Source organism: Streptomyces sp. HUAS YS2, assembly GCF_033343995.1.
In the GTDB taxonomy this organism is placed as follows: Bacteria; Actinomycetota; Actinomycetes; order Streptomycetales; family Streptomycetaceae; genus Streptomyces; species Streptomyces solicathayae.
Genome location: NZ_CP137573.1, coordinates 7,295,973 through 7,352,438, shown reverse-complemented (window position 1 = coordinate 7,352,438; position 56,466 = coordinate 7,295,973). Strand labels below are relative to the sequence as shown.

The window sequence follows — 56,466 nt, the reverse complement described above, 5'->3', positions numbered from 1 at the left end:
GCGCTTGGTGAGGGGTCGGTGAAGCGGATCTCGCGGCCGTCCGGGGTGCGGAAGGCGTAGACGTACTCGGTGGCGTACGAGTTGTCCATGCCGGACCGTTCCTGGACCCGGCGCTCCGCGCACCACCCATCCGCCCGAGCCCAGAGGCGTACGAGCCGCAGGACCCGGGTGAAGCGCAGCGCCGACCGCACGGCGAAGAAGCCGGCGAAGAGTCCGAAGAGCAGCAGGAACGTCGGTGTGCCACCCGGCAGGATCTGCATCGTCGTCGCCCCCCAGCCGCTCTGGTACTCGTTTGTGTGTGCTCGGTCCCGCTGCTTGACACGCAGCGCCGTTGTCCCTGGTTCCGTCACGAGAGCGGCCGCGGCACGGGGCCGGGCACAGTACCTGGGGCGAGGTTCAGCCGGACACCCCAACAGAACACTGTCTTTGCGGCTGGTGACAGAGCTGTCGACCGGGAGTCGTTCTCATCACTGTTCGGGCCTGTCGAGGCGTTCCGTGGGACCTGCGAAGGAGAGGAAGAGCGTCCGCGTGGTGAGCAGCCAGGTGTCGTCCACCTTGCGGAACGTGTCTTCGTAGTGCCCCACCTGAACCGGGGGTCGTGGTGGTACGAGTCCCTCGCTGTAGCCGTCGACACGGTATGTGGTGAAGTAGGTGGTGGCGGAGGCGGTTTCCGCAGAGGTCACGGTGACCAGGATGTTGGTGCATATACGGCGTGACAGTCGGTCTGCGGGCCGGTTGCCGAAGTAGATGCGCAGGGCGTCGTGACCCGCGATGCGGCGGTCGCCGGCGGGCCATTCCCAGGTGCCGTCCTGCGTGAAGAGGTCCGCCACCGAGCTAGGGTCCCCGAGGTCGAGCCGGTGGACGAACTCGACGACCAGCCGCTCACAGGCCCGCTCTGCGAGCAGGCGCTCCATGGGGGCAAGAGTTTCAGTATTCATGATCAATCTGTATCAGGTCGCTCCTGGCTGAGTCAGTCACACCCGAGCTGGGCCCCCGGTTCCGGGCTCCGAGCCGCTGCACCAGATGATCGACCTGACAGGTCCAGGTCGGACCCGGTCGGAGGAGCACCCAGGACCGCCACCCCTTGGTTACCGAGTAGTACATGTCACGCCGCGATTCTTCTGCAACTAGTTGCAGAACCACGTCGCGGTCCCTTAGAACTGGGGGGACGATCCCGCGCGAGGAGGCGCCCAGCATGACCGCGACCCCGGCCCAGGCTCCGGCCCAGAGCTCCAACCCGTACCCGCAGCTCCTGAGCCCGCTCGACCTCGGGTTCACGACGCTGCCCAACCGGGTGCTCATGGGCTCCATGCACGTCGGTCTCGAGGAGACCGAGAACGGCTTCGAGCGGATGGCCGCCTTCTACGCGGAGCGGGCCCGCGGCGGCGTCGGCCTCATCGTGACCGGCGGCATCGCCCCCAACGACGCCGGCCGGCCCTGGGACGGCGGCGCCAAGCTCACCACCGACGAGGAGGTGGCCGAGCACCGGCTGATCACCGACGCGGTGCACGCGGAGGGCGGCCGGATCGCGATGCAGATCCTGCACTTCGGCCGGTACGCGTACCACGAGAACCTGGTCGCGCCCAGCGCGCTCAAGGCCCCCATCAGCCCCTTCGTGCCGAACGAGCTCAGCGACGCCGAGGTCGAGCAGACCGTCGAGGACTACGCCCGCTGCGCCGAGCTGGCCAGGGCCGCCGGGTACGACGGCGTCGAGGTGATGGGCTCCGAGGGCTACCTGATCAACGAGTTCATCGCCTCCGCCACCAACCAGCGCACCGACCGCTGGGGCGGCTCGTACGAGAACCGGGTCCGCTTCCCGCTGGAGATCGTCCGCCGGATCCGCGAGCGGGTCGGCGAGGACTTCATCGTCATCTACCGGCTGTCCATGCTGGACCTGGTCCCCGGCGGCTCGACCCTCGACGAGGTCGTCACGCTCGCCAAGGAGATCGAGGCGGCCGGCGCAACGATCATCAACACCGGCATCGGCTGGCACGAGGCCCGCATCCCGACCATCGCGACCTCCGTGCCGCGCGGCGCGTACACCTGGGTCACGAAGAAGCTGATGGGCGCGGTCTCCGTGCCGCTGGTCACCAGCAACCGGATCAACACGCCCGAGGTCGCGGAGCAGATCCTCGCCGAGGGCCGCGCCGACATCGTCTCCATGGCCCGCCCCTTCCTCGCCGACCCCGACTTCGTCGCCAAGGCCGCCGCGGACCGCGCCGACACCATCAACACCTGCATCGGCTGCAACCAGGCCTGCCTGGACCACACCTTCAGCCTCAAGATCACCTCCTGCCTGGTGAACCCGCGCGCCTGCCACGAGACGGAGCTGGTCCTCTCCCCCACCCGGCTGGTCAAGCGGATCGCCGTCGTCGGCGCCGGCCCGGCGGGCCTCGCCTGCGCCGTCTCCGCGGCGGACCGCGGCCACGCGGTCACCCTGTTCGACCGGGGCGGTGAGATCGGCGGCCAGCTGAACGTCGCCAAGCAGGTGCCCGGCAAGGAGGAGTTCAACGAGACGCTGCGCTACTTCCGGGTCCAGTTGGAGGCCAAGGGCGTCGAGGTCCGGCTGAACACCGACGCCACGACCGAGCTCCTCGCCGGCTACGACGAGGTCGTCGTCGCCACCGGCGTCACCCCGCGCACCCCGGAGATCGAGGGCGTCGACCACCCCAGCGTCGTCGGCTACCTGGACGTGCTCCGCGACGGCGCGCACGTCGGCGAGCGGGTCGCCATCCTCGGCGCCGGCGGCATCGGCTTCGACGTGGCCGAGTTCCTGACCGACGGCGGCGAGGGCGCGAGCCAGGACCCGGAGACGTACTTCCGCCAGTGGGGCGTCGACACCTCGTACGAGGAGCGCGGCGGGCTGCGCACCCCCGAGCGGCCGAAGCCGCCGCGCCAGGTGCACCTGCTCCAGCGCAAGACCTCCAAGGTCGGCGCGGGCCTCGGTAAGACCACCGGCTGGATCCACCGCACCGAGCTCAAGCACCGCGGCGTGACGATGGTCGCCGGCGCCACGTACGAGCGGATCGACGACGAGGGCCTGCACGTCACGATCGACGGCACCACGAGCGTGCTGCCCGTCGACACGGTCGTGCTCTGCACCGGCCAGGAGCCGCGCCGCGACCTGTACGAGGAGCTGGTCGCCGCCGGCCGGAAGGCGCACCTCATCGGCGGCGCGGACGTCGCCGCTGAGCTGGACGCGAAGCGGGCCATCGACCAGGGCACCCGCCTGGCGGCGACTCTGTGACCCGTGCCGTGGGCGCACCCGCCGGCCGAACCTAGGATGCGTGCATGTCCCTCCCGCACGCCATCCTCACGGCGCTGCTCGAGAAGCCGTCCTCGGGTCTCGAACTGACGCGCCGCTTCGACAAGTCGATCGGCTACTTCTGGTCGGCCACGCACCAGCAGATCTATCGCGAGCTGGGCCGGCTGGAACAGGCGGGACACATCCGCGCACTGCCGTCCGAGACGCCGACCCGCGGGCAGAAGAAGGAGTACGAGGTTCTGCCCGCGGGTCGCGCGGAGCTGGCGGGGTGGGTGGACCGCACCGAGGACCCGAAGCCGCTGCGCTCCGCACTGCTGCTGCGGTTGCGGGCGGCCGCGGTGGTCGGCGGGGTGGGCCTGCGGGACGAGCTGGAGCGCCATCTCGGTCTGCACCAGGCGCAGTTGGACGAGTACCTGGAGATCGAGCAGCGCGACTTCCCGCCGGAGCGCCGGGACACCGAGCCGGACCGGCTGCGCCACCTGGTGCTGCGCGGCGGGATCGACCTGGAGCGCTTCTGGGTGGAGTGGCTGACGCACGCGCTGAGCGAGCTGGCGGGCTAGCCGGGGAGGGCGGCGGACGGTCAGGTACGCGACCGGAACCTTCGCAGCGCGTAGCCGCCGGCGGCCAGGGCGGAGGCCACGGCGAGGCCGAGTCCTAGGCCGGTTTCGAGGGACGTGGGCTCGTAGGCTCCACCGACGCCGCCCTGGGCTCCACGCGTGGGCATCACCGTGGGGGTGAGCGGTACGGCGGTGGGGGTGACCGGCAAGGGCGCGGGGGTCACGGGGATCGGCGTGGGGGTCACGGGGGCGGCGGTGGGCTCCAGCGGCGCCAGGGTGGCCGTGCTCCTCCGGGGGAGCGACTCGCACGCGACTCCGTCGTCCTGGCCCCGGTCCTCGTCGAGGCGGTCCGGGTCGCCGCGATCACGGTCGAACTGGGCCTGCGCGTCCTCCTGATAGGCGAAGTTGCTGCAGTCGAGGTCCTGCGCCTGGGCGACACCTGCCCCTGGAACGAGGGACGCGCAGGCCAGGAGTATCGCGGCCCCCGCAGTGCGGCGGTTCATCATGCCTCCCGGCACTTGGTACGGCTGTCGCTTCGACGCTACGAGCAGCGCGGGCGCTCGGCACGGAGCGGTAGGCCGAACGGGAACGGCCCGGACGGCGGCCGTGCCACCCAGGCCGACCGTGGATACTGGTCGGTCACAGACCGACCAGGGGAAACCGAGACGAAAGGGCGGGCATGACCGACCAGTTGGGGAACGGACGTCGGACGCGCCATGCGGTGGTGATCGGGGGCAGTCTCGCCGGGCTGCTGGCGGCGCGGGTGCTCGCCGAGCACGCGGAGCGGGTGACGGTGGTCGAGCGGGACCGGTTCCCGGAGGGGCCCGAGGCCCGCCCGGGCGTCCCGCAGGGCAAGCACCTCCATGTCCTGCTGGAGGGCGGGCAGCAGGCGCTCGAGTCGCTGCTGCCGGGCTTCCTCGACGAGTTGACCGAGCTGGGCGCGCCGAAGGTGGGCATGCCACAGGATCTGGTGCAGTGGGCCAATGGCTGCTGGATCAGGCGCACTCCGGCGACGACGCACCTCTTCACCGGCTCGCGTCCACAGCTGGAGTGGCTGGTGCGCCGCCGGGTGCTCGCCGATCCGCGGATCGAGAGCGTCGAGGGCACCGAGGCGGTCGGGCTGGCCGGCGACTCCTCGCGGGTCCGTGGCGTGCTGCTGCGCGAGCGCGGCGCCGGGTCGGACAAGGAGACTCGCACGCTGGAGGCCGACCTGGTCGTGGACGCCTCGGGGCGCGGCTCGAAGGCCCCCGACTGGCTGGCCGGGATCGGTGCGGAGGCCCCGCACGAGGAGATCCTCGACACCGGGCTCGCGTACGCCACGCGGGTCTACCGGTCGGAGGAGGAGCCGGAGCGCACGGATGCGCTCGGGTACTACGTGGTCCCCAACCCCGAGCAGGTGTACGGCGGTGTCGTGCTGCCCATCGGCGAGGGCCGCCACCTGGTGACGCTGTCCGGCCTCCGCGCCGACGCGCCGCCGACCGACGAGGCCGGGTTCGAGGAGTACGCGAAGCGGCTCCCGCACCCGATCGTTTCGGAGTGGCTCGCCCGCGCCGAGCCCGATTCGCCGGTCTTCGGGTTCCGCAAGACCGCCAACGTCCGCCGCCGGTACGACCGTCCTGGCCGCCGCCCCGCCGGTTTCCTCGCCACCGGTGACGCGCTGGCCACCTTCAACCCGATCTACGGACAGGGCATGGCCGTCGCGGCGCTGAGCGCGGTCGCGCTGCGCGATGCGCTCGGCGACCGCAAGCGGACCCCGTCGACCCGCCGGGTGCAGCGCGCCCTGTTCGACGCCTCGAAGTTCGCCTGGGACATCTCCAACGGCGCCGACAAGAAGATGCCGGGCGTCACGGGGAACGTCCTCGGCGACCGGCCGGCGGACAAGCCCGCCTCCTGGTACCTCGGCCGGGTCCAGGAGCGCTACATGGGCGACCCGGTCGTCGGCGGCGCGTTCCGCAAGGTGCTGACCCTGAGCGCGCCGGTCACGGCCCTGTTCGCGCCGGAGGTCTTCCGGGCCGTGCTCGGCCCGGTGCTCCCGGGGCACCGCGAGCCGTCGATGTGGCGCGAGGCCCCGGAGGAGTAACCCCTCCGGGCCGCGCTGTTCACACCCCCGGCGCCGCCGCGATCACGCCCGCCGCGATCGCGGCGGTGAGCGCCGCGTAGTCGTCGGCGTTCTGGGCCGTGTAGCGCATGGCGAACTCGGCGACGGCGCGGTCGAAGACGTCGGACGTGCCCAGGTATCCGGCGATCGCGATGCGGTCGCCGGACCGGGCGTGCGCGCGGGCCAGGGTGCGGCCGCACAGCGCCGCGTAGTCGCGCAGCATGGACGCCGACATGGTCTCGACCTCCGCCGATCCCTTCATGTCGCGCAGCTGCCGCCAGTAGAAGTGCCGTCGCTCTGGTCCGGTCATCCAGCCGAGGAAGATGTCGCCCGCCGCCTGCATGAGGCGTTGCCCGGCGACCACGCGGTGGCCCTGGTGCTGGTACGCGCTCGGCTGGAGGTACTCCTCCAGGACGGACTTTCCGGCCTCCTTGATCTGCAGCATCAGCGGATCGCCGACGTCCCGGCCTTCCAGGAGCAGGACGAAGCAGCGGGTGCCGACGCTGCCGACGCCGACGACCTTGCGGGCGGCGTCCACGTACCGGTAGCGGTCCAGGAGCAGCCGCCGCTCCTCCGCCAGGGAGCTGCGGTAGTCGCTGAAGATCTTGCCGAGCGTCGTCCGGTCGAGTTCGCCGACCCGTACGAGCAGCGGCGGGTCCTCGACGATCCGCCTGCCTCCCTCCGGCGTCTCCTCGGTCAGCTTGCGCAGCGCCTGGAGGCTCGTACGGCGGCGGGCGTGCGCCAGTCCGGCCGCCACCCGGGCGCGCCGGCTGCCGCGGACCGCGTCGATCAGGTCCTGCGCCTCGACCTTCTCGTACCAGACGGCGAGTTCGCCGAGCTCGGCCAGGCTCCGCATCGCCTCGCGGTACGCGGTGGCGGAGACCAGGGCCGCGCGGTGGGCCTTGGCCTTGGTGCCGCCGTTCTGCAGCGCGGCGACGGCGACGCTCGCGGCGAGCCGCTTGACGTCCCATTCGAAGGGGCCGGGCAGCGTCTCGTCGAAGTCGTTGACGTCGAAGAGGAGCGCCCGTTCGGGTGACGCGAAGACGCCGAAGTTCAGCAGGTGGGCATCGCCGCAGAGCTGGACAGTGAGTCCCGTGTGGCGCTGGGCCGAGAGGTCGGCGGCCATGACCGAGGCCGCGCCGCGCAGGAAGGCGAACGGCGAGACGGCCATCCGGCCGTAGCGGAGCGGCAGGAGGTCGGGCAGTCGGTCCACGGCCTCCCGCTCCAGGACCGACAGGGGGTCCGGGCGGAGGGAAGCGGGTATCCATCGGCCGTGCGCGGCACGGGGGACCCTCTTGCGGACCGCCTTGCCCCGCGCGGCCCGCTCGGACGGAGTCGTCATCCGGCCTCACCCGCCTCTCGCGCCGTGCCCGGCGCCACCGTCCTGCCGGCATGCGCTGCCGACAGGTACTGCCGAGCCGTCTCACACAGTTAAGAGCCGGGGGCGCGGGCCCGCATCCCGAGGGGACGGGTCGCAGCGGGCTGCCCCTTTCGGCCAAGCTCCCGGGATCGACTTCCCTATTGGTTTAGACCAATGATAGAACGTGATCACCCATACGGTCTGTGCAGTCACGCTGCGCGAAGAGAGAGGCTCGACATGACCGATCCCGCATCCGACGGGTCCGCGGCGACGCCGCTCTACCTCCGGGTCGCCGCCGCTCTGCGGAACGACCTCGCGCTGGGTCGACTCGCGCCCGGTGTCCGGCTGCCGCCGGAGCGCGAACTCGCCCGGCGCCACGGAGTCAACCGCCAGACCGTCCGCAGCGCCCTCCAACTGCTGCGCGAGGAAGGGCGGGTGGCGACCGACCGACGCGGCACCTTCGCCGTGCCCGACGAACTCACCGACCGGCGGCCCGTGTTGCGCGCCTCCCGGCAGGCGTTTCCCGGTGGTGCGGAGACCACCGGGGCGGTCGTACGGGCCGCGCTCTCGTGGGAGCCGCCACCGGCCGCGCTCGCCGCACCGCTCGCGCTCATGCCGGGCGAACCGACCCTCGTCCACCGGCAGGTCGTCCTGACGGCCGACGGCTCGACCGTGCAGCGGGCCGAGTCGCGGTTCTCGCGCCACGCGCTGGTCCGGATCCCGCAGCTCGCCCACTACCGGCGAGTCGCCCGGCACCGGCGGGTCGCGAACGACCGGCAGCAGCCGGACCTGCGGCTGCTCTACCACTGGATGCACCTGGCAGGGCTGCGGGTGACCCACCGCGAGTCCGTCGGCGTCACCCGGCAGAGCCCCCGCGGCGACGGCTCGGCCGCCGGACCGGCCCGGCTGGTCGTCCACCGGGTGGTGAACGACCAGCACGGTCAGCCACTGGAGATCACGGACATCGACTTCCTCGGCCAAGGGACGTCGCTGACCTACGAGTTCGGCAGCTGACAGCACTGCCATGACCCGGGCGGAACGCCGGAGCCGGCCGCCACCGGCACGGCGCGCAGCACAGGATCCGCGCGCCCGCGGGCGGACCGCCGCGATCCACCTAGACGATGCCCTCCGCGATCTCGGCCTCCTCACGGGCGGTCCCGTACGAGGACGGCGTCCCGTACGACCGGCGGGCCACGTACCACCACACGGTGGCCAGGAGCAGGACCACCGCGAGCGCGATGACCGCGTAGTTCATCGAGTCGACCGTCACCGGAGACCGCTGCGGCAGGCAGAACAGCACCGTCACGCAGGCCACCCAAACCACCGCGATCCAGCCGATCGGCCGACTCCACCGGCCCAGGCTCCACGGGCCAGGCACGAACCGCTTGCCCGCCCGCAGCCTCAGGTAGACCGGGATGGCGTACGAGGGCATGATCCCGATGACGCTGACGGCCGCCACCGCGCCGTACGCGGTGGCCGAGTGCAGCGATGGCAGGGCGAGGACGGCGGCCACCACGACGCACAGCCACACCGCCGGGACAGGCGTCTGCGACCGGCTGCTGACCTTCCGCCAGAGCGTCGAACCGGGCAGGGCGTTGTCGCGGCTGAACGCGAACACCATCCGGCTCGCCGCGGCCACCTCCGCGTTGCCGCAGAAGAGCTGGGCCACGATCACGACGAGCAGCAGCACGGCCGCCCCGTCCGCACCCAACGCGTCGAGGAAGATCTGCGCGGGCGGGACACCGGTCGCCGTGCCCGTCGTGCCCGCGTAGTCCTGAATGGCGAAGGTGAGCCCGGCGAGCAGCAGGAACCCGGCGATCCAGGAGGCCCAGACGGCCCGAACGATGCCCTTCGCCGCGCTGACCGAGGCGTTCGACGTCTCCTCGGAGAAGTGGGCGGAGGCGTCGTACCCGGAGAGGGTGTACTGGGCGAGCAGCAGGCCGACGGCGGCGACGTAGAACGGGTTGGCCCAGCCGGTCTCGTCGACGAACTCGGTGAAGACGAAGCCCGGCGACCGGTGACGGTCCGGAACGATCGCCAGCGCTCCGACGACGGCCGCCACTCCGGCCAGGTGCCACCACACGCTGATCGAGTTGAGCACGCCGACGAGGCGGACCCCGAAGAGGTTCAGCAGCGCGTGCAGCAACAGGATGCCCAGGAAGATCAGGAAGGTGGTCACGGGTGTCGGCGTGATGTTCCACTGGAGCTTCAGGAAAGCCCCGGTGAAGAGTGCGGCACCGTAGTCGACGCCGGCGATCGCGCCGAGCAGGCCGAGCAGGTTCAGCCAGCCGGTGTACCAGCCCCAGCGGCGCCCGCCCAGCCGGTCGGCCATGTGGGAGAGCGCGCCGGACGTGGGGTACGCGCTCGTCAGCTCGGCCAGGGCCAGCGCCACGCACAACACGAACACGCCGACGCCTGTCCAGCCCCACATCATCACCGCCGGACCGCCCGAGCCCATGCCGAAGCCGTACAGGGTCATGCAACCGGACAGGACCGAGATGGCGGAGAAGCTGATGGCGAAGTTGCCGAAGCCGCCCATGCGGTGTGCGAGCACCGGCCGGTAGCCGAGTTCCCGCAGCCGTGACTCCTCGTCCTGGGGCGGCTGCTCCGCTTCACGCGGTGAAGCGACGCGGGTGGTGCGGGACATGCCGGTGCCTCCGGGTGGGTGAGCGGGACGGGGAGAGGGCGGGGGAAGGACGGGGACGGGCTGAGGGGCGGGGGCTGATGGACGGGAACGGGCTGAGGGGCGGGCGCTGAAGGAAGGGGGCTGAAGGAAGGGGGCTGAAGGAAGGGGGCTGAAGGAAGGGGATGGACTGATGCGATGTCAGGGGCCGAGGCAGCGGGCGCGGGCGGCGCGGAAGACCTCCTCGGCGAGCGCGGCGTCGCCGGGGTCCTCGGTCCGGTGGGCCCAGGGCAGCGTCGTGCAGTACGGGCCGAGCGCGGTGAACACGCGGGCCGCGTCGTCGAAGCGGATCGCGCCCCACAGGGCGTGCGCCAGGTGGTTGAGATCGAGCAGGGACGCCTCGTCGGTGTCGCAGAACAGGAACCAGGAGTCGAGGGCGCGGCACGCGTCCCGGATCGAGTCCTCGGCCACCCAGTACAGGTCGAGTGCCTGCTCGTGGCCGCGCTCACGCCGGTAGCGCTCCACCCGCGCGTAGAGCGGCAGGGCGTGCAGAGCCGAGCCGACCGGGGCCGCGTCGGCCGCCCAATGGGCGTAGGCGAGCGCCTCGGAGGCCGGTCCCTCGCCGCTGCGCGCGTAGAGGTACTGGAGCATCCGGTGGTGGGCCTCGCGGTTGTGCGGGTCGCGCCGGGCGGCCTCGGCCAGCAGGCCCCAGGGACCGGGCGGGAGCATCGGGGCCGGGGGCTGCTGCCGGTTCTCCCCGTGTCCGTCGCCGTCGAGCGCGGCGAGGGCGAGCAGGCAGATCCAGGGAACGGGGTCGGCAGGGACGGTGGCGGCCGCGGTGAGGCAGCCGGCCCTGGCGTCCTGGCGGAGATCCTCGGCGCGGGGGTGGCCGGAGCGGTGGGCGCGTAATGCCCGCTCCACGGCGACCCGGGTGTGCATGACGAGCGCGGCGACGCTCTCCGGCTCCTCGGACCGCCAGACCCGTACGACGTCCGAACCCGCGGCGACGGCGGCCAGCACCTGGGTGCGCCGCGTCCACGCGCACCAGCCGGACGTGCCGTCGAGTAATCGGGCCATCGACACCCAGCGGCCGGAGCGCAGGTCCTGGACCGCCACGCGCAGGGCGTTGTCGTGGCCCGCCGGGTGGTACACCGGCCGGAAGCCGTGGCCGCGGGTCATACGGCGGGGCGTGGGTGCGGTAACGGGCTCGGGATCATGGTTCCTCGGGACGCGGGAAGGGGACGGTCTCCCCCGGGCCGCCCTGCCGTCGATCGGCGATCACTATAGGCGTCGCTGGAGGATTCGCATCCAGTCGATCCGTGCGCCGCAACTATTCGGCCAGCAACGTTTTTTGACCTGAAGTCAGCAGTGAAAGCGGGGTTTCGTGAACCCTGGGGAACGCTTGACTCCACCCGCCGACTGGTCCAGGCTTCCACCCTGCGATCAAGGATCCGAGGACGGAGCGGCGCGGTGGGCGGAGTGGCGCGATGACCCCTGCGGTGCTCGCCGTCGACCAGGGCACGTCGGGGACGAAGGCCCTCGTGGTCTGCCCGGAGCGGGGCGTCCTCGGCACGGGTTCCGCGGCGGTTCGCCCCCGGTACCTGCCGGGCGGACGGGTCGAGGCCGACCCGCGTGAACTTCACGAGTCCGTCGTCGCGGCGGGACGCGCGGCGCTTGCCGACGCCGGTGCCGCGGCCGGCTCCGTGGCCGCCGTCGGGCTGGCCAACCAGGGCGAGACGGTGCTCGCCTGGGACCCGGCCACCGGCGAGCCGCTGACCGACGCGCTCGTGTGGCAGGACCGCAGGGCCGAGCCGCTGTGCGCCGAACTCGCCGAGTACAGCGAGGAGTTGCTCAAGCTGACCGGGCTGCCGCTCGACCCGTACTTCGCCGCACCGAAGATGGCCTGGATCCGTCGCCACCTGACCCGCGAGGGTGTGGTCACGACCACCGATGCCTGGCTGGTGCACCGGCTCACCGGCGCGTTCGTCACCGATGCCTCGACCGCCGGACGCACCCAACTCCTCGACCTCGACTCGCTCTCGTGGTCCGACGCCGCGCTGGACGTGTTCGGTCTGCTCGGCGAGCGGCTGCCCCTGATCGTCGACGCGGACGCCCCGGTCGGCACGACGACCGCGTTCGGCCCGCCGTTGCCGCTCACCGGGCTGCTCGTCGACCAGCAGGCCGCGCTGCTGGCCCAGCGCGTCACCGAGCCCGGAACCGCGAAGTGCACGTACGGCACGGGGGCGTTCCTGCTCGCGCAGACCGGCCCGCTCCCCCGCCGCAGCACCTCCGGGCTGGTCAGCTGTGTCGCCTGGCGGCTCGGTGGGCGGACCAGCTACTGCCTGGACGGCCAGGTGTACACGGCGGCGTCCGCGGTGCGCTGGCTGACCGACCTGGGTGTGCTGCCGGGCGGCGCCGCGGACCTGGACGTCGTGGGCGAATCGGTGCCGGACTCCGGGGGCGTCACCTTCGTTCCGGCGCTGGCCGGACTCGCCGCGCCGTGGTGGCGCGGCGATCTGCGCGGCTCGCTCACCGGTCTCGGCCTGGACACCGGACCGGGACATCTGGTCCGGGCCCTGTGCGAGGGACTCGCCGCCCAGGTCGCCGAACTGGCCGACGCGGCGGCCGGGGACCTCGGCCGACCGCTGGAGGTGCTCCGGGCCGACGGCGGTCTGACCCGTTCGGCGTTGCTGATGCAGACCCAGGCCGATCTCCTCCAACTCCCCGTCGAAGTCTCGGCGTTGCCCGACGTGACGGCGCTCGGCGTGGCAGCGGCTGCCCAGATGGGGCTCGACCCCGGGCTCAGGACGGCCGACGCCGTCCCGCGGATCGGCCCTTCGGCGGTGTACGAGCCGCGCATCACGGCCGCGGAGGCGGCGGAGCGCCGCGGCCGGTTCCGCACGGCGGTGGAGAAGCTGCTGGACAGGGCGCCGGTGGCTGGGGCGCCGGTCGGCGGGGCGCCCGTGGCTGGGGCGCCCGTGGCTGGGGCGTCGCTGGATGGGGCGCCGCCCGACGGGGCTCGGCCCGACCGGGCTCGACTCGACGGGGCGGGCGCTGCGGGATGACGGTGACGCGATCCGGGCCGTTGCCGGGCGCGGGGGACGACTCGGCGCCAGCGGTGTACGACGTGGCGGTCGTCGGCGCCGGGGTGGTCGGCTGCGCGATCGCGCGCGAGCTTGCCCGCCACCGCCTGCGCGTCGCGATCGTCGAGGCGTCCGGCGATGTCGGCGACGGCACCTCGAAGGCCAACACCGCGATCCTGCACACCGGTTTCGACGCGGTGCCCGGTTCGCTGGAGTCCCGGCTCGTACGGGACGGACAGGCCCGGCTGCTCGCGTACGCGGCCGAGACGGGCATTCCCGTCGAGCCGGTCGGCGCGCTCCTGATCGCATGGGACGAGGAGCAGCTCGCCGCGCTGCCCCGGCTCGCCGAGAAGGCCGCACGCAACGGCTGTCACGACACCCGGCCGGTCGGCCCCACCGAGCTGCGCAGGCTCGAACCCCGCCTCGGCGCCGGCGCCCTGGGGGCGCTCTCCGTGCCGGGCGAGGCGATCGTCTGTCCGTGGACGACGACGCTCGCGTACGCCACCCAGGCCGTGCTCTCCGGCGTGGACCTGCACCTCGACTGCCGGGTGGAGAAGGTCCGCCAGGGCGACCCGCACCGCCTGGTGACCCCGCGCGGAGTGCTGCGCGCCCGGCACCTCGTGAACGCGGCCGGGCTGCACGCGGACACGTTCGACGCGCTGCTCGGTCACCACGACTTCACGGTGACCCCGCGGCGCGGCCAGCTGATCGTGTACGACAAGTTCGCGCGCGGCCTGGTCCGGCACATCCTGCTCCCGGTGCCCGGCCGGCTCGGCAAGGGTGTGCTGGTGTCCCCGACGGTGTACGGCAACGTCCTCCTCGGCCCGACCGCCGAGGACCTGGACGACCGGACCGCCACCGGATCGACCGCGGAGGGGCTCGCCGCACTGCGCGCGCAGGGCCGGCGGATCCTCCCGGCTCTGGTCGAGGAGGAGGTCACGGCCGTCTACGCGGGCCTGCGGGCGGCCACGGAGCACGACGACTACCGGATCACCGCGCACCCCCGGCAGCGGTACGTGACGGTGGGCGGGATCCGCTCCACCGGCCTGACCGCGTCGATGGCGATCGCCGCCCACGTGGTCGGCCTGCTGGCCGACGGCGGCCTGGAGCTGGGACCTGAACGCCCCCTCGCCCCGGTGCGCATGCCGAACCTCGGCGAGGCGTTCACCCGCCCGTACGAGGACGCCGCGCTGATCGCCCGGGACCCGGAGTACGGGCGGCTGGTCTGCCACTGCGAGCGCGTCTCGCGCGGCGAGATCAGGGACGCGCTGGACTCCGTCGTCCCGCCCGCCACGCTCGACGGCCTGCGGCGGCGCACCCGCGCCCGGGGCGGCCGCTGCCAGGGCGTCGCCTGCGGGGCGGCGGTGCGGGCGCAGTTCGAGGAGGCACGGCGGTGAACGCAGTGGACGCGAGCGGCGCGCGGGAGGCAGGGGACGCGGGGGCGGGGGACGCGGGGGCGGGTGGTAGCCGGCGCCGCCGTACGGTCGAGGTCCTGATCGTCGGCGCCGGTCCGGCCGGCCTGACCGCCGCGGCCACGCTCGCGGCGGCGGGCGCCGGCCGCGTCGAGGTCCTGGAACGTGACCCGGCGCCGGGCGGGGTGCCTCGCCACTGCGCCCACGGCGGATTCGGGGCCGCGCTGCTCCCGTGGCGCCCGCTCGACGGCCCGGAGTACGCCCGCAACCTGGCGGACGCGGCGGTACGCGCGGGCGCGTCGATCCGGACGGGGGTGACGGCCACGGGCTGGCCGGCCGAGGGACCCGGACCGGCTGCGTGGGAGCCGGGGCGACCCGAGGAGCGGGTCGCCTCCCCAGCCGAGTCCCTCACGCTCGACGTCACAGGGCCCGGCGGCCTTGAGAGGATCACCGCCCGCGCCGTGCTGCTGGCCACCGGCGCGCGCGAGCGGCCGCGGAGCGCCCGGCTCGTGCCGGGGGCGCGGGCGGCGGGGGTGCTGACGGCGGGTGAGCTGCAGCAGTCGGTGAACCTGTACAGGATGCGGGGCGACGCGATCGGGCGGCGCGCGGTGGTGGTCGGGGCCGGGCCGGTGGCCCCGCACGCCGCGCGCACGCTGCGGGACGCGGGCCTGGAGGTCGTGGCTCGGGTGACGGAGGGGCAGCCCCCGTCCACGTACCGGCGGGGCCTGACGACCGACCGGGTCCCGGTGCCGCTGCTCGCGTGGACGACCGTGACCGGGCTCGTCGGGCAGGGCCGGATCACGGGGGTGACGGTGCGTCACCGGGGCGGGCGTACGGGCACGCTCGCCTGCGACACGGTGGTCTTCACGGACGACTGGATCCCGCACCACGAGCTGGCCCGGGCCGGCGGGGTGGCGCTCGACCCGGCGACTCGGGGGCCCGTGGCGGACGGTGCCTTCCGCACGTCCGTGCCCGGAGTGTTCGCCGCGGGCAACGTGCTGCGGGGCATCGAGTCCGCGGCGGTGGCGGCCCGCGAGGGCCGGGACGCGGCGTACGCGGTGCTCCGGCATCTGGCCGGCGCGCCCTGGCCGTCCCGCACCGTACCGCTGGTCGTCGAGCCGCCGCTGCTGTGGGTGAGCCCGAACCGGATCGACGCGCCGCTCGCGCGGCGGCCGTTCCTGCTGCGGCCCGCCGAGCCGCTCGGGCTGCCGGTGCTGGTGGCGGTGCAGGACGGGCGGCTGCTCCTGCGCACCCGTCGGCTCACCGCCCTGGACCCTTCGCGCTCGGTCCGCATCGCGCCGCACTGGGCGCACGCGGTGGACCCGGAGGGCGGACCGGTGGTGCTGCGCACCCGCTGAGGCGGCGTCGGACACGGTGCCAGTGGTCCGGTCCTGTGGCACCTCACCGACGCTGTTGACCACCCCTTCATCAACCCACCATGCTCATGACACCCAGCACACCCAGCACGGCGAGTACCTTTCCCACCCCGTCCCCTCTCTCCGCACGGAGGTGTCATGGTCCGGCGTACGGTCAGATTCCTGCTCGGCCTGGTCCTGGTGGTGACCGCGGCCTTCGCGGGCACGGTCGCCACATCCGGTACGGCGCACGCCGACGAGTGCTACACCTGGGGCCGCACCCTGTCCTCGGGCATGTCAGGCTCGGACGTCACCCAGCTGCAGATCCGGGTCGCGGGCTACCCGGGCTACGGAGCGGTCCTCTCGCTCGACGGCGACTACGGCCCCGCCACGAAGGCGGCCGTCACACGCTTCCAGCAGGCGTACGGACTCGCGGCCGACGGCGTCGCCGGCCCGGCGACCTTCGCCAAGCTGTACGCCCTCCAGGACGCGGACTGCACCCCGGTCCACTTCACGTACGCCGAGCTGAACAAGTGCAACGGCGACTGGTCGGGCGGCGCGGTGAGCGCGGCGACGGCCAAGTCGAACGCGCTGCGGGCGATGTGGAAGCTGGAGGCGATGCGGCACGCGCTCGGCGACGTGCCGATCTCGGTGAGCAGCGGCTTCCGCTCGTACGCCTGCAACTCGGCGGTCGGCGGAGCGTCGGACAGTCGGCACCTGTACGGCGACGGCGTCGACCTGACGGGCTCGCCGTCCCTGTGCACACTCGCCAAGCAGGCCCGCAACCACGGCTTCAACGGGATCCTGGGCCCGGGCTATCCGGGACACGGCGACCACGCCCACGTCGACCACCGCGCGAGCCGCTACTGGTCGGCGAGCAGTTGCGGCATCTGAGGTGCGCGGAGGCCCGCGCTCGCCCACACTTGACGGCATGCCGGACAAGCGAAGCGCGGGTCTCCTCCTCTTCCGCACCGCCGCGGGCGGTGGCATCGAGGTACTGATCGGACACATGGGCGGGCCGTTCTGGGCCGGCCGCGAGCAGTCCGCGTGGTCCATCCCGAAGGGCGAGTACGGCCCCGAGGAGACCCCGGAGGCCGCCGCGGCCCGCGAGTTCGAGGAGGAGCTCGGACTGCCCGCCCCGGACGGCGACCGTGTCCCGCTGGGCGAGGCCCGGCAGAGCTCCGGCAAGACCGTGACGATCTGGGCCGTCGAGGCCGACCTCGATCTGGACCGCGTGGTTCCGGGCACCTTCACGATGGAGTGGCCGCGCGGGTCGGGCACGCTGCGGGAGTTCCCGGAGATCGACCGCGTGGGCTGGTTCACCCCGCCGGACGCGCTCCCGCTGCTGGTGACGGGCCAGCGGGTCTTCCTCGAACGTCTGGCCGTGCACCTGGCCGCGCGGGGCGGCAGGGCCTGACTGTCAGACCCGTGCGAGAGGGTGGAGATCTCCGACCCGTCGAGAGGGAGCCCGACATGACCGGCATCACCGCACGCGAACGCGCCGCGGCCCAGGCGTACATCCGACTCCTCGAAACCACCCAGGCCGTCTTCAGCGACCCCGCGCTCACCCCCCTCGCCGGTGTCATCCTCACCCCCTCCATGACCGACGCCGACACGGCCCTCCGCGCCGCCGGCCTCACCGGCAACGAGGCCCGCCTCCTCGACCTGGTCACCTCCCTCCGCAGCACACCGGTGGCGCGCACGCCTTAGGGGCGGGTACCGACCGGAGGGGCCCGGAACCGGGCCGCGCGAACCGGAACCCGGGCCGGAAGCGACCGGCCGTTCGGCCGGAGGGCGTATGTACCAACCATGCTTCCTGACTTCATACTTGCGGCGTGTCGTTCGTACGGGGGAGGCACCACATGGCGCAGCTGATACGAACCCAGGACGGCCGCGACCTCGCGGTGGAGACCTTCGGAGATCCGCGCGGGCGCCCCGTCTTCCTGCTCCACGGCACCCCGGGGAGCCGGCTCGGCCCGGCCCCCCGCACCGCCGTGCTCTACCGGCTCGGGGTCCGGCTGATCACCTTCGACAGACCCGGCTACGGGGACTCGCACCGGCTGCCGGGCCGCCGGGTCGCGGCCGCCGCGGCCGATGTGGAGGCGGTGGCGGACTCGCTGGGCATCGACGAGTTCGCGGTCGTGGGCCGCTCCGGCGGCGCGCCGCACGCGCTCGCCTGCGCCGCCCTGCTTCCGGACCGGACGGTCCGGACCGCGGCCCTGGTCGGCCTGGCGCCGCGCAACGCCCCGGGTCTCGACTGGTTCGAGGGCATGACGGAGTCCAACGTGCGGGAGTACATCAACGCCGCCGCCGGGCACCGTCAGCTGACGGCCGCCCTGGAGTACCGCTCCCTGGCCATCCGCGCGGACCCCGCGGCCTCGGTGGCCGACATGCACCAGGACCTGCCCGCCGCCGACCGGCAGATCGTCGCGGACGCGGGGATCCGGTCCATGCTCGTGCGGAACTTCGCCGAGGGGCTCAGCAGTTCCGCCGACGGCTGGATCGACGACGTGATGGCGTTCAGCAGCGACTGGGAGTTCCGGCCGGAGGACATCGACGGCCCGGTACTGCTCTGGCACGGCGAGAAGGACATCTTCGCGCCCGTGCAGCACACCCGCTGGCTCGCCGAGCGGATCCCGCGCGCCGAGCTCGTCATCGAGCGCGGCGCGGCGCACTTCGGCGCGCTGCGGGTGCTGACGCGGGTCCTCGGCTGGACGATCTGGTGAGGCGGTGGTGGCCGGCCGGACCTCCGGCCGGCCACCACCGCCCCGCTCCGCGCGCCGTCAGACGGGCTGCGGCTCCAGGTCGCGGTTGACCCGCCGCCAGGCCCTGGCCCCCTCGGCGATCGGATGGTCGGCGCCGAACTGCTTCACGGCGGGCTCCAGGGCCTTGGCACGCTGCCGCTGGGCCTCGTCCTCACGGCCGGCCGCACGCAGCGTGATCGCCAGGTTGGAGCGGCAGACCAGCGCGTCCGGGTGGGTCGGCCCGTACCGCTCGACGAGGGCCTCCAGCGTGCTGCGCTCCCACTGTTCGGCCATGTCCGTCCGGCCCAGGTCCCCGTACACGTTGGCCAGGTTGACCGCCGCGCTGAGCGCGTACGGGTGCCGCGGGCCGAGCTTCTCCTCCATCGCGGTCCGCACGGCCTCGCCCTCCTGGAGCGCCTCCTCGGTCGCTCCGACGCCGCGCAGATAGATCACGATGTTGTTCCGGCAGGCCAGGGTGAAGGGGTGCGCGTCTCCCACGGCCTCCCGGTATCCGTCGAGGACCTGCCGGGCGAGTTCGAGGGCCGCGCGCTTCTCCCCCACCGCCGAGAAGTCGGCGGCCAGGTTGAGCCCGCAGGCCAGCGCGTCGGGCACGCGCGTCCCGTACCGCTCCCGGTAGCGGCCGTACGTCAGTTCCGACAGCCGCTTGGCCTCGTGCGGGCTGCCGGCTTTGCGGAGCGAGACGGCGAGGCTCTTGTTGGTCCGCAGCACCTCCGGCACGTCCGCGGTGAGAACCTCCTCGAAGGCCGTGGTCACCTTGCGCAGCAGCGCCACCGAGGCCCCGAAGTCGCCGGTCTCCCGGAGGTCCCTGGCGAGGTGGCCCTGCGTCGTCAGGGTGTACGGGTGGTCGGGTCCGAGCACTTCGGAGCGACGGTCCACGGTGTCCTCGTCCAGCCGCCTTGCCTCCTCGCTGTCGCCGTTGAGGCGCAGGTCGATGGCGAGGTTGTTGGCGGCCTTCAGGGTGCTCGGGTGGTCCGCGCCGAAGATCGCCCGGAATCCCTCGAGGATCTCCCGGTCGAGTTCCAGGGCCTCGGCGAAGCGGCCGAGTCCGCGCAGGTCGGCGGCGAGGCTGCCGGAGGTGGTCAGCGAGTTCGGGTGCCCGGGCGACAGAATGCGCCGCTGGCTGGCCCGGGTGTCCTGGTCCATCTCGTACGCGTCCTGGTACCTGCCCTGCGAGCGCAACGCGTTGGCGAGTTCGAACCGCAGGTTCAGCGTCGTCCGGTCGTCCTCGCCGAGCTTCCTGGTCCAGGTCTCGTTGAGCTGCGTCCCGAGTACCCGGGCGGTCTCCAGCTCGCCGCGCTTGAGCAGATAGCGGACGCGTTCCACGAGCAGCCGGCGGCCGTTCTCCTCGTCGCAGTCGACGATGCCCGAGGGGCCGAGGTGCGGCCAGATCAGTTCGTACCCCGCCCAGTGCTTGGGGTTGCTGATCTTGATGTCGGAGTCGCTGCCCTCGGTGGGGCTGACGTCCGCCAGGATGTTGTGGACCTCGTGCATCGTCCGCTCCTGGTCCGCGGGCGAGAGGCCCGAGCGGACCGCGGCCTGGACGAGCCGGTGCACCTGGATGCTGTTGTCCGCCGGGTCGACCTTGGCAAGGGCGAACCGGTTCAGGGCCTGGATGACCTTCCCGAGCATGTAGCCGTCGCGCAGGTCGGGGTCGTAGGGCAGCAGGTACCCCAGCATCGCGGTGCTGCCGATCAGCTTCATCGAGATGGGCTCCGCCGAGAAGAACGCGCAGAGTTCGAGCAGCCGGACCGCCGCCTTCGACTCGGCGCGCAGCCGGTCGATGGAGATGTTCCAGGTGGCACCGATCCGTTCGGCGTAGTCCTCGGCCCGGCCGAGCGAGAGCACCTTCGTCGTCTGGGCCTTGAGCTGCTCGACGTACGCGTCGACCGGCGTCGCCGTCTCGGCGAGCCAGGCGGCCGCGACCTCCACGGCGAGCGGCAGGTCGCCGACGGCTTCGGCAACCCGGTCGGCGTCCCGGGCGGGCAGCTTGTTGACCCGGCGGCACAGGTGCTCGACGCTCTCGGCGCGGGTGAAGACGTCGACCTCGATGGTCTCGACGCGGCTGGAGACCGGCCTGTTCCGGCAGGTGACGAGGATGTGTCCGTACAGCCCGTCGGCGACCGGCCGGGTCTCGTCGGGCAGCAGGTCCAGGGCCTGGTCGAGGTCCTCGACGTTGTCGAAGATCAGCAGCCAGCGGGTACAGGGCACCCCGCGCCGCAGCGCCTGCAGCGCGGCCGTCGCCGCCTCGGTCACGTTGCCGTCGGCGGCGAGGCCCAGCTCGGCGGCGAGTTCGGCCAGCGAGGAGACGATCCGGTCGGGCTGCTCGGCCTCGACCCACCACACCAGCTCGTAGTCGGCGCGGAAGCGGTGCGCGTACTCGCGGGCCACCTGCGTCTTGCCCACGCCGCCCAGGCCGTACAGCACCTGGGGCAGCCGACGGCCCGCGCGGGTGCCGCGCAGCTGGTCGCGGAGCCGTTCGAGGATCGAGGTGCGGCCGGTGAACCAGGCGTGCCGGGGCCGTACGTTCCAGATCCGGGGGGCGCTGCCGGGGAACCGCGGGCCGCCGGGGGCGACCGGCGTCGTGCCGACCGCCTCCTCCCTGTCCAGGGCGGTCAGCAGGGTCGACGCGGCCTCGTCGGCGTCGAGCCGGACGAGGTCGACGACGCCGCGACTGCTGAGCGGCAGGCCGAGCCGGACGTCTCCGACGCGTACCGGGACGAGCTGCCGGCGGCCGCCCGACGGGTCCTGCCCGATGACCGACTCCCACAGGGCCCGGGCGCGCTGCGAGCTGAGGTAGGCCTGCGACACGACCGAGACGACCCGGTACCCGCCGCTGGCGGCGAAGTCGGCCTCGACGCCGGAGACCTGTGTGGAGCGGGCGTCGAGTGCGGCGACCTGGAACCCGGCCCGGTTGAGCAGCGAGGTGAGCCAGTCCGCCCACATCTGGTCCTCGGCGACGTGGGACAGCACGATGTTCGCGGGCGGCGCGGGCCGCCGGCGGGTGTAGGCGGTGACGTAGGTGAGGCGCTCGGCCTCGTCGATCGGCGGCATGGTGCTGACGGCGCCGCGGGTGAGCACCGACGTCAGGCGCTCGCATGCGGTGAGCAGCGAGCTGGAGACGTTCGGCGCGTCGCCGAAGGTCGCGAGGATCTCCTCGTACGCGTAGAACGGCCGGTACGGGACCTCGACCGTCCCCCAGTACTGGGAGAGCTGGTCGACGCTCATGCCGTTGGGCAGTCCGGCAAAGCTCTTGCGCGCGAGGGCCCGCCCGGCGTCCGCCTTCTCCTTCTCGCCGTCGTCGATCCGCATCGGCACGGGCAGGATCCGGATGTTCCGGTCGCCGTACCGCTCTTCGATGTCGCGCGCGACGGACGAGGCGCCCTCGATGCTCTGGTCGCTGAGGGTGAAGCAGACGACCAGGACCTGCGGCATCTGGACGGTGCAGATGTCGGCGATGTCGCTCAGTCCGGTGCGGCTGTCGATCAGGGTGAAGTCGTAGTGCCGGCGCATGTCGGCGCGCATGGCGTCGAAGAACTGGCCGCCCTTGAACCGCTCGTAGAAGTCGTCCCAGTCCATCTTGCCGACGGTGGCCTGGTAGTCGCGGTTGCGCCGCCCGGCGGACAGGAAGTCGAGACTGCCGCCCTTGGGGAAGGGCCAGTTGAGCGAGGTGGCGTGCGGCCGGACCCGGGCGTAATCGCGGTGCCAGTCGGTCGTGCGGTCGGCCGGCCTGCGGACCTCGGTCTGGTACTCGGTGATGAGGTTGATCAGCCCCGGGGTGGCCTCCAGGGCGGCCAGATCGAGAAAGGGGTGGAAGAACCGGTGCAGGCCCGGAGCCTCCAGGTCCCAGTCGACCGCGAGCACCCGGTACCCGTTCGAGGCGAGGATCCACGCGGTGTTGGCGAGGGCCATGGTCCGGCCGGTCCCGCCCTTGTACGAGTAGAAGGTGACGACGGTTCCTTCACGATTCTCGGTCATACGACGAGCCCTCCCCCTTCTCCGACTTGCTCGGTACCTCGTCCGTGCGCTGATCGGGGAGCTCGGGGACGTCCGCCCCGTAGCCGATGCCCGACGGCAGCACCCGTGGCAGCGGGGTGCTGGGGCCTTCCGGTGGGAAGGTGCGGGCGTGCGCCTTGTAGTGCCGTTCGGCGGCCTTCACCGCGCGCGGCAGTTCCTGGTTGAAGGCCTCCAGGCTGAGCAGTCCGCCGCCGGGCGAACGGTGTCCGGCGGTCTCCACCTCGCGCGGCGCCAGGACCTCGTCGGCGATGTGGCGGAGCGTGTTCTCCCGCGAGGCCGAGTCGGGGTCCGAGCGGTTCCACGGAACCATGACGCTGATCCACGGCCGGTCCTCGGAGGAAAGCCGCTCGACCAGCTCCCGGCCGTGCTCGGTGGCGAGCGCCCAGCGGTCCAGGAGCAGAAGGCCGGGGGCACGGGGCGGTCCGGGGGCGAGCATCCGTCCCGCGTCGGCCTCGAACTCCCCTACGTTCACTCGGTAGTCCAGGTTCCGCACCAGCTCGGCGGCGTGCTCCACGAGGGGGCGGGACGCGTCGGGCTGGTAGGGGTTCCACTCGCGCGGGTGGGTGCCGTAGCAGGCGGATCTGCGGTCCTGTGGAAGGGCGGTGCTGGAGCAGGCGAGTACCGACACGTCCATCTCCCTGGCGGGGCCGGGCGGTCCGAAGGCACTGGGCACGGACAGGTAGTCCCGGTGGGGGTCCCCCTCGGGAAGGCTCGTCTCCTCAGCGACCCGCACGATGCGTTTGGCCAGCAGGTAGACGGCGCGTTCGTACTGTTCGCGCAGGTACTTCAGCTTGATCAATCCGTAGAAGCCCTCGTCCGCGTAGTCGTCGCCGAAACTGGCGTGATTGAACTGCAGGCGCTCGGCCGGCTGGGGCAGTTGTCGCAGCGGCACGGGAACCCAGAGCGCGGGGACGATCTCGCTCACGGAGCTTCCGTTGCCTCCGTTGCCCCGTGACTGGTGATTGACCGCCCGCTGGGAGAACGCGAACCATTCCCGGCCGCACTGTTCGCTGAGGAAATATCGGGGCGAGTAGAGCGGAACGAAGACCCTGCAGTAGGCGAGCGCCTCCGAGAGCCGCTCCTGCCAGCCTTCGCCGGGCTGCATCTGCGTATCCATGAAGCCCGCCGGCACTCCGGCGGGCAGCGAGGTCAACTGCAGTACGTGGTCGCAGAGATCACGGTAGAAGCGATCCACCCAGTGGTTGGGGTCGCGGTCCTTCGGATGGTTCTTCGGGGTGTGCGCATAACTCAGAAAGAAGTACGGCGCCGCGCGATCACGACTGGTGCCTCCCACGTTTCCGGACACGAACGACTCCCCCCGTCCATGCAGATGGATGCTCAGTGTAGGAAGGTCAATTCCCCTACGGAACAGCGTGAGCGGACCCACCCGTGAGGAGGGTCAGGAATGCGCAGCCTTCCCGCGCATTCCGCGTACGAAACGCTCACCGAGGGCGGAGAGGCCCGCGGGGGTGGTGAATCCGGACGGGGCGGAGGGGGCACGATCGGCCATGGGGCCGAAAGCCGCTTCCGCGAGCTGAGCGTAGGCGTCCTCGATCGGACCGAGCAGGTGTACGGCGACGGGTGCGGCAAGGGTGCAGGAATCCTGCAGCGCACGGAACTTGACGCGTTGGAATTCGCTGACGAGCAGCAGCGCGAGTGCTTCGGGGCTCTCGGGCAGGGCGATGCCGACGGCGCCGACGGCGTCCCGGGAGGAGAGGCTCGCGGGGTGCCCGTCGCGCCGTTCGAGCGGCGTAATGCTGCGCAGGCCGGCGGCGAGGGCGGGGGCGAACGCCGGCACGCGGGAGTCGATCACGTCCCAGGCGGCGGCGAGGTCCTCGGCCCAGTCCTTGGCTGCGGACGGGGCGAGGCGGTCGGCGACGGTGGAGCCCCAGGCGGTGCGCAGCGGGTCGGTGTCCTCCAGGGCGACCGTCCAGCCGGGCAGTTCGACGAGCCGCACGGGGTGCCACAGCGGGGAGGGGCTGTCGATCCCTTCGCCCCAGCCGATGCGCAGCTCGCGCCCTCCCGCGCGGACGGTGAACTCCTCGTCGTGCGCGGTCACTTCGGCCGTGCCGGTGGTGCAGGTCAGGTGGACGACGCCGAGGCCGGGCAGCCGGAGCAGCCCGCCCCGGGGCGTGCTCCGCAGCGGCACGGTGACAGGATCCGGACGGCGGGCCAGGAGGGACGCGGCGGCGGCGAGTTCGGCGAGCCCCGCGGTGACGATCGAACCGGCACCGCCGCCGAGCAGCAGGGCGGTGCCCCAGGACCGGGTCCAGGGGTGGGCGAGGACGGTGTCGAGCGCGTCCGGGGCCTCCGTGTCGAGTGCGTCGAGCAGCTCCCAGGCGGCTCGGGCCGGCGGATCTGTCTCCACTCCCAGGTCGGTCCGTTGCCGCAGCGCCGCCAACAGATCGGCCATCGCCAGCTGTTGGGCGTGCGCGAGCTCGTCGAGCGTGTCTGCGCTGCCGTGTCCGGCCGCAAGGTCGTCGAAAGCGGCGAGGTCCTCGGCGGTGGCGGAGGGCCAGGCGTCGTCACGGCGGATGCGTTCGGTCTCGCGGTCCTCCACGGCATGCACGAGGGCCTTGAGGTCGGGGCAGAAGACGGAGGGATTGTCGAAGCCGGTGTCCTCGGGGGTGTCCCCCGTCCGGTAGCGGTGGGCGTACAACCCACCGCCGCAGGAGGTCACCACGGGGCACGCCCGGCAGGCGGCGCTGAGGTCGTCGACGGTCTGCCTGCGGGCCGCCATGCCCGGGTGGTCGAGGACTTCGTCGAGGGTGTGGTGGAAGACGTCCATTCCGGTGACGGGAGCCCCGTCGTAGGCCGTCTTGAGGCTGTCCGCCTGCTCGAAGGTCCCGTCGGTCTCGACGACGACCAGGTCCGCGGGGGTGAGACCGAGGGATTCGATCAGGCTGCTCTCGCCCCGCAGGGTGCGCTGGAGCGACTCGAACATCCGAATGCCGACGGGGCGTCCGGCGGCGTCCCAGCGGGCATAGATCGTGTCGAGCCAATCCGCGTACGGGGTGGGCGAGGCGCCCGGGTGGGGCGGGGGCGCATCCCAAGTGGCGTGCGGGAGAAGGAAGTCGATGCGCGGGGGGTCGAGCGCGACGAGCGCGTCGTACACGGCGACCGGGTCGTTCTCGACGTCGACGGTGCACAGGAGCCCGGCGAACAGGTGCCGGTACCGCGGGCGGTTGAGGAGTTCCACTGCCTTGAGGACCTTGGCGTGGCTCGATCGGCCGTCCGCGTAGCGGCGGTGGCGGTCGTTGGCCTGCTTGTCCCCGTCGAGCGATACGCCCACGGTGATGCCGAGTTCGTCGAAGAGGTCGCAGAAGCGCTCGCTGAGCAGGACGCCATTTGTATGAATCTTGAGATCCAGGACGGTCACACCGTCCAGTGCGCGGTGCAGTTCCTCCGCCGCCGCGCGGATTCCGGCGGGGCCCGCCAGGAGCGGCTCGCCGCCGTGGAGCACGACGTGGACCGTGGAGAGCCCGTGGGTGCGCGCATGTTCGGCGATACGTTGCGCCGTCCGGGCGAGAATGGCCCGGGAAGGGGTTCTGGGACGCCCTCGCCAACTGGTGTCCGCGTGTTCGTACACGTAGCAGTGATCACAGGCCAGGTCACAGCGGCTGTGTACCTTGACCACGAACTGGGTCAGTGTGAGCGAGGGGTGGCCCATCGGTGTGCGATGTCGGCTTTCGGTCGGCTCAGAGAGCCGACTGGAAGGCCGCCTCCACCTGCGATGCGCCCTCGGGCGCATCAGCCGGCAGGATCCGGTCGAGAGAAGCACTGGTATGTCCGCCACTCAGTACAGAAACCCGCTGCTTCAGCGGCGTCCGCTCGAAGCCGTTCCGACGGGAGACGGTCCCGGGCCTGGCGGCCGCGGAGACGAGAGTGGTAGCCATGGATTGCCTCTCCTTGATTGCGCATGAAACACATCCCCCCGTCACAGAATACGGCAAGTCGTGTCATTTCGGACACGACACCATTAGTTCGTGACGCGCGGATAACATCCGCGATCATCGAGAAGTTTTTCCATGCGCCGCTGGTTCACCCGATCGTGTGCGCGCCCAGAGTACCGGGCGTCCCCCCTGCTGTGAGGAGTCTATGGATTCCTTTAGGTCACGAACTGGTCCGTGTTCACAGCCCTGTTGTCAGACGCACGGGGAGGATGCGCACGCTGTTGCCGACGAAGCCTGTGTGGCGGGGGAGTTCGGCGTTCGGGGTGGCCGGGGTCAGGGTGGGGAAACGGGTGAAAAGTGCTTCCAGGGCGAGGGTTGCCTCCATTCGGGCGAGAGGGGCGCCCAGGCAGTAGTGGGGGCCGTGGCCCAGGGAGAGGTGTTTGGTGGGGGTGGGGCGGGTGACGTCGAATTGCGCGGCGTCGGGGCCGTGGGCCGCGGGGTCGCGGCCGGCCGCGGAGTAGCCCGCCAGGACCGGGGTGCCCTTGGGGATGAGGGTGCCGTGGAAGGTCAGGTCGCGGGTGGGGTAGCGGAACGGGAAGTAGCTCACCGGGCTGTCCCAGCGCAGGGTCTCCTCCACGACGTCCGACCAGGTCGCGCGGCCTTCGAGGACGTGGGCGAGCTGGGCCGGGTGGGTGCACAGGGCGCGGACCGCGTTGGTGATGAGGTTCAGGGTGGTCTCGTGGCCGGCGATGATCAGCAGGAGGAGAGTGCCGATCAGCTCCGGTCCGCCGAGCCGGTCGCCGTCCTCCTCGCGGGCCGCGATCAGGGCGCTGGTGAGGTCGTCGCCGGGCGACGCCGCCCGTTCCGCGGCTATGGCGGACAGAAGGGCGATCAGGTCGCGGTTGGCGGCGACGGCCTCCTCCGGGCCGATGTCGGTGGCGACCACCTGGCTGGACAGGCGGTGCAGCCGGTCGTGGTGTTCCGCGTCGACGCCGAGCAGTTCGCAGATCACGCCGAGCGGCAGCGGCAGCGCGTAGTGGCGGCGCAGGTCCACGACGCCGCCGTCGGCCGCCGCCGCCGCGGCCTCGAGGCCGTCGAGGAGGCCGGCGATCACCGCTTCGACGCGGGGGCGCAGGTCCTCCACGCGGCGGGCCGTGAACGCCCGGCTGACCAGGGACCGCAGCCGCCGGTGGTCCGCGTCGTCCGCGGTGGTCATGCCCTGGACGGTGGCGAAGGTGCGCAGCGGCCAGCCCTCGGGTATCCGGCCCTCGGCGAGGGCCGTGAAGTGCCGGGCGCCCTTGGCGACGTCCGGGTGTCCGAGGAACTCGCGCAGCGCGTCGTGCCCGAGCACCGCCATGCCCTCGACCTCGCCGGGCAGGACGACCGGGGCCACCGGGCCGTGCGCGAGCAGGCGGGCGTTGTCGGCGTGCGGGCAGCCGCCCGCCGGGTCCATGCGGTGGGGCGGCTGCGGGGCGGCGGCCGAAGCGTTCAACGGGGCTCTCCTGTCGGGTGGCGGGGCTGACAGCCCCTCTTCCCGTGATCCTAGGGTCCGCCCCGCCGGCAACTCCCGTGCTTCGTCAGAGCAGTTCCGCGAGGCCGCGGCGGGTCGCCGCAACCACCACCCGGTCCCCCGGGCTCAGCACGTAGCCCGGGTGCAGCTGCCACACCAGGTGCGGCTGACTCCGGTCGCCGCCCCGCTCGTCGCCGCCGTTCTGGCGTGCGCCGCGGCCGGCGCGTCCGGGCGGAGCCGTCGTCTCCAGGGCGATGACTCGCCAGGTGCCCGGTACGAACGCCTCCGCGACGGTACGGCCCTCCAGCAACGGGTGGCCCGCCACGTCCAGGGCCGCGAAGAGCAGGACCCTGCGTTCCACCGGTATCGCGCCGAGGATCTGACGGCCCATCATGGCCCCGGCGAAGGCCGGCGCGGCGAGGTGGGAGACGCTGCGGCTGCGCGTCAGCGCCTCGGGGTGGGCGGCGCGGAGGGTGCGGTAGACGGCGGTGGCGAAGTCGTCGTCGTAGAGCCGCAGGGCCACCCGCAGGTCCGGCCTGAGGGCGCGGCCGGCCAGCGCGGCCTCCAGGTTGGTGATGTCCACGCTGGTCAGCGCCAGGAGGGCATGGGCCCGGTGGATCCGGGCGGCTTCCAGGACTCCCTCCTCGGTGACGTCGCCGACCACGGTCGGCACCCGAAGCCGGCGGGCCAGCGCGATGCCACGCGCCTCGGTGTCGGACTCCACGCACACCACCGGGATGTCCAGGGCGCGCAGCCGCGCGAGGACTCGGGTGCCGACCTTGCCGAGGCCGAGCAGGACGACGTGGCCTGACAGGGTGCGCGACGGGCGGCGCAGGGAGGTGGCGGAGCGGAAGGTGCCGAGCGCCTCCAGGAGTCCGGCGACGATGATCGGCAGGACGAGCAGCCCGGTGAACCCGGCAAGGATCTGCAGGACTTGACGGCTCGTCTGTTCCTCGAGGGCGGGGTCGCCGATGGCGAAGATGTCGAGCAGGGTCAGGTACGCGGCGTGCAGCGGATGGTCGCCGGTGGTCAGCCAGGTGGCGACGGCGATCCCGGCGACCGCGGCGACCACCCCGGCGAGCGACCAGCGCAGCCGCCTCGAGAAGAACGAGGCGACCGGCAGGAATCCGGCGCTGCCGGTACGGGCGGCTGCGCCGTTGCCGTTCGGGCCCGCGTGGCTGATCGCCTCCAGCGCGACGGTGCCGCGCCCGGTGGCGGCGGCCACCGCCCGGTCGTCGGGCAGGAGTTGGGGACCCAGGTCGCCGCTGCTGTGCGAACCCTCGATGCCGGCGGGGTCGTTGGTGGTCGCCGAGAGCAGGGCCAGGGTGCACAGGCCGGGGTCGGCGATCTGGCCCCGGCCGGGCGGCGGCCGGTCGACGGCGCGCAGGAGCAGCCCGCCCGCCTGGACGACCTTGCTGGTGCCGGCCACGGCGGTGGCCGCGAGGGCGGGGGCGGCGGTGTCCGCGTCGGACAGCACGGTGGTGGCGGCGTCCAGGACGCTCGGGTCCAGGCCGGGCTCGGCGACCGCCGCGGCCTGGTCCAGCAGGTTCTCCAGATGCTGGCCGAGCTTGCGGTTGTAGAGGCGGATCACCAGGCGCAGCCGGGGGCTCAGCCGGCGCGCGGCGAGGGCGTGGCGGATGTTGGTCTCGTCGTCGTCGTGGACGAGTGCGAGCGCCGCGGCCCGGTCGATGCCCGCGCGGAGCAGCGTGTCCTCGTCGATCGCGACGGCCTCGACGATCCGGATCGGCGTCCGGGCCTCCTCGGCGGCCGCCGGCGCACCGGCCGGAGGAGCGCCCGCGGTCCCCGTGTGCGCGGAGGCGGTGCGGGTCACCGCGGCGGTCACCCGGCCGAAGAGGGCCATCGCGCGGCCGGGCCGCGGCGCGTCGGGCTGCTGCGGGGAGGGCGTCGCGCCGGGGACGACGAGGGTGACCTGCTCCCGGTACACCTCGCTGAGCTCGCTCGCCAGGCGGTGGGCGAGGACGTCGTCGCCGCACACGATCATGTGGCCCGAGATCGCGGCCCCGCCCGGTCTCTCCCGTTCGTCGCGTACGGCCGGCCCGCCGGGAGGCGTTCCCAGGGGTGCGCCGAAGGCCCCGCCGGGTACGTCGTGCTGGTCGGAGGGGTCCCGAGGCGGCGGCGGGCCGGGAGCGGCGGCCGGGCCGGTTCCGCCGGGGGCCGGAGAGGCGCCCACAGCGGTCGACGGACCCTCACTCTGTCGGCTCTGGTACGGAAGTGACGACACGTGGGACAGCATGCCTGGTCGCTCCCCGCGTCGTGCGCGGTACCCCGGTACCGGAGGTGTCCACCCGGATAGGCCGGTCGGCGCACTCCGCCCTGCGGCCTCCCGCACCCCTTCCTACGGTGACTGAATGATCGTCACGTCAGCCGTTCGTCATGCTGCCGCCGGTGCCGCGGCGCTCCTGCTCGCGCTGCCCGCTCCGGCGGCCGTCGCCGCGTCCGTCGCCGAACCCACTCCACCGCCGCGCGCGTTCGTCGACCCCGCGGCGCTGTACCGGACCGGGACGCAGGTCCGGCCGCTGCCCGGCGCGCCAGGCGTGCCGGAGGACGTCTCCGCCCTGGCGTGGCTGGTGGCCGACGCCGGTTCGGGCGAGGTGCTCGCGGCGCACGACGCGCACCGCAAGCTGCCGCCCGCGAGCACGTTGAAGACCCTGTTCGCGCTCACCTCGCTGCCCAGTCTCCCCGCGTGGACGGAGCACAAGGTGACGGAGGAGGAACTGAAGGGGGTGGGCGCGGGCAGCAGCCTGGTCGGCGTCCAGGCGGGGTACACGTACAAGGTCTCCGACCTGTGGAACGGGGTCTTCCTCAGCTCGGGCAACGACGCGGTACGGGTGCTCGCCTCGCTCGACGGCGGCTGGGACTCCATGTCCCGCCGGATGCAGGACAAGGCGACCGCCCTGGGCGCGTGGGACACCCGGGTGGTGTCCCCGGACGGCTACGACGCGCCGGGCCAGGTCTCGTCGGCGTTCGACCTGGCGGTCTTCGGCCGGACCGGTCTGCAGAACCCGGAGTTCGCCAAGTACTGCTCCACGCCGTACACGGACTTCCCCTCCGGCAGCTCGTCGTACGCCATCCGCAACACCAACCGGCTGCTCACCGGGGCGGACGGGGTGGCCCGCTACTCGGGGCTGCTCGGCGTGAAGAACGGCTACACCAGCGGTGCGGGCAACACGCTCATCGCGGCCGCGCAGCGCGGCTCGCGGACGCTGGTCGTCACGGTCATGAACCCGCAGTCGGGCGGCGGGCTCGCCGTGTACGAGGAGGCGCGGCAGCTGCTCGACTGGGGCTTCGAGGCCGCCGGGAAGGTACGGCCGGTCGGCTCGCTGCAGCCCGGGCCGGCCCGCACCGAGCGCGAGAACCCGCAGCAGGCGGCGGGCCCGGGCCCGGTGACCGCGAAAGCGGCGCCCCGGGCCGGGAGCGCGTCCCGCCGTGCTCCCGAGACCGCGGCGAAGCACGAGGACTCGGGGGCGAACCCGGGTCTTCCGCTCGCCCTCGTCTGCTCGGCGCTCGCCGCCGCCGCGGGTGTGTGGCTGTGGCGTCGGCGGGGCACGGCGGGCGGCAGCTGAGCGGCGGCCGACCACCCGCCCCGGGCGGGGCGCGCCTCGCTACCCGTCTGCCTCCCCGTCGTGCGGGCCGACGCCCCCCAGGACCGTGATCTCGAACCAGACCGCCTTGCCCGCGCCACGCGGTACCCACCCCCACGCGTCCGCCAGCCGTTCGAGCAGGTAGAGCCCGTGGCCGGAGGGGCGGCCTGCCTTGTGCGGGCCGTGCGGCCTCGGGCGTACCGGGCTGGTGTCGCTCACCTGGACCCACAGCCGGTCACCGACCCGGTCGAGGAGCAACTCGTACGGTGCGCCGCCGTGCGTGTACGCGTTGGTGACCAGCTCCGAGACGAGCAGCAGGACGTCGTCGACGGCGGCGCGCTCCGTGCCGCCGTCCCGACCGAACCACTCGTGCAGCACCGCGGCCGTCCGGTCGCGGCACTCCCCGACCGTCGGGGCCCCGTCGGTGAGCGGGATGCGCCGGCTCGTCTCCATGAGCCTCTCCTGCCCTGCCGCTCTCATATCGCGACGGGTTCCCCGGAGAAACGCTTCAAACCGTATCGAACGGGCATGTTTCGGTCAGGACCCTCGTACGACGGACCCGGTCGTCGGTGGCACCGGCGGATCGGGCCCTCCCCCACCGTCGGAGGTAACCTCGTGCCCGGCAGACCCCCCCCGCCCTCACCCTTCGACCCCGCGGCAGTACGCCGCGAGGCACTCGGCGGCCTTCCGGAGATCGACCGGCCGACGGACGTCAGCACCCAGGATGCTCAGACCCTCTCCACGGCGCTCTTCGTCCGCATGTCGGAGCTGGAGGAAGGCACGCCGGAGCACGCGTACGTGCGCAACACGCTGGTCGAGCTCAATCTCAGCCTGGTGAAGTTCGCGGCCCGCCGGTTCCGGAACCGGGCCGAGCCGGCCGAGGACATCGTCCAGGTCGGCACGGTCGGCCTGATCAAGGCGATCAACCGGTTCGAGCCGGGCCGCGGGATCGAGTTCTCGGCGTTCGCGCTGCCCACGATCGTCGGCGAGATGAAGCGGTTCTTCCGCGACACCAGCTGGTCCGTGCAGGTTCCGCGGCGGCTCCAGGAACTGCGCATCGACCTCGCGAAGGCCGTGGACGTGCTGGAGCAGCGGCTGGGCCGTCGGCCGACCCGCGCGGAACTGGCCGCACACCTCGGGGTGGACGAGGAGCGGATAGCGGAGGGCGAGCAGGCGGCGAACGGCTACGTGGCCCGCTCCCTGGACACGCCGTACGGGGACGAGGAGGACACCTTCAACGGCCTCTTGCGGCACCTGGGCACGGAGGAACGGTCCTTCGAGCTGATCGACGCGCTGGAGTCGCTGGGGCCGCTGATCGCCCAGCTGGACGAGCGGGACCGGTGCATCCTGTCGCTCCGCTTCGGCCAGGAACTCACGCAGGCGGAGATCGGCGCGCGACTCGGCCTCTCGCAGATGCACATCTCGCGACTGCTCGCCCGGATCCTGCACACCCTGCGCGACGGGCTGCTGGACGACACGCCGCCGACGCACGGTACGGTCCCGCCCTCCCCTGATGCCTGAGCTGGGATACGTAGGCGCCGGGGTGCCTAGGCGCCGGGGATGCGGAGGTCCGACGGGGGCCTGATCGCGCCCGGGCCGGCGATCTCCAGCCAGACCACCTTGCCTCCCCCGGTCTCGCGCGTCCGCGAGCCCCAGCGGCCCGCGAGGCGGTCGAGGACCATGACGCCGTGACCGCCGGGGAGCGAGGAGGGGCGCGGGCCGCCGCGCCGGGGGTGTTCGGGGCTGGGGTCGGCGACCTCCACCCGCAGCACGCCGTCGCGGTGCCGCAGGACGATCTCCTCCGGGCCGCCGGCGTGCAGGCAGGCGTTGGTGACCACCTCGGAGACCAGCAGCAGCACGTCGTCGGCCACCTCCCTCGCCTCCTCGTCCCGCGCCGGGGTCCAACCCCAGTCGGCGAGGGCCGCGGCGGTGAAGTCGCGGCAGCGGCCGACCACGCCCTCGGCCCCGCGGAGCTCCAGTCGGCGGACCTCTTCGGCCCCTGTCTCGCCGCGCACGCCCATCGGCGTCACCCCCGTTCCGGCCGCCGGTCCGCCGAGGCGAGGGCGGCGGCAAGGTCGGCGTGGACCTGGAAGACGGTGTGCGCACCGGTGATCTCGAACATCCGGCTCACCGGCGGACGGAGGTCGGCCAGCTCGACGCGCCCGCCGTTCTCCTGAGCCTGGAGCCGGGCGCGCAGCAGCGCGTTGAGGCCGGTGGAGTCGCAGAAGCGCAGTCGGGCGCAGTCGACGACGATGCGCCGTGCGCCCGCCTCGATCTGCTCGGCGAGCGCCACGCGCAGCGGCTCCGCCGTGTCGTGGTCGAGTTCCCCCGACAGGGCGAGCACCACTGCCCCGTCGCCGGATGTCACCTCGACGCCGAACCGCTGCCCGGAATCCCCGTCCATCCCCTGGCTCGCCTCCTTCGTCAGCGCCGGCGCCCGACCGTCCGTGGTGCGCGCCGTCGCACCCGCCGCTCCTCACCCTCGACTATCGCGCCTATGAGCGGCGCGTGCGACCCACCGGCCGGACCGCTTCCGCCCTACGCCTCCGCGCGCGCCGTCGGGGAGACGGCGCCGCCCCGGGCCACGTACCGCTCGGCCGCCTGTACGGCCTCGCGCGCCGTGCGCTCGCCCATCAGGACGCACAGGGTGTACGCGGTGTCCTCGAAGCGGCGGCGGGTGCCCAGATCGCCGGGGCGCGCCAGCACGATCCGTTCCTGCGCCCGGTAGTGACGCAGGAGTCGGTCGATCGTGTTTCGGTCGGGCAGCAGCATCTCTTGTCCTCCTGGCTGGACCCCCGCTGCGCCAATCTTGGGGTCGTTCCGCCACGCCCGCGAGCCGGACGGCCACGTTCCGTGACCCTTTGGCCCCCGAAGGGTCCCTGACGTGCGCAAACACCACGGAAGGCGGCACGGCGCGAAGATGCGGAGCCCCCGGCGGTGACGGAGAGTGTGGGCCATGGACACGGAAGAAGGCGCGCGTCTGCGCGTGGTCGTCGTCGGCGCCACCGGCAACGTCGGGACGAGTGTGGTCCGGGCCCTGGCGGCGGACCCGCGGATCGGTTCGGTGCTGGGACTCGCCCGGCGCCGGCCGGACCTGGACGTACCGAAGACCTCCTGGGAGAGCGTGGACATCGCGAGCGAGGACGCGACGGACCGGCTGGTACGGCACCTCGCCGGAGCCGACGCGGTCGTCCACCTGGCCTGGCGCTTCCAGCCGACCCATGCCCCGGTGACGACCTGGCGCACCAACGTCCTCGGCACGCTGCGGGTGTTCGACGCGGTCGCGGCGGCGGGGGTGCCGGTCCTGGTGCACGCGTCCTCGGTGGGGGCGTACTCGCCCGGGCCGAAGTCGGGACCGGGCGTGACCGAGTCGTGGCCGACGCACGGCTGGCCGGCGGCGGCGTACTGCCGCGAGAAGGCCTACCTCGAACGGGTCCTGGACGGGTACGAGCGCGACCACCCGGAGATCCGGGTGGTGCGGATGCGGCCGGGCTTCCTGTTCAAGGAGGAGGCGGCGAGCGAGCAGCGCAGGATCTTCGCGGGCCGGTTCTTCCCCGGGCCGCTGCTGCGCCCCGAGCTGGTGCCGGTGGTGCCGGACCTCGAGGGGCTGCGCTTCCAGGTGCTGCACACCGACGACGCGGCGCAGGCCTACCGCCTCGCGGTCCTCGCCGACGTGCGCGGGGCGTTCAACCTCGCGGCCGAACCGGTTCTGGACGCCCGGCAGTTGGCCGGGCTGCTGAACGCCCGGGTGGTACGCGTCCCGGGCGGCGCGGTCCGCGGGGCACTGTCGGCGGCCTGGCGGCTGCGGCTGGCGCCGGCGTCGCCGGACCTGCTCGACGCCGTGCTGCGACTGCCGCTGCTGTCGACGGAGCGGGCCCGCACCGAGCTGGGCTGGCAGCCCACGACGAGTTCGCTGGAGGCCATGGCGGCGTTCCTGCGGGGCGTCCGCACGGGGGCCGGTGACACGACGGCGCCGCTGGCCGGTCACCGTATCGGGTGACCGGCCGGCGGCGGTCCCTCAGCGCTTGACCGTCTCCCTGGTGTCCAGGTCGTCGATGTCCTCGTCGAACTCGTCGACCTTGTCGGGGCAGTACACCTGGAGCACGATCCTCTCCAGCTCGACCGCACGGGTGTCGCCGATCACCGGGCGTTGGCCGGGGCCGGTGGCTCCGTTGGAGAGCTGCTGGACGTTCCAAAGAGCCCGCTTCAAGGTGCTGCCCGGGTCCTCGCAGACCGCGCCGCCGTCCGTTCCGAGCAGCTGCTCGACGACGTCGATGTCGGGCGCCGGGTAGCCCGCCGCCACCAGCTCCTTGCTGAGTTCCTGAGCCTTGGCGTAGGTGTCGTTGTTCTGCTTCACGCTCCTGAACTGGATCAGTCCGATCACGACCATCGCGAGCAGGATGACGATCGCTCCGATGTAGACCCAGCGATGCTCCGAGGCGAAGCGGGTGCGGCTCATGACGGGTCTCCCGTCGACTCGGCGGCGGCCGTCCGCCAGCCGGGCTTGCGGAACTTGAGGAACAGCCAGGGGATGAGCAGACCCAGGACGAACAGGCCGCACGCGATGAAGAGCACGTAGGCGATCACGCTGCCGCCGCCGAACTGCGAGGGCGGCACGAAGCCGATGCCCAGCGCCGCGAGCGAGGCCAGCAGGCCGGTCGTGCACACCAGGCCGAGCATGGGCACCCGGTAGCCGCGCGGGTGGTCGGGCTTGTTCTTCCGCAGCCGCATCGCCGCCACGAACATCAGCAGGTAGACGATGAGGTAGACCTGCGTGGTGATCGTCGAGAAGATCCAGTAGACGCTGGAGACGTTCGGGATCAGCGCGTACATGAGGGCAATGACGGAGGTCACGACGCCCTGCGTGACGAGGATGTTCTGCTGGATGCCGTACTTGTTGAGCTTCTGCAGGAACGGCGGCAGGTAGCCCTCCTGGCGGGAGATCTCCAGGAGGCCCTTGGACGGCCCGGCGAGCCAGGTCAGCATGCCGGCCAGCGAGGCGGAGATCAGCATGACGGCGGCGATCGGCGTCATCCACCCGACGTCGAAGTAGGCGAAGAACGCGTCGAACGCCTGCATGACGCCGGCGGTGAGGCTGAGCTGGTCGGCCGGCACGACCCAGCTGATGGCCAGCGCGGGCAGGATGAAGATCAGCAGCACCAGGCCCATGGCCAGGAACATCGACTTCGGGTACTCCTTCGCCGGGTCCTTCAGCGAGGAGACGTGGACCGCGTTCATCTCCATGCCGGAGTACGACAGGAAGTTGTTGACGATCAGCACGAGGCTGGCGAGCCCGGTCCACTGCGGGAGCAGGTGGTCGGCGTTCATCGGGGCCGCGGACGGGTTGCCCTGGGCGAGGAAGACCATACCGAGGACGACGAGGATCGTGCCGGGCACGAGCGTGCCGATGACGAGGCCCCAGCTCGACAGGCCCGCCAGGGCCTTGGTGCCGCGCGAGGAGACCCAGACGCCGGTCCAGTACAGGACCATGATCACGATGGCGGTGTACACGCCGTTGGAGGCCAGGGACGGGTCGATGACGTACGCGATGGTGCTCGCCACGAAGGCGAGCAGGCTCGGGTAGTAGAAGATCGTCATCGCGAACTGGCACCAGACCGCGAGGAAGCCCAGCGGCTTCGAAAGGCCCTCGCTGACCCAGCGGTACACGCCGCCGGACCAGCCCGAGGCGAGTTCCGCCGAGACCAGCGCGGTCGGCAGCAGGAACACGATCGCGGGGACGAGATACAGGAAGACGCAGGCCAGGCCGTAGACGGCCATCGTCGGGGCGGCGCGCAGACTGGCCACCGAGGCGGTGGTCATCAGCGCGAGCGTCACCCACGTGATGGTGGGGATGCCCGGCCGGTCCACCGCCGTCCGGGTCTCCGACCGTGCGGCCCCCGGCGGCGTCGCATCCGCCGGTACGTCCATCGAACTCATCAGACCTCCCTGCCCGTGAACGGATAGGGCCAGCCTTCGGCGCGGACCAGGGGACGGCACGGCGGACTGCTCCGCACGGGTGACGGCACGGACGCGCCCGAACGTACGGGGTGTCGGCGGCGCTAGGCGGCCCCGCGCCCGGCGGGCCGGGGGCGGGTCACGGCCGTACGGAATAATGCGGGCATGCGCATCTCAGCCAGGGCCGACTACGCGGTGCGTGCCGCACTGCAGCTCGCCGCCGCCCAGGACGAGGGCCCGCTGAAGGCCGAGGCCGTGGCCGATGCGCAGGGCATCTCGCACAAGTTCCTCGAGGGCATCCTCGGCGACATGCGCCGGGGCGGGCTGGTGCAGAGCCAGCGCGGCGGCAACGGCGGGTACTGGCTGGCGCGACCGGCCGCGGAGATCTCGGTCGCCGACGTGATCCGCGTGGTGGACGGGCCGCTGGTGTCGGTGCGCGGGGTGCGTCCGCCGGAGCTCGCGTACACCGGTCCCGCCGAGTCCCTGCTGACGCTGTGGATCGCGGTGCGGGCCAATGTGCGCCAGGTGCTCGAAGGGGTCTCGCTGGCGGACGTGGCGGCGGGGAAGCTGCCGCCCGAGGTGTCGGCACTGGCGGACGCGCCGGAGGCGTGGACGAACCCCTGAGCGACGCCGCCCGCGGCTGCCACCCTTGATACGGGTCTCACCCGGCAGGACGGTCCGGTCCACGATGTGGGCGCCCTCTGGAGTCTGTTCGAACTGCCGTGGCAGTATCCCTACTATTCCAGTGGGGAAACTAGGGAACAGGTGAGGTGACGTGACGAGGCCCAGGAAGTCCGCCAAGCGCTCCGCCGCCGGTCGGCCCGACCGGCCCGTGGAGGACGAGATCTGGCACCGCGTCACCCGGGAGCTCACCGACGACCTCGCCGTCGACGCGCTCGCCCGGGACCGGGCCGGCAAGTCCCCGCTCGACGAGCTCGCCCGCCTCCAGGAGGCGGGGCTGCCCGCGCTGCTCACGCCGCCGAGCCCGGACGGGCGGCGCGGTGCGGACTGGCGGGCGGCCTCCGCGGTGATCCGGGAGATCTCCACGGCCGACAGCTCGATCGGCGAACTCCTCGCCCATCACTACGCGTTGGCGTGGAGTGCGCGCTTCTTCGGCACCGAGGACGGGAAGACCGCGACCGAGCCGGTGGAGACGGTGGCGGAGCGGGAGGGCTGGCTGCTGGCGGGCGGCGTGGAGTCGTCTCGTGCGGAGACGGGGACGGAGACGCCCGACCTCGTCCTCACGCCGGAGAGCACCGACGAACCCGGGAGCCCCGAGGGCGGCGGCTTCGTGCTCGAAGGCCGCCGGTACTTCGCCTCCGGCGTCACGGTCGCGGACCGGCTGGTCGTCGGCGCGCGGTGTACCGGGACCGGCGACTTACTGATCGTCCTCGTGGACCCGGCGCACCCGGCCGTGTTCACCGAGCCCGCCACCGACCGGCTGGGCCAGCGCCTGTCCGGTGCGGGAACCGTGACGTTCGACCGGGCGCCCGTCGCCGCGGAGGCGGTCCTCGGACGGGTGCCGCGCGACGAGCACGACGTCACGCCGTACGCCGCCCTCGCCCCGCTCGCCCTGCGGCTCCTCCTCGTGCAGGTCGGGCTCGGCATCGCCGAGGGCGCACTGGCCGAGGCCCGGGACGTCAGCCGGGCCGGCCACGCCGCGCAGCCGCACAGCGTACGGACCGCCGCCGGGCACGCGGTCACGTACGCGCCGCGCGACGACGACCCGTATCTGCTGCTCGCGTACGGCGAGCTGGCCACCGCCGCGCACGCCGCGGCCTCGGTCGCCGGGCGCGCGACGGACGCCCTGGCCCGGGGCCTCGACGCGGGCGGGAGCCTGGGCGTGGAGGAGCGGGCGGACATCGCCGTCCTCGTCGCCGCGGCGGAGGCGGTCACCGACCGCGCGGCCGTCCATGTCACCACCCGCATCCTGGAGCTCGTGGGCTCCGCCGACCGCCCCGAACCCGCGGGCTCCGGGCCCGGCTTCGACCGCTTCTGGCGCAACGCCCGCGCCCTCACCGCCCGCCACTCCCCCACCCACCGGCTGCGCGACATCGGCGACCACTACCTCAACGGCACCCACGCCCGGCTGACGCTCCCCGTGTGATCCCCCGCTCCCGGGCCCATGCTGGGAGCAGGAGCGACAAGGGACGTACGTGGAGGGAAGTCGGATGGGTCTCGAGATCATCGCCGGAGTGGACGGTTCCGCGGAGAGTCTCGCCGCGGCCGACTGGGCCGCCCGCGAGGCGGGACGGCGCGGGCTGCCGCTGCGTCTCGTGCACGCCTGGCTCTGGCAGCCGCTGGACCTGCCGCTCGTACAGGAGGAGGGCGACCAGCAGCGGCTCGCCGAGCACGTCGCCGAGGAGGCCGCGACCGCCGTGGCCGCGGCGCACCCGGACGTCGCGCTCAGCGCCGAGGTGGTCCCCGACACGCCTGTCCCCGGGCTCCTCGGCCTGCAGGAGCGGGCGGCGATGGTCGTCATCGGCTCGCGCGGGCACGGCCCGGTCGCCGGCTTCCTGCTCGGCTCGTACGGACAGCAGATCATCGCCGGCGCGGAGCGCCCGGTCGTCGCGGTGCGACCGGGGCGCGGCGGGGAAGGGGCGGGCGACGACGACTCGGGCGAGGTCGTCGTCGGGCAGCTGGGCGGCGCGGACGACAGCGCCTCGGCGCTGCGCTTCGCGTTCGAGACCGCCGCGGCGCGCGGGGCCGTCCTGCGGGCCGTTCGCGCGTGGAGCCTACCGCCGCTGTACGCGTACAGCCCCGGCTCGATGCGGCTGGCGGACGAGGCGGGTGGCCTGGTGCCGTTCGAGGAGAAGGCGCTGCACGAGGTACTGGCCCCGTGGCGCGAGCGGTACCCGGACGTCCGGGTGGCCGAGCACGTGGAGATCGGCAGCGCGGGCGAGGTCCTCCTGTCGGCCTCCGCCTCCGCCTCTCTCCTGGTCGTCGGCCGCCGCGCCAAGCGGGGCGCGGTGGGCCCCCGCATCGGCTCGGTCGCCCACGCCGCGCTGCATCACGCGAACTGCCCGGTGGCGGTCGTCCCGCACGACTGACCGACGCCCTCCCGGCGCCGTCCCCCGAAACGTCGCTCCGGATGCCGGGGCGGCGGCGCGCGCCGAGACTGGCCGCATGCGACCGCACCGCGATCACGACGACACCCGCCTGCCCTCCGCCGACCTCCCCAGGTCGGTCACCGGCCCCGGGCGCCGCGGGAGGCGCGGGCCGCTGCGGACGACGGCGGTGGTGCTGGCGGGCGCGAGCGGCGCCGCGGCCGTCCTGGCGCTGACCTCCGGGGCGTCCCCCGTCTCCACCGCCGGCCCGCCCGGGACCGCCGCCGCCCCTCTGAGCACGGCCGAGACGTACGCGGAGCAGGTCGTCGAACTCGCCAACGCCGAACGCGAGCGGGCGGGTTGCGGTGCGCTGCGGACCACGGCCCGGCTGACGGCCGCCGCGCAGGCGCACGCCGACGACATGGCCGCGCGCGGCTACTACGAGCATGAGAGCCCGGACGGCCGGGACGGCGGCGACCGTCTCACGGCGGCGGGGTACGACTGGCGGGCCTGGGGCGAGAACATCCACCGGGGCCCGAAGAGCCCGGCGCGGGTGATGCGGGACTGGATGGGCAGCCCGATCCACCGCCGCAACGTCCTCAACTGCACCTACAAACATGTGGGCGTCGGCGTCAACCTCCGTGCGAGCGGCCCCTGGTGGGTCCAGGACTTCGGCGCGCCGCAGAGCTAGGACCCGACACCTCAGGACGGCTTCGCCAGCGTCTGCACCCACACCGTGCCGTCGGGCCCGGGTACGGCGGCGACGCCGGTGTCACGGAAGCGGCAGTCCAGCATGTTGCGGCGGTGGCCGTCGCTGTCCATCCAGTCGCCGACGACCGCGCCGGGGTCCCGGCGGCCCGCGGCCAGGTTCTCGCCGACCAGGCTCCACCGGTAGCCGGCGGCGCCGACCCTGGCGTCGACGTTCCGGCCGTCGGGGCTCGCGTGGTCGAAGTAGCCCTGCGCCACCATGTCCCGGGCGTGCGCGCGGGCCGCCTCGACGAGCCGCGGGTCGGTGCGCAGCGGCCCGCAACCGGCCTCGGCCCGGCGCTGGTTGACGATCCGGGTCAGCCGTTCCACAGCCGAGAGCCGCGGCGCGGTACGGGAGGCCTTCGGCGTGGCGGTGACGCTGGGCCGCGGCGGGGCGGACGGGGACGGGGGCGGCTCCGTGGTCGCGGCGGGCGTGACGGGCGGGGCGGCAGCGGGCCGTACGGGACCGGGCGGAGCATCCCGCTCCGGCCACAGTGCGACGAGCAGTGCCGCGGCGACGACGGCCGCGCCCCCGGCGAGCGCGACCCGCCGCCCGCCCGAACCACCCGCCCGGGGCCCCGGAACACCGCCGGGCCCGGGCGCGGGAACGCCGCCGTGCCCGTCCCTGGGCGCGGGAACACCACCGGGCCCGGAGACGGAAACCTCCCCGAACCCCGCCGCGACCGTCTCGTACGAGCCCGCCCCCGGCAGCCCCGCCCCCGCCCCGAGCAGCGGCGTGATCAGCGCGAGGCCCGCCAGGAGGCCCTCGGCCGGGGCCAGGCCCGACCATGCGCCGGAGCAGCTCCGGCACTCGCGCAGGTGCCGGGCTATGCGTTTGCGCCAGAGCGGCGAGGGCCGGCCGTCCCAGGTCGCGATCGTGTCGGCGAGTGCCGGGCAGCGTGGCTCGGCCGCCAGGGCCCGGACGATCCCGCGGCCGGTCTCCAGCTGTTCCTTCATGCGCCGCACCCGGACGGCCGCGTGCCCCGGGTCGACGGCCAGCGCCTCGGCGAGTTCGGCGCGGTCGAGTTCGCCGGCGGCCTCCAGCCACCACAGGGCGAGCAGCTCGCGGTCGTCGGCGTCGAGCCAGCGGGTCGCCCGGGCCACCTCGCGTCGCTGCCCGGACAGGCCGAGGCGCAGGATGGTGAGGTCGACGAAGTCGCCGGCCGGGTCGGGGGTCTCGGCCACGGTGTCGAGGCCGGTGAGCGGCTGCTGCTGCCGGGTGCGCCACCTGCGGCGTATCTGGTTCATCGCGATGGCGATCAGCCAGGAGCGGAACCGTGCGGGGTCGCGCAGCGCGTCCAGGCCGTCGAGGGCGCGGACCATGGTCTCCTGCACGACGTCGTCGACGTCCGCGTGCCCGTCGAGGGCGCGGCCGACGATGTTGTAGACGAGCGGGAGGTACGCCGCGGCCAGCGCCTCCCGGGCCCGCGGGTCGCCCGTCCGCGCGGCGTTCACCAGCTCCTGGGCGCGACGCTCGTCGCTGTGCATGTCCGTGCTCCCTCGTCCCTGATCCGTGTCCCGTCGTTCGGGAGATCCGCGGAGGACCGTGGGATGACGGTTATGCGCGCGCCGCGACCGGAATTCTTCGTTCAGACGCTACGACGTGGGGACTGTGGGGTGTCGGGCGGGTGCGGCAGATACGGGACGGTGGCACCGCCGCCGGCCCGGACGGCCGCGACGACCGCGTCGTGCAGCTCCCGGCTCTCCTGCTCCGAGGTGCACGGGACGGGGCTGCCCGCCATCGTGAACCAGTCGGAGGCGCCCGTGTACTGCACGGCGACCCGTGCCTCGTCGTCGACGTAGGTGGTGTGCACGGTCAGATCGCCCGTGACCACACCGCCCTCCTCGGTGAGAACCCCGCCGCGTCCGGTGTAGACCCCGGCCGTCGTCCATGATGCCCAGCTCATTCCCCCAGGTTCACACCGTGGTTCGGGATCCGCCACCGGCGGGACGAGGTCGTTCCGGATCGGCGCCGGTGCGGGGCGTACGGGACCGCCCCGGCAGGACGGGACGCCTGCCGGGGCGGTACGCGCGGTGCGGGCGGCTGTCGCCGCCGCGGATCAGCCGAGGCTCGCGACGGCCTCGTTGAAGGTCGCGGACGGGCGCATGATCGCCGCGGCCTTGGTGACGTCGGGCTGGTAGTAGCCGCCGATGTCGGCAGGGGAGCCCTGGACGGCGTTCAGCTCGTCGACGATCTTCTGCTCGTTCGCGGTGAGCGTCTCGGCGAGCGGCGCGAAGGCCTTGGCCAGCTCGGCGTCGTCGGTCTGCTTGGCCAGCTCCTGGGCCCAGTACAGGGCGAGGTAGAAGTGGCTGCCGCGGTTGTCGATGCCGCCGACGCGACGGGTCGGCGACTTGTCCTCGTTGAGGAAGGTCGCGGTGCCGCGGTCGAGGGTGTCGGCCAGGACCTGGGCGCGGGCGTTGCCCGTGGTGGTCGCCAGGTGCTCGAAGGAGGCGGCCAGGGCGAAGAACTCGCCGAGGCTGTCCCAGCGGAGGTAGTTCTCCTTGACGAGCTGCTGGACGTGCTTCGGGGCGGAGCCGCCGGCGCCGGTCTCGAACAGGCCGCCGCCCGCCATCAGCGGGACGACGGAGAGCATCTTGGCGCTGGTGCCCAGCTCCAGGATCGGGAAGAGGTCGGTCAGGTAGTCGCGCAGCACGTTGCCGGTGACCGAGATGGTGTCCTCGCCGCGGCGGATGCGCTCCAGGGAGAACTTGGTGGCCTCGACCGGGGAGAGGATCTTGATCTCGAGACCCTCGGTGTCGTGCTGCGGCAGGTACTGCTCGATCTTGGCGATCAGCTGCGCGTCGTGGGCACGCTCGGCGTCCAGCCAGAAGACGGCCGGGTTGCCGGTGGCGCGGGCGCGGTTGACGGCGAGCTTGACCCAGTCCTGGACCGGGAGGTCCTTGGTCTGGCAGGCGCGGAAGATGTCGCCCTCGGCGACCTCCTGCTCCAGGACGACGTTGCCGGCCTGGTCGACCAGGCGGACGGTGCCGGCGGACGCGATCTCGAAGGTCTTGTCGTGGGAGCCGTACTCCTCGGCCTTCTGGGCCATGAGGCCGACGTTCGGCACCGAGCCCATGGTGGCCGGGTCGAACGCGCCGTGGGCGCGGCAGTCGTCGACGACGACCTGGTAGACGCCGGAGTAGCTGCTGTCCGGGAGGACGGCGAGGGTGTCGGCCTCCTGGCCGTCCGGGCCCCACATGTGGCCGGAGGTGCGGATCATGGCCGGCATGGAGGCGTCGACGATGACGTCGGACGGCACGTGCAGGTTGGTGATGCCCTTGTCGGAGTCGACCATCGCGAGGGCCGGGCCCTCGGTGATCTCGTCGTCGAAGGAGGCCTTGATCTCGTCGCCCTCGGGCAGCGCGGACAGGCCGGCCAGGATGGTGCCGAGGCCGTCGTTCGGGGAGAGCCCGGCGGCGGCCAGCTTGGCGCCGTAGGTCTCGAAGGTCTTCGGGAAGAAGGCGCGGACCACGTGGCCGAAGACGATCGGGTCGGAGACCTTCATCATCGTGGCCTTGAGGTGCACGGAGAAGAGGACGTCCTCGGCCTTGGCGCGGGCGACCTGCTCGCTCAGGAAGGTGCGCAGGGCGGCGACGCGCATGACGGAGGCGTCGACGACCTCACCGGCGAGGACCGGCACGGACTCGCGCAGCACGGTGGTGGTGCCGTCGGCGGCGACGTGCTCGATGCGCAGGGCGCCGGCCTCGGCGATGGTGGTGGACTTCTCGGTGGAGCGGAAGTCGTTCTCGCCCATGGTGGCGACGTTGGTCTTGGACTCGGGGGTCCAGGCGCCCATGCGGTGCGGGTGGGTCTTGGCGTAGTTCTTGACCGAGGCGGGGGCGCGGCGGTCGGAGTTGCCCTCGCGCAGGACCGGGTTGACGGCGCTGCCCTTGACCTTGTCGTAGCGGGCGCGGATGTCGCGCTCCTCGTCGGTCTTCGGGTCGTCCGGGTAGTCCGGAAGCGCGTAGCCCTGGCCCTGGAGCTCGGCGATCGCGGCCTTGAGCTGCGGGATGGAGGCCGAGATGTTCGGCAGCTTGATGATGTTCGCGGCCGGCGTCTTGGCGAGCTCGCCGAGCTCGGCCAGGGCGTCGGCGATCCGCTGCCCCTCGTCCAGGTACTCCGGGAAGCCGGAGATGATGCGCCCGGCCAGGGAGATGTCGCGGGTCTCGACGCCGACGCCGGCCGTGGCGGCGTACGCCTGGACCACGGGGAGGAACGAGTACGTCGCCAGGGCGGGCGCCTCGTCAGTGTGGGTGTAGATGATGGTCGAGTCAGTCACCGGGTGCTCCGCTCCACGTCTGCGTATGCGAGATTGCTCGACATCAAGATATCTCGTGATCGCGGTGCGAGGGAAAGGGCCCTCGGTCACATGGCGCGGAACCGTGCACACGGGTGACCTCGCCGCCCGGACACGCCGGGCCTTCGGACCGCCGAAGGCGCGTGGACGCGGGGATCCGGGGCAGTCGCTCAGGGCGAGGAGGAGGTGGCGGTCATGGGCACGGACTTCTGGGGATACGCCGAGACGTCGGGACACGCTCCCGGAGCGGAGCTGATCGGCTACCGGGTCGAGGCGTCCGACGGACACATCGGGAAGATCGACAAGTATTCCGAGGACGTCGGCCGGTCGTACATCGTCGTGGACACCGGGCCGTGGATCTTCGGCCATCGTGTCCTGCTCCCGGCCGGTCTCGTGGTCATGATCGACCCGGCGGACGAGACCGTGCACCTGGCCGCCACGAAGGCGGAGATCAAGGACGCGCCGCCGTTCGAGAGCGGTCAGCACGAGGACGACCTGCCGTACCTGCAGCTGGTCGAGCGGTACTACGCGAACCGGCACATGTGAGGGGCTGGACGCCATGACCGTGCCCGTGCCGCCGGACCCGGACACCGTCCCGGTCCCGCCGCCGCCCGCCCCGCCGAACCGGCCGGACCCGAACGCCCCGCGGCCGGCGCCGCCGCGCCCGCTGCCGGATCCGGACCCGGTGCCGCACGACCCGCACGCGCCGGATCCGGACGAGGATCCGCCGGTCCATCCGGAGCCCGGCACCGAGCCCGTACCGAAGCCGCCGGACTGATGGCAGGGTGGCCTCGGCGCGCCCGGGTCGGCCGGGTCGAAGGTGACGGAGGGGACGGCGGATGGCCGCGCAGTTCGGGGACTACCAGTACGAGATCTACCTCAACGGGCTCGCCGGGGTGCTGCCCGAGCTGCCGATGACCTTCGCGGGCCTGGAGGCCGGGGCGGAGGCGGCGCTGCCGCCGTCGGTCTGGTCGTACGTGGCCGGGGGCGCGGGCAACGAGCACACTCAGCGCGCCAATGTGAGCGCCTTCGAGCGCTGGGGGCTGGTGCCGCGGATGATGGTGGGCGCCAAGGAGCGCGACCTCGGCGTGGACCTGTTCGGCCTCACGCTGCCGTCGCCGCTGTTCATGGCGCCGGTCGGGGTGCTCGGACTGTGCGCGCAGGACGGGCACGGCGACCTGGCGGCCGCGCAGGCCGCCGCGGGGACCGGCGTGCCGATGGTCGCCTCGACGCTGAGCGTGGACCCGATGGAGCAGGTGGCGGCGGAGTTCGGCGGGACGCCGGGCTTCTTCCAGCTGTACACGCCCACGGACCGCGATCTGGCGGCGAGCCTGGTGGGGCGGGCCGAGGCGGCGGGGTTCAAGGGGATCGTGGTCACCCTGGACACCTGGGTCACCGGCTGGCGGCCTCGGGACCTGGCCGGTTCGAACTTTCCGCAGCTCCGGGGTCACTGCCTGGCGAACTACACGTCGGACCCGGTGTTCCGGGCCCGGCTGAAGGACTCCCCGGAGAGCAGTCCGCAGGCCGCGGTCATGGAGTGGGTGTCCGTCTTCGGCAACCCGCTGACCTGGGACGACCTGCCCTGGCTGCGTTCCCTGACCGATCTGCCGCTGATCCTCAAGGGCATCTGCCACCCCGAGGACGCGCGCCGGGCCCGGGACGGCGGCGTCGACGGCCTGTACTGCTCCACCCACGGCGGCCGGCAGGCCGACGGCGGCCTGGCCGCGCTCGACATGCTGCCGGGCGTGGTGGAGGCCGCCGAGGGGCTTCCGGTGCTGTTCGACTCCGGGGTGCGCTCGGGCGCGGACGTGGTCAAGGCGCTGGCACTCGGCGCGACGGCGGTGGGCGTGGGCCGGCCGTACGTGTACGGCGCGGCCCTCGGCGGCGCCGCCGGGATCGTCCATGTGCTGCGGTCGCTGCTCGCCGAGGCCGACCTGCTCATGGCCGTGGACGGTTATCCCACGCTCGCCGACCTGCGCGCGGAGGGTGCGCTGCGTCACCTCTGAGCCCTACCCCCTTGATCGATCAAATGGGGGACGGGTTAGCATATGAGCGCCGCCTAGCTCGAAAGATAATCCTGTGACTGTCAAAGACGACTCGTTCACCAACTGGAAGCACCGCGAGGAGATCGCGGAGTCGATGATCCCGATCATCGGGAAGCTGCACCGTGAGCAGGACGTCACGGTCCTGCTGCACAGCCGCTCCCTGGTGAACAAGTCGGTGGTCAGCATCCTCAAGACCCACCGATTCGCCCGGCAGATCGCCGGCGAGGAGCTCTCGGTCACCGAGACCCTGCCGTTCCTGCAGGCTCTGACCACGCTGGACCTGGGCCCCTCCCAGATCGACATCGGCATGCTGGCCGCGGAGTACAAGGCCGACGACCAGGGTCTGTCGGTGGAGGCCTTCACCGCGCAGGCCGTGGCCGGCGCCACGGGCGACAACAAGATCGAGCGCCAGGACGGCCGCGACGTCGTCCTGTACGGCTTCGGCCGCATCGGCCGCCTGGTCGCCCGCCTGCTCATCGAGAAGGCCGGCTCCGGCAACGGGCTGCGGCTGCGCGCCATCGTCGTCCGCGGTGGCGGCGACCAGGACCTGGTCAAGCGCGCCTCGCTGCTGCGCCGCGACTCGATCCACGGCCAGTTCCAGGGCACGATCACCGTCGACGAGGCGAACAGCACGATCGTCGCCAACGGCAACGAGATCAAGGTCATCTACGCCAACGACCCGTCCGAGGTCGACTACACGGCGTACGGGATCGACAACGCCATCCTGATCGACAACACGGGCAAGTGGCGTGACCGCGAGGGCCTGTCGAAGCACCTGCGCCCCGGCATCGACAAGGTCGTCCTGACCGCCCCGGGCAAGGGCGACGTCCCGAACATCGTGCACGGCGTCAACCACGACACGATCAAGCCGGACGAGCAGATCCTGTCCTGCGCCTCCTGCACCACCAACGCCATCGTCCCGCCGCTGAAGGCCATGGACGACGAGTACGGTGTGCTGCGCGGCCACGTGGAGACGGTCCACTCGTTCACCAACGACCAGAACCTTCTGGACAACTACCACAAGGCCGACCGCCGCGGCCGCTCCGCGCCGCTCAACATGGTCATCACGGAGACGGGCGCCGCCTCCGCCGTGGCCAAGGCGCTGCCCGAGCTGAAGGCGCCCATCACCGGCAGCTCGATCCGCGTCCCCGTCCCGGACGTCTCGATCGCGATCCTGAGCCTGCGCCTGGGCCGCGAGACCACCCGCGACGAGGTCCTCGAGTACCTCCGCGACGTCTCGCTGCACTCGCCGCTGAAGCGCCAGATCGACTTCACCACGGCCCCCGACGCCGTGTCCATGGACTTCGTCGGCTCGCGCCACTCCTCGATCGTCGACGCCGGCGCGACCAAGGTCGACGGCGACAACGCGATCCTGTACCTGTGGTACGACAACGAGTTCGGCTACTCCTGCCAGGTCATCCGGGTCGTCCAGCACGTCTCCGGCGTCGAGTACCCGACCTTCCCGGCTCCCCAGGTCTGACCCTCCGGGCCGTCGACCCCGACGCCCCGCCCGTCACCCGTCCCGCCCGGACCGGCACCGCCGGTCCGGGCGGGCGCGTTTCGGCACTGGCGCCGCGTGTCTCGAACGCTCGCCTCCGGCGGCCCGGACGCTTGCACCCGCAGATCGTCGCAATCTCCTTTCCGCGCCGCGATCGCGCAGTTCAACCGGCGCGGCACCGTCGTACCGGACGCCCGCAGCACCTTCGCGGCGAATTCGCGGCCAGGCGGAGGGAAGTGTCTCTTTTTGAACGCCGTTCTTCTTTCCGGTTCTACTGTTCAGCACTGAACGACCGAAGCCGTCGCCGTCGATCTTTCCGTCCGGTCGGGAGCGGGCGACGTCCGCCCGGCGGCGCGGTCGGTCCGCCGGGTGCGGCGATCACGCCCCGTACCACTGGCGGTTCACGAACGCCGGGAGGGTCGTTCCGTGCCGCGAGTTCCGCGCCCCTATCCGCATCCACGCCCTTTCGAGTGGCTTCGGAACGGACCGCCCGGGTGCCCTCCAATGACCGGACCTGCCCGACGGAACGGGAATCCGACGCAATACCGGGAGCTGTTCCGTGGCATCCGGAGAAGCCTCGCCCAATTCCCCTCCGTCGAGGCCCTTCGCGGGCAATTCGCTGAAGGAAAGGCAGCAAAGCAACCGCCACGTCACCCCTCCCCGTGACGACCCGGAACCGCCCCCGCGCCACTCCCCCACCACGGACGAACTCCACGTCACAGTGGGCTCGTTGGGTGTCTCCACCCGCCAACGGCCGCACGGCGCCGCCGCGGTGCCACCGAATATGCCCGTCGCATACCCAACCCCCTTGACGTCATTGATGGTTTACGATCAGTCACCGACTTCGGCCGTCCCGCATTGACAGTCCGCTCCCCACTGAGGGTTAATTACCTGACAACTAGGCAGGTCAGGCTGCGGGAGGTCCATAAGAGCGGCGCGGGGGCGGCATCGGCACACCAGGCGAACTCTTTCACGCTGGGGGGAAGAATGAACCGGCTCGACAATTTCTCCGTCCCTGATTTTCACCTGCCGTTCGGCAACGCGAAGCACCCTCAGGCGGCGCGTGCCAACGAGGAGGCCACCGCCTGGGTGGTCCGGCACGGGCTCGTGACCGACGCCCTCGAGCAGTTCTCCGGCATCGGCTGCGGCCACCTGGCCGGCCGGGTCAGCGGCGACGTGCCGTACGAACGGGTCGCCCTGCTGGCCGAGTGGATGGCCTGGTCGTTCGTGCTCGACGACCAGCACGACCACCTCATACGCAACGGCCAGCTGGCGGCCTGGCGCCCCGTCGTGGGCGCCATCACCGCGTACCTGGACACCGGCAGGGCCGAGGAGTCCGGGGACGAGCGCAACCCGTTGGTGAGCGGCTTCGTCGACGTCTGCGGGCGCATCGTCTCCGGGATGTCCGAGGCCTGCGCGGCCCGTTACCGCGCGCACGTCCGGCTGGTGCTGCGCTCGCTGGACCAGGAGGCGGGCAACCGCGGGACCGACGGCCGCCCCACCGTCGAGGACTACGTCCTGATGCGCCGCAACAGCTCCCAGCTCCTGCCGATGATGGACATGGTCGAGGCGGGTCTCGGCATCGACCTGCCGCCGCGGATCATCGAACTCCCGGACTTCCAGGAGGCCGTGGCGAGCACCCTGGACGTCATCTCCTGGGGCAACGACGTGTTCTCGCTGCCGAAGGAGTACGCCTGCGGGGACACCAACAACCTGGTCTCCCTGATCTCCGCCCGGCAGGGGCTCTCGCTGCGCGAGGCCGTGCACGAGGTCGAGAACCGCATCCAGCTCCGGATCGAGGACTATCTGGCCGCGAAGCAGCGCCTGTTCCATGCTCTGGACGCCGGTCGGGGGACGGACCCCGCCCTGCGCGACGCGATCTCCCGGTGCCTGCGCACCTACGAGGACTGGATGATCGGCGCGGACCTGTGGCAGCGTTACGAGTGCACGCGATACAGCGACGAACGGTTCGCGGCCGGGCTGGAGTCCGCGTACACCCGCCCGGATCTGGTCTCGGTGGCATGACGGGGAGTCGGCCCGTGGCACATGTGGAAGAACAGTCCTCGACGGCGGTCCCGGCCGCCCCCGCGCCCGGCCGGCTGCCGCTGCTGGGCCACGCCCTGCAGCTCTGGCGACAGCCGATCGGCTTCCTGGAGTCGCTGCGGGAGCACGGCGACATCGTGCGGCTCGACATCGGCACCTGGCCCGTGTACGTGGCCACCAGCCCCGAGCACGTGCACGCCGTACTCGTCCAGCAGGCCCGGCAGTTCGGCCGCGGCCGGGTCTTCGAGCGGCTGCGTCCGATGTTCGGCAACGGCCTCGTGACGACGGACGGCGAGTTCCACCGCAAGCAGCGCCGGATGATGCAGCCGGCGTTCCACCGTGACCACATCGCCGACTTCACCAAGGCCATGTGCCGCAACGCCGAGGAGATGTCGGCGTCGTGGACGGACGGCCGCGAGGTCTCGGTGGTCACCGACACGCGTCGCTACGCGATGCAGTCGGTCGCCGACATGATGTTCTCCGGGGACCTGAGCCAGGCCGCCGCCGACGAGGTGCACCGCTCCCTGCCCGTCGTGCTGGAGGGCATGCTCCTGCGCGCCGTCATGCCCAAGGCCCTGGACCGGCTGCCCGTCCCGATGAACCGGCGCTTCGACGCCGCCGCCGCGCGGCTGCGACAGGTCATCGACGACGTGATCGCGCAGTACCGGCTCGAGGACTCGGACGGCCGGGACGCCCTGCATCTGATCCTCTCCTCCAGGGACCCCGAGACGGGCGCGGCGATGAGTCCCGAGCAGGTGCGCGACGAGGTCATCTCCATCATGTTCGCGGGGACGGAGACCTCCGCGACCACCCTCGCCTGGATCTTCCACGAGCTCGGCCGGCACCCCGAGGCCCAGGAGCGGGTGCAGGACGAGGTCGACCGGGTGGTCGGGGAGCGGCCGGTACGCCCCGAGGACCTCGCGGAGCTCACGTACACGCGCAACGTGTTCCAGGAGGCGCTGCGGCTGCACTCCCCGCTGTTGTTCACCCGGCGCGCGCTGGCCCCGCTGGTCCTCGGCGGGGTCAGGATCCCGGAGGGCGCGGAGGTCGGCTACAGCCCGTACGCCCTGCACCGGGACCCCGCGCTGTACGGCGACCCGACGGTGTTCGACCCGGACCGCTGGGAGAAGGAGGGCGGGGAGGCGACGCGCTCCCACCGGTACATCCCGTTCGGTGCCGGTCAGCACAAGTGCATCGGCGACTCCTTCGCCGTGGCGGAGATCCTGGCGGCGGTGGCGAGCGTGGCACGCCGCTGGCGGCTGACTCCCGCGCCGGGGGTCGAGGTCCGCGAACTCCCGGCCGGCATCCCTCAGCCCAGTTCGCTGCCGATGATCCCCGTGGCGCGCCGCTGACCGGGCCGAAACGCGCCGGACCAGCGGCGAAGCGCGCACGGTACACCATCTCACCTGTGTACAGGGCGGGTTGAAAGAATACGGAGCGAAACCGCGCCGACACGCCCCGGAGGTCATACACTCGGCCGCACACGCAGGAGGGGCGGGAATGTCATCTGTCACGGAACCCAGGGGCGAGACCACACACCCGCTGCTCGAACGGGAGTCCGAGGTACTCGACATCCACCGCGCCGTGGACGAGCTGCGCGGCAGCTCCGACCTCGGCCCGGCGGCCCGACGCGGCGGCGTGCTCACGTTCGCCGGCTCCGCGGGCATGGGCAAGACGACGCTGCTGTACGAGGCCCGGCGGTACGCGGCCGAGCGCGGCTGCACGGTGCTGTTCGCGCGCGGCGGTGAGCAGGAGCGGCAGGTCCCGTTCCATGTGATGCGCCAGCTCATGCAGCCCACGTTCGCGGCGATGAGCGAGGAGGAGCGGCAGACCGCGCTCGGCAACTGGTACCCGATCGTCGCTCCGGCGCTCGGTCTCACCGCCTCCCCGCAGGGGCCGTCGGCGCCCGACCCGCAGGGTGTGCGCGACGGACTGGACTGGGTGGTCACCCAGTTGACGGTGCGCAGCGCGCCGGTCGTCCTCGTGCTCGACGACGCCCACTGGGCGGACGCGGAGTCGCTGGCCTGGCTCACCTCGTTCGCGGGGCGGGCCGAGGAGCTGGGCATGGTCATCATGGTGGCCTGCCGTCAGGAGGAGATCCCCACGGACGCGGCCGCCCTGCGGTCGCTGATGGGGCGGCGCGGGGCGCGTCCGCACGAACTGTCCCCGCTCACCACCGGCGCGGTGGCGCGCATCGTGCGCGAGACGCTCGGGTCCGGCGCCGACGACGTGTTCTGCCGCGAGTGCTGGGCCATCAGCGGCGGCAACCCCTTCGAGGTCGTCGAGCTGGCGATGAAGGGCCGGGAGCGCGGACTGCAGCCGCACCAGGACAGCATCGGGCAGCTGCGCGACCTGGCCTCCGCGGTCAAGGGCAACGGACTCGTCGAGCGGCTCGAACAACTCGGGCCGTCCACCGTGCGGTTCGCCTGGGCCGCAGCGGTGCTCGGCACCGCCGTACCGACCAACATCGTCGGCGGGGTCGCGGCGCTGGGCGAGGCCCAGGTCGCCGACTCCATCGAACTGCTCCGAGGCGCCCGCATCCTGACGGTGCTCACCAACATGCGCCGCCAGGAGGTCGTCGAGTTCTTCCACCCGCTCGTCGCCACCGCCGTGTACCGGTCGATCCCGCCGGGCGTGCGCGTCGCGATGCACGGCATGGCGGCGCAGGCCCTCATCAACGACGGGTACGGCGCCTCGTCCGCGGCGCGGCATTTACTGGAGATGCACCCCGAGGGCGACCCGTGGGTCGTGCAGCAGCTGCGCCAGGCCGCTCGTGACAGCTTCTCGGCGGGCGCGCCGGACGCCGCACGGCGCTATCTGACGCGGGCGCTGCGCGAGCCCCCGGACGCGGAGGACCGCGCCGAGGTGCTGTTCGAGCTCGGCTCGGCGAACCTCCTGCACGACCCGCTGACGACGATCAACCAGCTCCAGGCGGCCCTGGAGGAGCCGGACATCGAGTCGAACCTCCGCGAGGCGATCACGTACCGGCTGGCGCAGGCCATGGCCCACTCGGGCCGGCTGGAGTCGGCCTCCGAGCTGCTCTCCGAGGAGGCCCGGCGGGCCACCAGTGCGCGCACGCGGCTGCGCATGCAGGCGGAGCAGTTCAAGTGGAACTCGGTGCGTGCCGACGAGGAGAACTCGCCCGCCAGGTCGCGGCTGCTCGCCCAGTTCGCCAAGCGGCTCACCGGCCGGGGTCTGGCCGAGCGGCACATCCTCGGCCTGCGGGCGTGGGACTCGACGCTGCGCTGCGAACCGGCCGCCACCGCGCTCGAATACGCGGACCAGGCGCTCGAGGGCGGTATGAGCTGGACCGACCAGGACTTCGGCTTCGAGGTCCCGGCCGTCGTCGCCATCGCGCTCATGTACTGCGACCAGCCCGGTCGGGCGGAGGAGCTGTTCAACAAGGGCATCGTCGACTTCGAGCTGAAGGGCTGGCGCGGCGCCCACCTGTCGTTCCTGTACACGCTGCTCGGGTACGTGCGCTACCGGCGCGGACGCCTCGTCGAGGCCGAGGACTTCGTGCGCAACGGGCTGGAGATCGCCGAACGGATCGGTCACGACATCCCGGCCCAGTGGTACGCGGTCGGCACGCTGATCGAGACGCTCATCGCCCGGGGCAACATCGAGGAGGCCGAGGAGGTGGCGCGCCGGTACGGTCTGGCGAACGGGTTCCCGCGCGCCATCGTGTACCCCGACCCGCAGGCCGTGTACGGCAAGCTGCTGCTGGCCCAGCGCCGGTTCGGCGAGGCGCGGAAGCAGCTCACCGCGGCGGGCCGGCGGCTCGACCTGCGCGGGATCCGGAACCCGTCCTGGAGCCCGTGGCAGCTGGACCTGGCGCTCGCGGAGGCGGCCGACGCACCGAAGCAGGCCGCGGCGACGGCCGCCGAGGCGGTGGCGCGGGCCCGCGCGTTCGGGGTGCCCAGCATCATCGGCCACGCGCTGCGCGTCGAGGCCGCGACGGCGGACCCGACCCGGGCGGCCTCGCTCCTCCACGAGGCGGTCGTTCATCTGGAACAGTCGCCCGCGGCGTACGAACTGGCCCACGCGCTCGTCGAGCACGGCACGGCCCTGTACGCGATCGGCGACCAGCACCAGGCGGCGCAGCAGTTGTACCGGGGCATGGAGGCCGCCACGGTCTGCGGCGCCGATGCGCTGGCCTCCCGTACCCGCACACTGCTCGCCGCCGCGGGTCTGCGCCCCCGTCGCCTGCACACCTCGGAGCAGGACTCCCTCACGGTGTCGGAGACCGAGGCCGCGAGGCTCGCGGCAGAGGGTCTCACGACCGCGGCGATCGCCAAGGAGATGCGGAGCGACGCCCAGACGGTGTCGGAGCTCCTCTCCGCGGTCTTCACCAAGCTCGGCACGGACCGCAACGGCCTCCGCCGGGCCCTGGAGAGCTGACGCCCGCCCGGGCCGCCGACCCGCTGTCCTAGAGCACCGGGTCGGCGACTTGCGTGGTGAAGACCATCTGCAGTCTGCGGGCGTCCGCGCGTCGGTCGGAGCCGTAGTCGTGGTGCGTGGCCAGGTGGGCGAAACCGTGGGACGCCATGAGCGCGATGTACTCGGGTTCCGTGTACATGTCCATCTCGCTGTGGTCGGGGACCGAGTCACCGCCCACGTGGTAGACCAGCTCACGCACCCGGGTCCGGCCCCGGTAGTACTCGTCGATCTCCGTCCTGATCAGGACGTCGCCGACGAGGAGTTCGTCGGAGTGGTGGGTGCGCAGCCCGACGTCCGGCAGTTCGGGGAAGTGCTTGGTGTCGACGACGAACAGGCCGCCGGGGCGCAGCGCGCCGCGCAGGGAGTCGAGCATGGCGCGGTAGGGGAGTTCGCCGAAGGTGGACCACATGCAGATCGCCGCGTCGAAGCCCGTCCCGGCGTCGATGGCCGATACGTCCTGAAGCGAGAACGTCACAGCCGGGCCGGCCTTGCCGCGGGCGACCTCGAGCAGCTCCGGCGAGTAGTCGATGCCCGTGACCTCGTAGCCGCGTGCTGCCAGCGCGAGGCTGTGCCGGCCGGTGCCGCAGGCCAGGTCCAGGACCGAACCGACCTCGTGGTCGCGGAAGACGCGGTCGAGGAAGGAGACCTCGCCTTCGGTGTCCACTCCCCCGGCCTCGGCGATCGCGTCGAAGTGCACTCCGAAGCGGCTGTAGAGCGTCTGCACGGTGGTCGGCTTCACGGCCGGACCACCTCCTCGCCGTCGCGGGCGGCGGCCTCGTCGGCGTCCGCCGGGGTCTTGTCCGGTTCGCGTACGCCGAGGCCGATGCACAGCGCGGCCCCGACGCCCAGTGCCGCG

Annotated in this window: 48 protein-coding genes (2 of these 48 running past the window's edge); 25 read left to right on the top strand and 23 right to left on the bottom strand. The window is 72.6% G+C overall.

The features are described 5' to 3' along the window. A protein-coding gene (locus R2D22_RS33570) for a DUF3592 domain-containing protein (RefSeq protein WP_318108921.1) crosses the window boundary here: on the bottom strand, positions 1-260 show its 5' portion. The gene continues 187 nt to the left of window position 1, outside the view; 260 of the gene's 447 nt are visible here — the first part of the coding sequence; the start codon lies at positions 258-260; the stop codon falls past the left edge of the window. A 207-nt stretch (positions 261-467) separates the two neighbouring features. After that, complete coding sequence (locus R2D22_RS33565; protein ID WP_318108919.1) at positions 468-938, bottom strand: nuclear transport factor 2 family protein; 471 nt, start codon at positions 936-938, stop codon at positions 468-470. A 257-nt stretch (positions 939-1,195) separates the two neighbouring features. Between R2D22_RS33565 and R2D22_RS33560 the strand changes: the two genes are divergently transcribed. Together R2D22_RS33560 and R2D22_RS33555 are read left to right on the top strand one after the other, a co-directional pair. Next, positions 1,196-3,247 (top strand): oxidoreductase, encoded by a 2,052-nt coding sequence (locus tag R2D22_RS33560; protein ID WP_318108917.1) that lies wholly within the window; start codon positions 1,196-1,198, stop codon positions 3,245-3,247. Between the two features lie 44 nt (positions 3,248-3,291). Beyond that, positions 3,292-3,825 (top strand): PadR family transcriptional regulator, encoded by a 534-nt coding sequence (locus tag R2D22_RS33555; RefSeq protein ID WP_318108915.1) that lies wholly within the window; start codon positions 3,292-3,294, stop codon positions 3,823-3,825. A gap of 20 nt (positions 3,826-3,845) precedes the next feature. Here R2D22_RS33555 and R2D22_RS33550 read toward each other — a convergent pair whose 3' ends face one another. Continuing rightward, on the bottom strand, positions 3,846-4,325 hold the full coding sequence (locus R2D22_RS33550; protein WP_318108913.1) for an excalibur calcium-binding protein: 480 nt from the start codon (positions 4,323-4,325) through the stop codon (positions 3,846-3,848). Positions 4,326-4,501: 176 nt separating this feature from the next. On the opposite strand from R2D22_RS33550, the gene R2D22_RS33545 reads away from it, so the two are divergent. Then, positions 4,502-5,902, top strand: a complete 1,401-nt coding sequence (locus R2D22_RS33545) for an FAD-dependent oxidoreductase (protein WP_318108912.1) — start codon at positions 4,502-4,504, stop codon at positions 5,900-5,902. 19 nt (positions 5,903-5,921) lie between these two features. Here R2D22_RS33545 and R2D22_RS33540 read toward each other — a convergent pair whose 3' ends face one another. Further along, complete coding sequence (locus R2D22_RS33540) at positions 5,922-7,262, bottom strand: DUF2252 domain-containing protein (protein ID WP_318108911.1); 1,341 nt, start codon at positions 7,260-7,262, stop codon at positions 5,922-5,924. 255 nt (positions 7,263-7,517) lie between these two features. Here R2D22_RS33540 and R2D22_RS33535 point away from each other — a divergent pair, with 255 nt between their 5' ends. Continuing rightward, positions 7,518-8,294: a GntR family transcriptional regulator gene (locus tag R2D22_RS33535; protein ID WP_318108910.1), complete on the top strand. Its 777-nt coding sequence runs from the start codon at positions 7,518-7,520 to the stop codon at positions 8,292-8,294. Positions 8,295-8,394: 100 nt separating this feature from the next. Here R2D22_RS33535 and R2D22_RS33530 read toward each other — a convergent pair whose 3' ends face one another. Next, on the bottom strand, positions 8,395-9,927 hold the full coding sequence (locus R2D22_RS33530; protein ID WP_318108909.1) for an amino acid permease: 1,533 nt from the start codon (positions 9,925-9,927) through the stop codon (positions 8,395-8,397). 177 nt (positions 9,928-10,104) lie between these two features. Next, the gene (locus R2D22_RS33525) at positions 10,105-11,082 is read right to left on the bottom strand and encodes a hypothetical protein (RefSeq protein ID WP_318108908.1); all 978 of its coding nucleotides are present in this window, start codon (positions 11,080-11,082) and stop codon (positions 10,105-10,107) included. A 308-nt stretch (positions 11,083-11,390) separates the two neighbouring features. Between R2D22_RS33525 and R2D22_RS33520 the strand changes: the two genes are divergently transcribed. The 7 genes from R2D22_RS33520 (at position 11,391) to R2D22_RS33490 (ending at position 18,479) form a co-directional block, all read left to right on the top strand. Continuing rightward, positions 11,391-12,968, top strand: coding sequence for an FGGY family carbohydrate kinase (locus R2D22_RS33520; protein ID WP_318108907.1), 1,578 nt, complete (start codon positions 11,391-11,393; stop codon positions 12,966-12,968). Beyond that, the gene (locus R2D22_RS33515; protein WP_318108906.1) at positions 12,965-14,383 is read left to right on the top strand and encodes an FAD-dependent oxidoreductase; all 1,419 of its coding nucleotides are present in this window, start codon (positions 12,965-12,967) and stop codon (positions 14,381-14,383) included. Before R2D22_RS33520 ends, R2D22_RS33515 begins: the two co-directional genes overlap by 4 nt. 95 nt (positions 14,384-14,478) lie before the next feature. Beyond that, the gene (locus R2D22_RS33510; RefSeq protein ID WP_318110137.1) at positions 14,479-15,756 is read left to right on the top strand and encodes an NAD(P)/FAD-dependent oxidoreductase; all 1,278 of its coding nucleotides are present in this window, start codon (positions 14,479-14,481) and stop codon (positions 15,754-15,756) included. Between the two features lie 156 nt (positions 15,757-15,912). Beyond that, a complete protein-coding gene (locus tag R2D22_RS33505; protein ID WP_318108904.1) occupies positions 15,913-16,647 on the top strand; it encodes a D-Ala-D-Ala carboxypeptidase family metallohydrolase in 735 nt (244 codons plus the stop codon). 37 nt (positions 16,648-16,684) lie between these two features. Continuing rightward, a complete protein-coding gene (locus R2D22_RS33500; RefSeq protein WP_318108902.1) occupies positions 16,685-17,170 on the top strand; it encodes an NUDIX hydrolase in 486 nt (161 codons plus the stop codon). 56 nt (positions 17,171-17,226) lie between these two features. Beyond that, positions 17,227-17,463: a hypothetical protein gene (locus R2D22_RS33495; protein WP_318108901.1), complete on the top strand. Its 237-nt coding sequence runs from the start codon at positions 17,227-17,229 to the stop codon at positions 17,461-17,463. A gap of 152 nt (positions 17,464-17,615) precedes the next feature. Then, positions 17,616-18,479 carry an alpha/beta fold hydrolase gene (locus R2D22_RS33490; protein ID WP_318108899.1) on the top strand — a complete coding sequence of 288 codons (864 nt, stop codon included), beginning with the start codon at positions 17,616-17,618 and terminating at the stop codon, positions 18,477-18,479. A gap of 57 nt (positions 18,480-18,536) precedes the next feature. Here the strand turns inward: R2D22_RS33490 and fxsT are convergent, their stop codons facing one another. The 6 genes from fxsT to R2D22_RS33460 form a co-directional block, all read right to left on the bottom strand. Continuing rightward, a complete protein-coding gene (gene fxsT / locus R2D22_RS33485) occupies positions 18,537-22,493 on the bottom strand; it encodes an FxSxx-COOH system tetratricopeptide repeat protein (protein WP_318108897.1) in 3,957 nt (1,318 codons plus the stop codon). Further along, positions 22,477-23,838 carry a TIR-like protein FxsC gene (locus R2D22_RS33480; RefSeq protein ID WP_318108895.1) on the bottom strand — a complete coding sequence of 454 codons (1,362 nt, stop codon included), beginning with the start codon at positions 23,836-23,838 and terminating at the stop codon, positions 22,477-22,479. Before R2D22_RS33480 ends, fxsT begins: the two co-directional genes overlap by 17 nt. Positions 23,839-23,931: 93 nt before the next feature. After that, positions 23,932-26,202, bottom strand: a complete 2,271-nt coding sequence (locus R2D22_RS33475) for an FxsB family cyclophane-forming radical SAM/SPASM peptide maturase (RefSeq protein ID WP_318108894.1) — start codon at positions 26,200-26,202, stop codon at positions 23,932-23,934. 28 nt (positions 26,203-26,230) lie between these two features. Next, entirely contained in the window at positions 26,231-26,428 is a 198-nt protein-coding gene (locus tag R2D22_RS33470) for a hypothetical protein (protein WP_318108893.1), read from the bottom strand. Between the two features lie 235 nt (positions 26,429-26,663). Then, positions 26,664-27,878, bottom strand: a complete 1,215-nt coding sequence (locus tag R2D22_RS33465; protein ID WP_318110136.1) for a cytochrome P450 family protein — start codon at positions 27,876-27,878, stop codon at positions 26,664-26,666. 124 nt (positions 27,879-28,002) lie between these two features. Further along, complete coding sequence (locus R2D22_RS33460; RefSeq protein ID WP_318110134.1) at positions 28,003-29,937, bottom strand: NAD-binding protein; 1,935 nt, start codon at positions 29,935-29,937, stop codon at positions 28,003-28,005. Between the two features lie 367 nt (positions 29,938-30,304). On the opposite strand from R2D22_RS33460, the gene R2D22_RS33455 reads away from it, so the two are divergent. Continuing rightward, positions 30,305-31,519, top strand: a complete 1,215-nt coding sequence (locus R2D22_RS33455; RefSeq protein ID WP_318108891.1) for a D-alanyl-D-alanine carboxypeptidase family protein — start codon at positions 30,305-30,307, stop codon at positions 31,517-31,519. 39 nt (positions 31,520-31,558) lie between these two features. Here R2D22_RS33455 and R2D22_RS33450 read toward each other — a convergent pair whose 3' ends face one another. Further along, the gene (locus R2D22_RS33450) at positions 31,559-31,990 is read right to left on the bottom strand and encodes an ATP-binding protein (protein WP_318108890.1); all 432 of its coding nucleotides are present in this window, start codon (positions 31,988-31,990) and stop codon (positions 31,559-31,561) included. 162 nt (positions 31,991-32,152) lie between these two features. Between R2D22_RS33450 and R2D22_RS33445 the strand changes: the two genes are divergently transcribed. Further along, positions 32,153-33,058 (top strand): SigB/SigF/SigG family RNA polymerase sigma factor, encoded by a 906-nt coding sequence (locus tag R2D22_RS33445; RefSeq protein ID WP_318108888.1) that lies wholly within the window; start codon positions 32,153-32,155, stop codon positions 33,056-33,058. A 26-nt stretch (positions 33,059-33,084) separates the two neighbouring features. Here the strand turns inward: R2D22_RS33445 and R2D22_RS33440 are convergent, their stop codons facing one another. The 3 genes from R2D22_RS33440 to R2D22_RS33430 form a co-directional block, all read right to left on the bottom strand. Next, positions 33,085-33,558: an ATP-binding protein gene (locus R2D22_RS33440; protein ID WP_411977107.1), complete on the bottom strand. Its 474-nt coding sequence runs from the start codon at positions 33,556-33,558 to the stop codon at positions 33,085-33,087. A 5-nt stretch (positions 33,559-33,563) separates the two neighbouring features. After that, positions 33,564-33,941, bottom strand: a complete 378-nt coding sequence (locus tag R2D22_RS33435; protein ID WP_318108885.1) for an STAS domain-containing protein — start codon at positions 33,939-33,941, stop codon at positions 33,564-33,566. Positions 33,942-34,075: 134 nt separating this feature from the next. Further along, entirely contained in the window at positions 34,076-34,309 is a 234-nt protein-coding gene (locus R2D22_RS33430; protein ID WP_318108884.1) for a DUF5133 domain-containing protein, read from the bottom strand. A 184-nt stretch (positions 34,310-34,493) separates the two neighbouring features. Between R2D22_RS33430 and R2D22_RS33425 the strand changes: the two genes are divergently transcribed. Beyond that, positions 34,494-35,537, top strand: coding sequence for an SDR family oxidoreductase (locus R2D22_RS33425; RefSeq protein ID WP_318108883.1), 1,044 nt, complete (start codon positions 34,494-34,496; stop codon positions 35,535-35,537). 18 nt (positions 35,538-35,555) lie between these two features. On the opposite strand, the gene R2D22_RS33420 is transcribed toward R2D22_RS33425, so the two are convergent. Further along, entirely contained in the window at positions 35,556-35,996 is a 441-nt protein-coding gene (locus R2D22_RS33420) for a hypothetical protein (protein WP_318108882.1), read from the bottom strand. After that, positions 35,993-37,474, bottom strand: coding sequence for a glutamate/gamma-aminobutyrate antiporter GadC (gene gadC / locus R2D22_RS33415; protein ID WP_318108881.1), 1,482 nt, complete (start codon positions 37,472-37,474; stop codon positions 35,993-35,995). Before gadC ends, R2D22_RS33420 begins: the two co-directional genes overlap by 4 nt. Positions 37,475-37,657: 183 nt before the next feature. Here gadC and R2D22_RS33410 point away from each other — a divergent pair, with 183 nt between their 5' ends. From R2D22_RS33410 to R2D22_RS33395, 4 genes are all read left to right on the top strand, one after another. Beyond that, a complete protein-coding gene (locus R2D22_RS33410) occupies positions 37,658-38,116 on the top strand; it encodes an RrF2 family transcriptional regulator (protein WP_318108879.1) in 459 nt (152 codons plus the stop codon). A 151-nt stretch (positions 38,117-38,267) separates the two neighbouring features. Further along, positions 38,268-39,599 (top strand): acyl-CoA dehydrogenase family protein, encoded by a 1,332-nt coding sequence (locus R2D22_RS33405; protein WP_318108878.1) that lies wholly within the window; start codon positions 38,268-38,270, stop codon positions 39,597-39,599. Positions 39,600-39,663: 64 nt separating this feature from the next. Continuing rightward, positions 39,664-40,542, top strand: a complete 879-nt coding sequence (locus R2D22_RS33400; RefSeq protein WP_318108876.1) for a universal stress protein — start codon at positions 39,664-39,666, stop codon at positions 40,540-40,542. Between the two features lie 76 nt (positions 40,543-40,618). Beyond that, complete coding sequence (locus tag R2D22_RS33395) at positions 40,619-41,230, top strand: CAP domain-containing protein (protein WP_318108875.1); 612 nt, start codon at positions 40,619-40,621, stop codon at positions 41,228-41,230. Positions 41,231-41,241: 11 nt separating this feature from the next. Here R2D22_RS33395 and R2D22_RS33390 read toward each other — a convergent pair whose 3' ends face one another. The 3 genes from R2D22_RS33390 to R2D22_RS33380 all read right to left on the bottom strand — a co-directional run bounded on the left by R2D22_RS33390 (position 41,242) and on the right by R2D22_RS33380 (position 45,566). Continuing rightward, complete coding sequence (locus R2D22_RS33390; protein ID WP_318108873.1) at positions 41,242-42,774, bottom strand: sigma-70 family RNA polymerase sigma factor; 1,533 nt, start codon at positions 42,772-42,774, stop codon at positions 41,242-41,244. Between the two features lie 101 nt (positions 42,775-42,875). Continuing rightward, positions 42,876-43,193, bottom strand: coding sequence for a hypothetical protein (locus R2D22_RS33385; RefSeq protein WP_318108872.1), 318 nt, complete (start codon positions 43,191-43,193; stop codon positions 42,876-42,878). Between the two features lie 153 nt (positions 43,194-43,346). Continuing rightward, complete coding sequence (locus R2D22_RS33380; protein WP_318108871.1) at positions 43,347-45,566, bottom strand: NADP-dependent isocitrate dehydrogenase; 2,220 nt, start codon at positions 45,564-45,566, stop codon at positions 43,347-43,349. A gap of 213 nt (positions 45,567-45,779) precedes the next feature. On the opposite strand from R2D22_RS33380, the gene R2D22_RS33375 reads away from it, so the two are divergent. From R2D22_RS33375 to R2D22_RS33345, 7 genes are all read left to right on the top strand, one after another. After that, the gene (locus R2D22_RS33375; protein ID WP_318108870.1) at positions 45,780-46,130 is read left to right on the top strand and encodes a PRC-barrel domain containing protein; all 351 of its coding nucleotides are present in this window, start codon (positions 45,780-45,782) and stop codon (positions 46,128-46,130) included. A 13-nt stretch (positions 46,131-46,143) separates the two neighbouring features. Continuing rightward, positions 46,144-46,362, top strand: coding sequence for a hypothetical protein (locus R2D22_RS33370; protein WP_318108869.1), 219 nt, complete (start codon positions 46,144-46,146; stop codon positions 46,360-46,362). Positions 46,363-46,423: 61 nt separating this feature from the next. Next, the gene (locus tag R2D22_RS33365; protein WP_318108867.1) at positions 46,424-47,590 is read left to right on the top strand and encodes an alpha-hydroxy-acid oxidizing protein; all 1,167 of its coding nucleotides are present in this window, start codon (positions 46,424-46,426) and stop codon (positions 47,588-47,590) included. Between the two features lie 73 nt (positions 47,591-47,663). Continuing rightward, the gene (locus R2D22_RS33360; protein WP_318108866.1) at positions 47,664-49,109 is read left to right on the top strand and encodes a glyceraldehyde-3-phosphate dehydrogenase; all 1,446 of its coding nucleotides are present in this window, start codon (positions 47,664-47,666) and stop codon (positions 49,107-49,109) included. 1,005 nt (positions 49,110-50,114) lie between these two features. Continuing rightward, positions 50,115-51,152, top strand: a complete 1,038-nt coding sequence (locus R2D22_RS33355) for a terpene synthase family protein (protein WP_318108865.1) — start codon at positions 50,115-50,117, stop codon at positions 51,150-51,152. A 14-nt stretch (positions 51,153-51,166) separates the two neighbouring features. Then, on the top strand, positions 51,167-52,522 hold the full coding sequence (locus R2D22_RS33350) for a cytochrome P450 (protein WP_318108864.1): 1,356 nt from the start codon (positions 51,167-51,169) through the stop codon (positions 52,520-52,522). A 148-nt stretch (positions 52,523-52,670) separates the two neighbouring features. After that, positions 52,671-55,571 (top strand): helix-turn-helix transcriptional regulator, encoded by a 2,901-nt coding sequence (locus R2D22_RS33345; protein WP_318108862.1) that lies wholly within the window; start codon positions 52,671-52,673, stop codon positions 55,569-55,571. A gap of 28 nt (positions 55,572-55,599) precedes the next feature. On the opposite strand, the gene R2D22_RS33340 is transcribed toward R2D22_RS33345, so the two are convergent. Both R2D22_RS33340 and R2D22_RS33335 read right to left on the bottom strand, forming a co-directional pair. Continuing rightward, a complete protein-coding gene (locus R2D22_RS33340) occupies positions 55,600-56,349 on the bottom strand; it encodes a class I SAM-dependent methyltransferase (protein WP_318108860.1) in 750 nt (249 codons plus the stop codon). Continuing rightward, positions 56,346-56,466 carry the final stretch of an MFS transporter gene (locus R2D22_RS33335; protein ID WP_318108859.1) on the bottom strand. 1,136 nt of this gene lie beyond the right edge of the window, so 121 of the gene's 1,257 nt are visible here — the last part of the coding sequence; the start codon falls outside the window, past its right edge; the stop codon is at positions 56,346-56,348. The genes R2D22_RS33340 and R2D22_RS33335 overlap by 4 nt, the downstream gene beginning before the upstream one ends.

Excerpts from the sequence above, each read along its gene's own strand:
- R2D22_RS33565 (WP_318108919.1), bottom strand. The coding sequence starts at position 938 with ATGAATACTGAAACTCTTGCCCCCATGGAGCGCCTGCTCGCAGAGCGG.
- R2D22_RS33560 (WP_318108917.1), top strand. The coding sequence starts at position 1,196 with ATGACCGCGACCCCGGCCCAGGCTCCGGCCCAGAGCTCCAACCCGTAC.
- R2D22_RS33555 (WP_318108915.1), top strand. The coding sequence starts at position 3,292 with ATGTCCCTCCCGCACGCCATCCTCACGGCGCTGCTCGAGAAGCCGTCC.
- R2D22_RS33550 (WP_318108913.1), bottom strand. The coding sequence starts at position 4,325 with ATGAACCGCCGCACTGCGGGGGCCGCGATACTCCTGGCCTGCGCGTCC.
- R2D22_RS33545 (WP_318108912.1), top strand. The coding sequence starts at position 4,502 with ATGACCGACCAGTTGGGGAACGGACGTCGGACGCGCCATGCGGTGGTG.
- R2D22_RS33540 (WP_318108911.1), bottom strand. The coding sequence starts at position 7,262 with ATGACGACTCCGTCCGAGCGGGCCGCGCGGGGCAAGGCGGTCCGCAAG.
- R2D22_RS33535 (WP_318108910.1), top strand. The coding sequence starts at position 7,518 with ATGACCGATCCCGCATCCGACGGGTCCGCGGCGACGCCGCTCTACCTC.
- R2D22_RS33530 (WP_318108909.1), bottom strand. The coding sequence starts at position 9,927 with ATGTCCCGCACCACCCGCGTCGCTTCACCGCGTGAAGCGGAGCAGCCG.
- R2D22_RS33525 (WP_318108908.1), bottom strand. The coding sequence starts at position 11,082 with ATGACCCGCGGCCACGGCTTCCGGCCGGTGTACCACCCGGCGGGCCAC.
- R2D22_RS33520 (WP_318108907.1), top strand. The coding sequence starts at position 11,391 with ATGACCCCTGCGGTGCTCGCCGTCGACCAGGGCACGTCGGGGACGAAG.
- R2D22_RS33515 (WP_318108906.1), top strand. The coding sequence starts at position 12,965 with ATGACGGTGACGCGATCCGGGCCGTTGCCGGGCGCGGGGGACGACTCG.
- R2D22_RS33505 (WP_318108904.1), top strand. The coding sequence starts at position 15,913 with ATGGTCCGGCGTACGGTCAGATTCCTGCTCGGCCTGGTCCTGGTGGTG.
- R2D22_RS33500 (WP_318108902.1), top strand. The coding sequence starts at position 16,685 with ATGCCGGACAAGCGAAGCGCGGGTCTCCTCCTCTTCCGCACCGCCGCG.
- R2D22_RS33495 (WP_318108901.1), top strand. The coding sequence starts at position 17,227 with ATGACCGGCATCACCGCACGCGAACGCGCCGCGGCCCAGGCGTACATC.
- R2D22_RS33490 (WP_318108899.1), top strand. The coding sequence starts at position 17,616 with ATGGCGCAGCTGATACGAACCCAGGACGGCCGCGACCTCGCGGTGGAG.
- fxsT (WP_318108897.1), bottom strand. The coding sequence starts at position 22,493 with ATGACCGAGAATCGTGAAGGAACCGTCGTCACCTTCTACTCGTACAAG.
- R2D22_RS33475 (WP_318108894.1), bottom strand. The coding sequence starts at position 26,202 with ATGGGCCACCCCTCGCTCACACTGACCCAGTTCGTGGTCAAGGTACAC.
- R2D22_RS33470 (WP_318108893.1), bottom strand. The coding sequence starts at position 26,428 with ATGGCTACCACTCTCGTCTCCGCGGCCGCCAGGCCCGGGACCGTCTCC.
- R2D22_RS33465 (WP_318110136.1), bottom strand. The coding sequence starts at position 27,878 with ATGGACCCGGCGGGCGGCTGCCCGCACGCCGACAACGCCCGCCTGCTC.
- R2D22_RS33460 (WP_318110134.1), bottom strand. The coding sequence starts at position 29,937 with ATGATCGTGTGCGGCGACGACGTCCTCGCCCACCGCCTGGCGAGCGAG.
- R2D22_RS33455 (WP_318108891.1), top strand. The coding sequence starts at position 30,305 with ATGATCGTCACGTCAGCCGTTCGTCATGCTGCCGCCGGTGCCGCGGCG.
- R2D22_RS33450 (WP_318108890.1), bottom strand. The coding sequence starts at position 31,990 with ATGGAGACGAGCCGGCGCATCCCGCTCACCGACGGGGCCCCGACGGTC.
- R2D22_RS33440 (WP_411977107.1), bottom strand. The coding sequence starts at position 33,558 with ATGGGCGTGCGCGGCGAGACAGGGGCCGAAGAGGTCCGCCGACTGGAG.
- R2D22_RS33435 (WP_318108885.1), bottom strand. The coding sequence starts at position 33,941 with ATGGACGGGGATTCCGGGCAGCGGTTCGGCGTCGAGGTGACATCCGGC.
- R2D22_RS33430 (WP_318108884.1), bottom strand. The coding sequence starts at position 34,309 with ATGCTGCTGCCCGACCGAAACACGATCGACCGACTCCTGCGTCACTAC.
- R2D22_RS33425 (WP_318108883.1), top strand. The coding sequence starts at position 34,494 with ATGGACACGGAAGAAGGCGCGCGTCTGCGCGTGGTCGTCGTCGGCGCC.
- R2D22_RS33420 (WP_318108882.1), bottom strand. The coding sequence starts at position 35,996 with ATGAGCCGCACCCGCTTCGCCTCGGAGCATCGCTGGGTCTACATCGGA.
- gadC (WP_318108881.1), bottom strand. The coding sequence starts at position 37,474 with ATGAGTTCGATGGACGTACCGGCGGATGCGACGCCGCCGGGGGCCGCA.
- R2D22_RS33410 (WP_318108879.1), top strand. The coding sequence starts at position 37,658 with ATGCGCATCTCAGCCAGGGCCGACTACGCGGTGCGTGCCGCACTGCAG.
- R2D22_RS33400 (WP_318108876.1), top strand. The coding sequence starts at position 39,664 with ATGGGTCTCGAGATCATCGCCGGAGTGGACGGTTCCGCGGAGAGTCTC.
- R2D22_RS33395 (WP_318108875.1), top strand. The coding sequence starts at position 40,619 with ATGCGACCGCACCGCGATCACGACGACACCCGCCTGCCCTCCGCCGAC.
- R2D22_RS33390 (WP_318108873.1), bottom strand. The coding sequence starts at position 42,774 with ATGCACAGCGACGAGCGTCGCGCCCAGGAGCTGGTGAACGCCGCGCGG.
- R2D22_RS33385 (WP_318108872.1), bottom strand. The coding sequence starts at position 43,193 with ATGAGCTGGGCATCATGGACGACGGCCGGGGTCTACACCGGACGCGGC.
- R2D22_RS33375 (WP_318108870.1), top strand. The coding sequence starts at position 45,780 with ATGGGCACGGACTTCTGGGGATACGCCGAGACGTCGGGACACGCTCCC.
- R2D22_RS33370 (WP_318108869.1), top strand. The coding sequence starts at position 46,144 with ATGACCGTGCCCGTGCCGCCGGACCCGGACACCGTCCCGGTCCCGCCG.
- R2D22_RS33365 (WP_318108867.1), top strand. The coding sequence starts at position 46,424 with ATGGCCGCGCAGTTCGGGGACTACCAGTACGAGATCTACCTCAACGGG.
- R2D22_RS33355 (WP_318108865.1), top strand. The coding sequence starts at position 50,115 with ATGAACCGGCTCGACAATTTCTCCGTCCCTGATTTTCACCTGCCGTTC.
- R2D22_RS33345 (WP_318108862.1), top strand. The coding sequence starts at position 52,671 with ATGTCATCTGTCACGGAACCCAGGGGCGAGACCACACACCCGCTGCTC.